46 protein-coding genes and 2 pseudogenes (1 of these 48 only partly in view) are annotated in these 57,671 nt (G+C 33.9%); 36 read left to right on the top strand and 12 right to left on the bottom strand.

Annotation, left to right across the window (positions count from 1 at the left end; translation table 11 throughout):
• From BOW55_RS03850 to BOW55_RS03825, 6 genes are all read right to left on the bottom strand, one after another.
• Positions 1–315 carry the beginning of a UDP-3-O-(3-hydroxymyristoyl)glucosamine N-acyltransferase gene (locus BOW55_RS03850; RefSeq protein ID WP_089055485.1) on the bottom strand. It extends 615 nt beyond the left edge of the window, so the window shows 315 of its 930 coding nt (coding positions 1–315); the start codon lies at positions 313–315; the stop codon falls past the left edge of the window.
• A 136-nt stretch (positions 316–451) separates the two neighbouring features.
• A complete protein-coding gene (gene efp, locus BOW55_RS03845) occupies positions 452–1,018 on the bottom strand; it encodes an elongation factor P (RefSeq protein WP_089055486.1) in 567 nt (188 codons plus the stop codon).
• Positions 1,019–1,110: 92 nt separating this feature from the next.
• Positions 1,111–1,896, bottom strand: a complete 786-nt coding sequence (gene lpxA / locus BOW55_RS03840) for an acyl-ACP--UDP-N-acetylglucosamine O-acyltransferase (RefSeq protein ID WP_089055487.1) — start codon at positions 1,894–1,896, stop codon at positions 1,111–1,113.
• Between the two features lie 72 nt (positions 1,897–1,968).
• Positions 1,969–3,357, bottom strand: coding sequence for a bifunctional UDP-3-O-[3-hydroxymyristoyl] N-acetylglucosamine deacetylase/3-hydroxyacyl-ACP dehydratase (locus tag BOW55_RS03835; protein ID WP_089055598.1), 1,389 nt, complete (start codon positions 3,355–3,357; stop codon positions 1,969–1,971).
• On the bottom strand, positions 3,350–4,393 hold the full coding sequence (gene lpxD / locus BOW55_RS03830) for a UDP-3-O-(3-hydroxymyristoyl)glucosamine N-acyltransferase (RefSeq protein WP_129023045.1): 1,044 nt from the start codon (positions 4,391–4,393) through the stop codon (positions 3,350–3,352). The genes BOW55_RS03835 and lpxD overlap by 8 nt, the downstream gene beginning before the upstream one ends.
• A 39-nt stretch (positions 4,394–4,432) precedes the next feature.
• Positions 4,433–5,662: an HD domain-containing protein gene (locus tag BOW55_RS03825; RefSeq protein ID WP_129023044.1), complete on the bottom strand. Its 1,230-nt coding sequence runs from the start codon at positions 5,660–5,662 to the stop codon at positions 4,433–4,435.
• 220 nt (positions 5,663–5,882) lie between these two features.
• Here BOW55_RS03825 and BOW55_RS03820 point away from each other — a divergent pair, with 220 nt between their 5' ends.
• The 5 genes and pseudogenes from BOW55_RS03820 to BOW55_RS03800 all read left to right on the top strand — a co-directional run bounded on the left by BOW55_RS03820 (position 5,883) and on the right by BOW55_RS03800 (position 10,208).
• The gene (locus BOW55_RS03820) at positions 5,883–7,436 is read left to right on the top strand and encodes a bifunctional response regulator/alkaline phosphatase family protein (protein WP_129023043.1); all 1,554 of its coding nucleotides are present in this window, start codon (positions 5,883–5,885) and stop codon (positions 7,434–7,436) included.
• Between the two features lie 100 nt (positions 7,437–7,536).
• On the top strand, positions 7,537–7,944 hold the full coding sequence (tsaE, locus tag BOW55_RS03815) for a tRNA (adenosine(37)-N6)-threonylcarbamoyltransferase complex ATPase subunit type 1 TsaE (protein ID WP_129023042.1): 408 nt from the start codon (positions 7,537–7,539) through the stop codon (positions 7,942–7,944).
• 90 nt (positions 7,945–8,034) lie between these two features.
• Positions 8,035–8,502, top strand: a complete 468-nt coding sequence (locus BOW55_RS03810) for a GNAT family N-acetyltransferase (RefSeq protein ID WP_129023041.1) — start codon at positions 8,035–8,037, stop codon at positions 8,500–8,502.
• A gap of 84 nt (positions 8,503–8,586) precedes the next feature.
• Positions 8,587–9,785: pseudogene (locus BOW55_RS03805) on the top strand (alanine dehydrogenase).
• A 36-nt stretch (positions 9,786–9,821) separates the two neighbouring features.
• Positions 9,822–10,208 carry a DUF4258 domain-containing protein gene (locus BOW55_RS03800; RefSeq protein ID WP_129023040.1) on the top strand — a complete coding sequence of 129 codons (387 nt, stop codon included), beginning with the start codon at positions 9,822–9,824 and terminating at the stop codon, positions 10,206–10,208.
• Between the two features lie 64 nt (positions 10,209–10,272).
• Here the strand turns inward: BOW55_RS03800 and BOW55_RS03795 are convergent, their stop codons facing one another.
• Positions 10,273–10,944 carry a uracil-DNA glycosylase gene (locus BOW55_RS03795; protein ID WP_129023039.1) on the bottom strand — a complete coding sequence of 224 codons (672 nt, stop codon included), beginning with the start codon at positions 10,942–10,944 and terminating at the stop codon, positions 10,273–10,275.
• 9 nt (positions 10,945–10,953) lie between these two features.
• Positions 10,954–11,307, bottom strand: coding sequence for a hypothetical protein (locus BOW55_RS03790; protein ID WP_129023038.1), 354 nt, complete (start codon positions 11,305–11,307; stop codon positions 10,954–10,956).
• 112 nt (positions 11,308–11,419) lie between these two features.
• Here BOW55_RS03790 and BOW55_RS03785 point away from each other — a divergent pair, with 112 nt between their 5' ends.
• Together BOW55_RS03785 and BOW55_RS03780 are read left to right on the top strand one after the other, a co-directional pair.
• Positions 11,420–13,585 (top strand): DNA mismatch repair protein MutS, encoded by a 2,166-nt coding sequence (locus BOW55_RS03785; RefSeq protein WP_129023037.1) that lies wholly within the window; start codon positions 11,420–11,422, stop codon positions 13,583–13,585.
• A gap of 137 nt (positions 13,586–13,722) precedes the next feature.
• Positions 13,723–14,166 (top strand): thiol-disulfide oxidoreductase DCC family protein, encoded by a 444-nt coding sequence (locus BOW55_RS03780; protein WP_129023036.1) that lies wholly within the window; start codon positions 13,723–13,725, stop codon positions 14,164–14,166.
• Between the two features lie 30 nt (positions 14,167–14,196).
• Here BOW55_RS03780 and BOW55_RS03775 read toward each other — a convergent pair whose 3' ends face one another.
• Together BOW55_RS03775 and BOW55_RS03770 are read right to left on the bottom strand one after the other, a co-directional pair.
• Positions 14,197–14,622 carry a hypothetical protein gene (locus BOW55_RS03775; protein ID WP_129023035.1) on the bottom strand — a complete coding sequence of 142 codons (426 nt, stop codon included), beginning with the start codon at positions 14,620–14,622 and terminating at the stop codon, positions 14,197–14,199.
• Positions 14,623–14,711: 89 nt separating this feature from the next.
• Positions 14,712–15,095: an acyl-CoA thioesterase gene (locus BOW55_RS03770; RefSeq protein ID WP_129023034.1), complete on the bottom strand. Its 384-nt coding sequence runs from the start codon at positions 15,093–15,095 to the stop codon at positions 14,712–14,714.
• 69 nt (positions 15,096–15,164) lie between these two features.
• Here BOW55_RS03770 and BOW55_RS03765 point away from each other — a divergent pair, with 69 nt between their 5' ends.
• On the top strand, positions 15,165–15,572 hold the full coding sequence (locus BOW55_RS03765) for a glyoxalase (RefSeq protein ID WP_129023033.1): 408 nt from the start codon (positions 15,165–15,167) through the stop codon (positions 15,570–15,572).
• Between the two features lie 96 nt (positions 15,573–15,668).
• On the opposite strand, the gene BOW55_RS03760 is transcribed toward BOW55_RS03765, so the two are convergent.
• Together BOW55_RS03760 and BOW55_RS03755 are read right to left on the bottom strand one after the other, a co-directional pair.
• Positions 15,669–17,411: a DUF885 domain-containing protein gene (locus tag BOW55_RS03760; protein ID WP_129023032.1), complete on the bottom strand. Its 1,743-nt coding sequence runs from the start codon at positions 17,409–17,411 to the stop codon at positions 15,669–15,671.
• 67 nt (positions 17,412–17,478) lie between these two features.
• Entirely contained in the window at positions 17,479–19,455 is a 1,977-nt protein-coding gene (locus BOW55_RS03755; protein ID WP_129023031.1) for a thiamine pyrophosphate-dependent enzyme, read from the bottom strand.
• A 168-nt stretch (positions 19,456–19,623) separates the two neighbouring features.
• Between BOW55_RS03755 and BOW55_RS03750 the strand changes: the two genes are divergently transcribed.
• The 28 genes and pseudogenes from BOW55_RS03750 (at position 19,624) to BOW55_RS03620 (ending at position 57,491) form a co-directional block, all read left to right on the top strand.
• Positions 19,624–20,574, top strand: a complete 951-nt coding sequence (locus BOW55_RS03750; RefSeq protein ID WP_129023030.1) for an isopenicillin N synthase family oxygenase — start codon at positions 19,624–19,626, stop codon at positions 20,572–20,574.
• Positions 20,575–20,679: 105 nt separating this feature from the next.
• Positions 20,680–21,012 (top strand): translation initiation factor, encoded by a 333-nt coding sequence (locus BOW55_RS03745; RefSeq protein ID WP_089056753.1) that lies wholly within the window; start codon positions 20,680–20,682, stop codon positions 21,010–21,012.
• Positions 21,013–21,113: 101 nt separating this feature from the next.
• Positions 21,114–21,983: a nucleoside phosphorylase gene (locus BOW55_RS03740; RefSeq protein WP_129023029.1), complete on the top strand. Its 870-nt coding sequence runs from the start codon at positions 21,114–21,116 to the stop codon at positions 21,981–21,983.
• A 313-nt stretch (positions 21,984–22,296) separates the two neighbouring features.
• Positions 22,297–22,689 carry a VOC family protein gene (locus BOW55_RS03735; RefSeq protein ID WP_089056750.1) on the top strand — a complete coding sequence of 131 codons (393 nt, stop codon included), beginning with the start codon at positions 22,297–22,299 and terminating at the stop codon, positions 22,687–22,689.
• A gap of 84 nt (positions 22,690–22,773) precedes the next feature.
• The gene (locus tag BOW55_RS03730; protein ID WP_129023028.1) at positions 22,774–23,247 is read left to right on the top strand and encodes a DUF4265 domain-containing protein; all 474 of its coding nucleotides are present in this window, start codon (positions 22,774–22,776) and stop codon (positions 23,245–23,247) included.
• Positions 23,248–23,292: 45 nt separating this feature from the next.
• The gene (locus BOW55_RS03725) at positions 23,293–24,144 is read left to right on the top strand and encodes a substrate-binding domain-containing protein (RefSeq protein WP_129023027.1); all 852 of its coding nucleotides are present in this window, start codon (positions 23,293–23,295) and stop codon (positions 24,142–24,144) included.
• An 18-nt stretch (positions 24,145–24,162) separates the two neighbouring features.
• Positions 24,163–25,095: a transglutaminase family protein gene (locus tag BOW55_RS03720; protein ID WP_089055510.1), complete on the top strand. Its 933-nt coding sequence runs from the start codon at positions 24,163–24,165 to the stop codon at positions 25,093–25,095.
• Positions 25,096–25,283: 188 nt separating this feature from the next.
• On the top strand, positions 25,284–25,652 hold the full coding sequence (locus BOW55_RS03715) for a hypothetical protein (protein WP_089055511.1): 369 nt from the start codon (positions 25,284–25,286) through the stop codon (positions 25,650–25,652).
• A 166-nt stretch (positions 25,653–25,818) separates the two neighbouring features.
• Complete coding sequence (locus tag BOW55_RS03710; protein WP_099718160.1) at positions 25,819–26,145, top strand: helix-turn-helix transcriptional regulator; 327 nt, start codon at positions 25,819–25,821, stop codon at positions 26,143–26,145.
• A gap of 4 nt (positions 26,146–26,149) precedes the next feature.
• Complete coding sequence (locus BOW55_RS03705; protein ID WP_129023026.1) at positions 26,150–26,620, top strand: SRPBCC domain-containing protein; 471 nt, start codon at positions 26,150–26,152, stop codon at positions 26,618–26,620.
• Between the two features lie 6 nt (positions 26,621–26,626).
• Complete coding sequence (locus tag BOW55_RS03700) at positions 26,627–27,004, top strand: DoxX family protein (protein ID WP_129023025.1); 378 nt, start codon at positions 26,627–26,629, stop codon at positions 27,002–27,004.
• Positions 27,005–27,162: 158 nt separating this feature from the next.
• A complete protein-coding gene (locus BOW55_RS03695) occupies positions 27,163–27,762 on the top strand; it encodes a hypothetical protein (protein WP_089055515.1) in 600 nt (199 codons plus the stop codon).
• 229 nt (positions 27,763–27,991) lie between these two features.
• Positions 27,992–29,206: a glycoside hydrolase family 88 protein gene (locus BOW55_RS03690; RefSeq protein ID WP_129023024.1), complete on the top strand. Its 1,215-nt coding sequence runs from the start codon at positions 27,992–27,994 to the stop codon at positions 29,204–29,206.
• A gap of 15 nt (positions 29,207–29,221) precedes the next feature.
• Positions 29,222–31,204 carry a heparin-sulfate lyase HepC gene (gene hepC / locus BOW55_RS03685; RefSeq protein WP_129023023.1) on the top strand — a complete coding sequence of 661 codons (1,983 nt, stop codon included), beginning with the start codon at positions 29,222–29,224 and terminating at the stop codon, positions 31,202–31,204.
• A 154-nt stretch (positions 31,205–31,358) separates the two neighbouring features.
• A complete protein-coding gene (gene hepC / locus BOW55_RS03680) occupies positions 31,359–33,335 on the top strand; it encodes a heparin-sulfate lyase HepC (RefSeq protein WP_129023022.1) in 1,977 nt (658 codons plus the stop codon).
• Positions 33,336–34,085: 750 nt separating this feature from the next.
• On the top strand, positions 34,086–37,235 hold the full coding sequence (locus BOW55_RS03675) for a TonB-dependent receptor (protein WP_164974997.1): 3,150 nt from the start codon (positions 34,086–34,088) through the stop codon (positions 37,233–37,235).
• Positions 37,236–37,252: 17 nt separating this feature from the next.
• A complete protein-coding gene (locus BOW55_RS03670) occupies positions 37,253–39,139 on the top strand; it encodes a RagB/SusD family nutrient uptake outer membrane protein (protein ID WP_129023021.1) in 1,887 nt (628 codons plus the stop codon).
• A gap of 206 nt (positions 39,140–39,345) precedes the next feature.
• A complete protein-coding gene (locus BOW55_RS03665) occupies positions 39,346–40,311 on the top strand; it encodes an ROK family protein (RefSeq protein WP_129023020.1) in 966 nt (321 codons plus the stop codon).
• Positions 40,298–41,545: an MFS transporter gene (locus BOW55_RS03660; RefSeq protein WP_129023019.1), complete on the top strand. Its 1,248-nt coding sequence runs from the start codon at positions 40,298–40,300 to the stop codon at positions 41,543–41,545. The genes BOW55_RS03665 and BOW55_RS03660 overlap by 14 nt, the downstream gene beginning before the upstream one ends.
• Positions 41,546–41,717: 172 nt before the next feature.
• Positions 41,718–43,097 carry a sulfatase gene (locus BOW55_RS03655; RefSeq protein WP_129023018.1) on the top strand — a complete coding sequence of 460 codons (1,380 nt, stop codon included), beginning with the start codon at positions 41,718–41,720 and terminating at the stop codon, positions 43,095–43,097.
• Positions 43,098–43,133: 36 nt separating this feature from the next.
• Positions 43,134–45,803 carry a DUF4962 domain-containing protein gene (locus tag BOW55_RS03650; RefSeq protein WP_129023017.1) on the top strand — a complete coding sequence of 890 codons (2,670 nt, stop codon included), beginning with the start codon at positions 43,134–43,136 and terminating at the stop codon, positions 45,801–45,803.
• A pseudogene (locus BOW55_RS21230) lies at positions 45,803–47,259 on the top strand (DUF4962 domain-containing protein); the annotation flags it as partial. The gene BOW55_RS03650 and the pseudogene BOW55_RS21230, both read left to right, overlap by 1 nt.
• Before the next feature lie 141 nt (positions 47,260–47,400).
• The gene (locus BOW55_RS21225; protein WP_241686467.1) at positions 47,401–48,489 is read left to right on the top strand and encodes a heparinase II/III family protein; all 1,089 of its coding nucleotides are present in this window, start codon (positions 47,401–47,403) and stop codon (positions 48,487–48,489) included.
• Positions 48,490–48,581: 92 nt separating this feature from the next.
• Positions 48,582–52,622 (top strand): two-component regulator propeller domain-containing protein, encoded by a 4,041-nt coding sequence (locus BOW55_RS03640; protein ID WP_129023016.1) that lies wholly within the window; start codon positions 48,582–48,584, stop codon positions 52,620–52,622.
• A gap of 237 nt (positions 52,623–52,859) precedes the next feature.
• Positions 52,860–53,996 (top strand): DUF4861 family protein, encoded by a 1,137-nt coding sequence (locus tag BOW55_RS03635; protein ID WP_241686466.1) that lies wholly within the window; start codon positions 52,860–52,862, stop codon positions 53,994–53,996.
• A 33-nt stretch (positions 53,997–54,029) separates the two neighbouring features.
• Entirely contained in the window at positions 54,030–54,824 is a 795-nt protein-coding gene (locus tag BOW55_RS03630; RefSeq protein ID WP_129023015.1) for a gluconate 5-dehydrogenase, read from the top strand.
• 421 nt (positions 54,825–55,245) lie between these two features.
• Positions 55,246–56,469, top strand: coding sequence for a hypothetical protein (locus tag BOW55_RS03625; RefSeq protein WP_129023014.1), 1,224 nt, complete (start codon positions 55,246–55,248; stop codon positions 56,467–56,469).
• Positions 56,460–57,491, top strand: coding sequence for a hypothetical protein (locus BOW55_RS03620; RefSeq protein WP_129023013.1), 1,032 nt, complete (start codon positions 56,460–56,462; stop codon positions 57,489–57,491). Before BOW55_RS03625 ends, BOW55_RS03620 begins: the two co-directional genes overlap by 10 nt.
• Positions 57,492–57,671: the final 180 nt, after the last annotated feature.

The following is a 57,671-nucleotide window of genomic DNA, read 5'->3' as shown; positions in this document are numbered from 1 at the left end:
AAGTGCTATCGATACAGTTGTCGCTTGAAAAGGTCTAAAATGTTTGGTTAAGGTATTAAAATCTCTGAAAGGGTCATCAGAAATTAAAAGAGCTTTACCTTCTGGACATTCAACTTCTTTATTAATTAAAACAATAGTCGCAGCAGATTGTAAAGCTTTGTCATAATACTTTGGGTGGTCAACAAAAACAATATCTCCAGGTTCTACAACATGAATTTCGTTCATGCCTAAAACGGGAAAGTTTTTATCACCAATAAATTCGCAGTTAAGCAAATTTGCAATTTCTTCTAAAGAGTGAACTTTTGGAAATTTCATATTTTATAATTAGAAAATTTGTCAATTAGAAAATGTGTCAATTAGAAAATGAGTCAAATAGAAAATGAATATTCAAAATTATGTTTATTCATAAATTATCTAATTGACTCATTGACAAATTATCTTAATTAATAATTTACTCTTTTACACGCTCCATGTAAGAACCTGAAGCTGTATCAATTTTAATTTTATCTCCTTCGTTGATAAACAACGGAACATTTACTGACGCACCAGTTTCTACGGTAGCAGATTTAGTTGCATTTGTAGCTGTATTTCCTTTTACTCCTGGCTCTGCGTAAGTAACTTCAAGAATTACAGATCCAGGCATATCTACTGATAAAGGCAAATCTGTTTCAGTATTAATTTGAACCATCACATTTGTTCCTTCTTTCAATAATCCCGGCGCATCTAAGATGTTCTTGTTTAAAGAAATCTGCTCAAATGTTTCAGCATTCATGAAGTGAAATTCATCTCCTTCAGCATATAAAAACTGAAAAGTATGTGTTTCAACACGAACATCCTCGATTTTATGTCCAGCAGAAAATGTATTATCTAATACTTTTCCTGTTGTTAAACTTTTTAATTTAGTTCTTACGAAAGCTGGACCTTTTCCAGGTTTTACGTGAAGAAATTCAATGATTTTATAGATATCGTGATTAAATTTAATACACAATCCGTTTCTAATATCTGATGTAGATGCCATTTGTTTTTGTTTTATTTAATTTTTTTTCAATCGCTTAATCGTTTATTTGTTTCGACTAAACGATTATACAAATAAACAATTAAATTTTATTTTTAATAGTTTCCTGAATAACCTTTCATAATTCCTCGTGATGAATTTCTAATAAAATCTAGAATTTCATCTCTCTCAGGAGTAGCTTCCATTTCGGCTTCAATAATACTTAAAGCTTGTGTTGTATTGTAATTTTTTTGATATAGAATTCTGTAAATTTCCTGAATTTCTCTGATCTTATCTGTACTGAAACCTCTTCTTCTTAAACCAACAGAGTTAATTCCAACATAAGACAATGGCTCTTTTGCCGCTTTTGTATAAGGCGGAACATCTTTTCTAACCAATGAACCACCTGAAATCATGGCATGATCTCCAATATGAATAAATTGATGAATAGCTGCTAAACCTCCAATTACAGCATGATTACCCACTACTACGTGACCCGCTAAAGCAACTCCATTTACAATAATGGCATTGTTACCAATTTCGCAATCGTGCGCAATGTGCGCATAAGCCATAACTAAACAATTGTTACCCAGAATAGTTTGTCCAGAAGCAACTGTACCTCTATTAATAGTAACACATTCTCTAATGGTACAATTATCTCCAATAATAGCAAGAGAATCTTCGCCGCCAAACTTCAAATCCTGCGGCACAGCTGAAATTACAGCACCAGGAAAAATATTGCAATTTTTACCAATACGGGCACCTTCCATGATGGTTACATTTGAACCAATCCAAGTACCATCACCAATAACAACATTATTGTGAATTGTTGTAAAAGGCTCAATTACAACGTTTTTAGCGATTTTAGCGCCAGGATGAACATATGCTAATGGTTGATTCATCTATGTTTTATATTTTAAATTAAAATAATCTAATTTGGGGCAGTAAACCTAAACAATAAAATTGATTATTTATTATTGTTTTCTTGCGATTTGTGCCATTAATTCTGCCTCGGTAACTAATTTTCCGTTTGCGTAAGCATTTGCCTGCATATGGCAGATTCCTCTTCTGATAGGAGAAATAAGTTCACATTTGAAAATTAGTGTATCGCCTGGCAATACTTTGTGCTTGAACTTAACATTGTCAATTTTCATGAAATATGTTAAATAATTTTCAGGATCTGGAACTGTACTTAATACTAAAATTCCACCTGTTTGTGCCATTGCTTCAACAATTAAAACACCCGGCATTACTGGAGCTTCAGGAAAGTGACCTACGAAGAAATTTTCATTCATAGTAACATTCTTCAAACCAACCACATGACGATCAGACATTTCGATAATTCTGTCAATCAACAAAAATGGAGGTCTGTGAGGAAGCATTGCCATAATTTTATGGATATCCATTAATGGCTCTTGGTTTAAATCGTAAACTGGAACATGATTTCTTTGTTCAATTTTAATGATTTTTGCCAATTTTTTAGCAAACTGAGTATTCACATAGTGACCTGGTTTATTTGCAATGATTTTTCCTTGAATACGAACTCCAATAAGAGATAAATCACCAATAACATCAAGTAATTTGTGTCTAGCAGCTTCGTTTGGATAATGCAAAGTCAAGTTGTCTAAAACACCATTTGGCTTAACAGAAATTTCGTCTTTACCAAAAGCTTTCTTTAAATTAGCCATTGTAGTTTCAGAAATCTCTTTATCTACATAAACAATTGCGTTATTTAAATCACCGCCTTTAATTAATCCGTGCTCTAATAATGACTCTAATTCATGTAAAAAACTGAAAGTTCTTGAATTAGCAATTTCATTTTTAAAGTCAGCTATACTTTTAAGTGTAGCATTTTGTGTACCTAATACTTTTGTACCAAAATCCACCATAGTTGTTACTTGATAGTCATCACTTGGCATTACCAAAATTTCGCTTCCAGTTGCTTCGTCAGTAAATGAGATAACTTCTTTTACAACATAAACATTACGGCTGGCATCTTGTTCTTCGATTCCAGCTTTTTCAATTGCTTCAACAAAATATATTGATGAACCATCCATGATAGGAAGTTCAGAGGCATTTAATTCAATAATAATATTGTCCAAATCGCAGCCAACTAATGCAGCTAAAACGTGTTCTGGAGTCTGTATCTTAACACCTAATTTTTCTAAGTTAGTACCTCTTTGTGTATTAACAACATAATTAGCATCAGCCTCAATGACTGGCTGACCTTGCAAATCAACTCTGACAAAAGTGAAACCGTTATTAATTGGAGCTGGTTTAAAAGTCATTGTAACTTCTTTTCCAGTGTGTAATCCAACTCCTGTTAGTGAAATTTCATTTTTGATGGTCTTCTGTTTAACCATTATTTCCATTTTTTGGGTTTATTATTTGTTTTTTTAATTCTTCCAGTTCGGCAACAATCTTAGGAAAGTTTTTAAAATGAACATACGATTTATTAAAATCGGTATATCCAAGTGATGGTGTTCCTTGCAGAATTTCATCGTCTTTAATGTTTCTCGCAACCCCAGACTGTGCCTGAAGTCTAACATTGTTCCCTATTATTAAGTGGCCTGCTATACCAACCTGCCCGCCAATCATACAGTTTTCGCCAATTTTAGTAGAACCCGCAACACCGCTTTGAGCAGCAATCACAGTATTTTTACCAATTTCTACATTATGAGCGATCTGAATTTGATTGTCTAATTTAACTCCTTGTCTAATAATTGTAGAACCAAGAGTTGCTCTGTCGATCGTAGTATTAGCACCAATGTCAACATTATCTTCAATAATAACATTACCAATTTGTGGTACCTTACTATAAACTCCTTCTTCATTTGGCACAAAACCAAAACCATCTGCACCTATTATAGTACCGGAATGAATTGTACAATTGTTTCCAATTACGGTCTCTGAATATACTTTTGCGCCTGCAAAAATACATACATTGTCACCAATAACTACATTGTCACCAATAAAACTGTTTGGGTAAATTTTTACATTATTACCTAAAACAACATTTTGTCCTATATAACTAAAGCTGCCCAAATATAGATTTTCACCATATTTAGTTCCTTCTGTCATAAAAGAGTTCGCTTCAATTCCGCTCTTATTCAATTTTACTTGGTTATAAAAATGTAAAAGTTTAGAGAAAGAAGCATAAGCATCTTCTACTTTTATTAAAGTTGTAGTAATTTCCTGCTCAGGTATAAAGCTGTCGTTAACAATTGTAACGCTTGCTTTTGTAGTATATATGTAATTGATATATTTGGGATTAGCCAAAAAAGTAAGCGATCCTTCCTCGCCCTCCTCTATCTTAGAAAGCCTAGAAACTTCTGCATTGGGATTCCCAACAACTTCTCCTTCTAAAATTCCCGCTATTTGTTCTGCTGTAAATTTCATCGCGACAAAAATATAAAAAATAGATTTTAAATGTTAATTTTAGATAAGTTGTTTTGGAAAACAGATGTAATATTTTGTCACCAATTTAGATAACGATTTCAAATTCAACTGATCAGAGGCTTCTACAACATCTTCAATTGTTTTGTCTTTTTTCAAAATTCGAATCGGTTCCGCTTCTTTACTGTAAGCTTGATTCTTAATTTTTCCTCTAAATATAAAGTAACCCGCTTCTAACTGTGAAATATGATGTTCCTCAGCAAATTCTTCTTTTAAAGATTGTGATTCTTCCATCGGAATTTTCTCTGCACTCAGCTTAATTTTCAATAAATCTCTATTGATTAACATTTTACTTAAAGTAGAAAGAATAAAATCATCCTGTTTCTGCCATGCCTTAAGGGCACTTATAATATCAAAATCATCTAATTGAGAAAACAAATCCAATTTTTCAGCATCAAAATCTTCTATTGTAATTTTGTTTTGCATGAAATACAAAAGCGGCTCACTGCAAGGCAGTTTGACTCCTTTTAATGTAAGCTCTTTTGCTCTTTTTAAAACTTTCATCAAAATCAGCTCCGCCACCAAACTTGTTTTATGCAAGTAAGCCTGCCAGTACATCAACCTTCTTGAAAGTAAAAATTTCTCTACCGAATAAATCCCTTTTTCTTCAATTACCAAAACACCGTCAACCACATTCATCATCTGAATTAAACGTTCAGAATTAACATTTCCTTCGGCAACACCAGTATAAAAACTGTCACGTTTTAGATAATCCATTCGATCCATATCCAACTGACTTGAAATCAATTGAAGCATAAATTTTCGATGATAATCTCCTTTAAAAACCTGAATGGCTAAACTTAATTTCCCCTCAAACTCATCATTTAACTGATTCATGAATAACAATGAAATAGCTTCATGATTTACATCTTCAACAATACTTTTTTCCATAGCATGCGAAAACGGTCCATGCCCAATATCATGCAGTAAAATTGCAATATACAATGCGCTTTCTTCTTCTCCAGAAATCGCAACTCCTTTAAATCTAAGCGTATCTACAGCCTTTTGCATTAAATGCATACAGCCAAGCGCATGATGAAAACGGGTATGATTTGCTCCGGGATAAACCAAATACGACATTCCCATTTGCGAAATACGACGCAAACGCTGAAAATACGGATGCTGAATTAAATCATAAATAAGTTCGTTCGGGATAGAAATAAACCCGTAAATAGGGTCGTTGAATATTTTAAGCTTGTTATAATGAGTCACTAGTTGGCTATTTTTTGGTCAACAAATATAAGTAATTAACTATAAACAGGTTTTAGTTTTTAACTTAAAATATCGAGATTTAACATCAGTATTTTCCTGAAATTTACAAATAAACAAAATCAAAGCCGAATTATTTTATAATTAACATTCCTAATTTTATACTATTTTTAATACTTTTTAAGTTCTATACTTCTAAATTGCATTAAAATTAAACTCGTTTATGGACAAAATAAAAATACTTTGGGTCGATGATGAAATCGATCTTTTAAAGCCACATATATTATTCCTCGAAAAAAAGAATTACGCTGTAACAACCTGTAATAATGGTCTTGACGCCATTGCTTTATTTGAGGAAGACAATTTTGATATTGTTTTTTTGGATGAAAATATGCCTGGAATGAGCGGCTTGGAAACACTTTCTGAAATGAAAGAGAAAAAATCAGCTATTCCTATGATTATGATCACTAAAAGTGAAGAAGAATACATAATGGAAGAAGCAATTGGATCTAAAATTGCCGATTATTTGATTAAACCAGTAAATCCAAATCAGATTTTATTGAGTTTAAAGAAAAATCTAGACGATTCAAGATTGATTTCAGAGAAAACCACTTTAGATTATCAAAAAGAATTCAGAAAAATTTCAATGGAATTAGCGATGGTTAATTCTTATGAAGACTGGATTGAGCTTTATAAAAAACTCCTTTTTTGGGAATTAAAACTAGAGAATATCAACGATCAAGCGATGATTGAAATTCTGGAATCTCAAAAAGTAGAAGCCAATTCGCAATTCGGAAAATTCATTGAACGTAATTATGAAGACTGGTTTGCTCCAAAAGCCGACAAACCTATTCAGTCTCACAATTTATTCAAAGAATTAGTCGTTCCAGAACTTAAAAAGAAAGACAAACCAATTCTGTTTGTTGTAATCGACAACCTTCGATACGACCAATGGAAATCTTTTGAAACTGTGATTTCCAATTATTACAAATTAGAAAAAGAAGTTCCGTATTTTTCAATTCTGCCAACAGCTACACAATATGCCAGAAATGCTATTTTCTCAGGTTTAATGCCTTTGGATATGGAAAAACAATTTCCGCAATATTGGAAAAATGATGTAGAAGATGGCGGAAAAAACTTGTACGAAGCAGAATTTTTGTCGGCACAATTAAAACGTTTGGGTTTAAACATTAAAGAAGATTATTTTAAAATCACCAATTATGCCGGCGGTAAAAAATTAGCAGAAAACTTCAAAGCTTTAAAAACAAATGATTTAGTTACAGTGGTTTACAACTTTGTAGATATGCTGTCGCACGCAAAAACAGAAATGGAAGTGGTAAAAGAATTAGCTTCTGATGATAAAGCATATCGTTCTTTAACATTAAGCTGGTTCAAAAATTCTCCGTTATTAGAAATTATTCAGCAGGCACAACTTTTAGGTTTTAAGTTAATTCTAACAACAGATCACGGAACTATTAATGTCAAAAATCCGTCGAAAGTTGTAGGAGATAAAAACACCAGTCTAAACTTGCGTTATAAAACGGGTCGCAGCTTAACCTATGAACAAAAAGATGTTTACGTAGTAAAGGAGCCAAAAACAATTGGTTTACCCGCAATAAACATGAGCAGTTCGTTTATTTTTGCCAAAAATGATTTTTTTCTGGCTTATGTAAACAACTACAATCATTATGTAAGTTATTACAAAAATACCTATCAACACGGGGGAATCTCACTAGAAGAAATGATTATTCCGTTTTTGGTCTTTAACCCGAAATAAAAAAATATTGCCTCGAATTTCATGAATTTTTATTTTATGTAAAAAAAGTAAATTTTAATTCGTGAAAATTTGTGAAATTCGTGGCAAAAATAACATAACAATGAATATCGTTTTTTCTCTAGATCAAATTCAAGAAGCAGCAAAACAAATTTTAGATTCAAATCCTAAAAAAATCATTCTTTTTAATGGTGAAATGGGCGTTGGAAAAACTACCTTAATCAAGGAGTTATGCAAAAATTTAGGTGTTAAAGACGCTACCAGCAGTCCTACTTTTTCATTGGTCAACGAATACTATACTTCTAATAATCAGATCGTTTATCATTTTGATTTTTATCGTTTAAATAAAGAAACTGAAGCTCTGGATATGGGTGTTGATGATTATTTATACTCTGGAAACTGGTGTTTTATAGAATGGTCTGAAAAAATTGCAAGTCTTCTTCCTGAAGACACATCAACTATTACAATTGAGTTATTGGCAGACGGAAAAAGAGAATTAAAATTGGTCTAAAAAACTTAAAATACCTTTGAAGAATCTTTGCCGTAAATTTTTCTCTTAAAAATATGTAATGATTCGAACTTAAGAAGCACAAAAAACAGAATGAAGAATACTGTAGAAATCATCCCTTTTTCACAAGATCTGAAAGAGCACATTAAAACTTTAAATATAGCTTGGCTGACCAAATATTTTAAAGTAGAGGAAAAAGACGAATTAACGCTTTCAAATCCGCAAGAAGAAATTATTGACAAAGGCGGAATGATTTTCTACGCAAAATACAACGACGAAATTATTGGAACGGTTTCTTTACTAAAAGTTGACGATTCAACATTCGAATTAAGCAAAATGGCTGTTTCTGATACTGCGCAAGGATTAGGAATTGGCAATAAACTACTTGAACATTGTATCGATATTGCGAAAGAAAATGACATAAAAAAACTCTTTTTATACTCTAATACAACTTTACTTCCTGCAATTCATTTGTACAAAAAATTTGGTTTCGCAGAAATCCCTTTAGAAGCAGGGGTTTACAAAAGAGCCGATATTAAAATGGAGAAAATAATATCTTAACATTTGACCTTAGTATTAGCAGAATTTTTACACTAATTCTAAAACTTTTTACGTAATTTGTACTCTTAATTTTTTGCATAACTCATGTCAATTACCTTAACTCCGTTTACAAAGCAACAATTAATTCCACAAGAAGAAAAACTTGAGGTTGGTCGTTTTAAAAGAGAACTTTTTATAGGAATTCCAAAAGAAACCAGCTATCAGGAAAGACGTATCTGTCTGACTCCCGATGCCGTGAATTCTTTAACTTATGAAGGTCATCGCGTAATGATAGAATCTGGAGCTGGAGAAAGTTCGAGTTATACGGACAAAGAATATTCTGATGCTGGTGCAGAAATCACTAAAGACACCAAAAGAGTTTTCGGTTGTCCGCTTTTATTAAAAGTAGAACCGCCTACTTTAGCCGAAATCGAAATGATAAATCCAGAAACTATTATCATTTCGGCAATTCAATTAAAAACAAAAAAAGATCTTATTTTGAAGCTTTGGCGCAAAAAAAGATTACAGCATTAGCTTTTGAATATATAAAAGACGAAGACGGCACTTATCCCGCTGTAAAATCTTTAAGTGAGATTGCTGGAACAGCTTCAATACTTATTGCTGCCGAATTAATGATTACAACTGAATTTGGAAAAGGACTTTTATTTGGTAATATTACCGGCGTTCCTCCTACCGAAGTCGTAATTTTAGGAGCGGGAACCGTTGGCGAATTTGCTGCAAAAACTGCAATAGGACTTGGCGCAAATGTAAAAGTATTCGATAATTCTATCACTAAATTACGCCGACTGCAGAATAATTTAAGCCAGCGTATTTTTACTTCTACAATTCAACAAAAAGCATTATTAAAAGCTTTAAGACGTTGTGATGTTGCCATTGGAGCCATGCGAGGCAAAGAACGCTGCCCAATTATTGTTACCGAAACTATGGTAGAGCACATGAAAAAAGGTGCCGTTATCGTTGACGTTAGTATCGACACTGGCGGGTGCTTTGAAAGTTCTGAAGTAACAACACACGAAAAGCCTACTTTTATTAAAAACAATGTTTTGCATTATTGTGTGCCAAACATTCCTTCCCGTTACTCAAAAACTGCCTCATTATCAATAAGTAATATACTTTCTCCTTATCTTCATCAAATTGCTGAAAACGGAGGATTAGAGAGTGCTATAAGATGCAACAAAGGGCTTAAAAACGGAATTTACTTATACCACGGAATTCTAACAAATAAAGCAATTGGCGACTGGTTTGATCTGCCAGACAACGATATTAATTTACTTGTATTTTAAAGGAACTTTAATGTACCTTTGCAAAAATTTTATTTCATGAAGTTCGTACACCGTTTTGCATATTATTTGATTGGTTTAGTAATGGGTTGTTTTGTTGTAGCCCTTATTTTTAGTGGTAAAGATACTCGTTGCAACTATTTCCCAAATGCCAGAGTTTTAAATGATTTAAGAACAAAACCTTTTCAATATTCTGATAAGGCCGTTCAGACCTTAAATGAAAAATGGGTTGATACTGCCGATGTAAAAAATACATTAACCTATGGCGATGTAGATTTTGACCAAAGTAATGTTCCGTTCAAAAACGGAAAAATATACATTATTGAAGGAAAAACAGCTAAAAATCAAGAGATTATTCTAAAAGTAGTAAACTACGAAAAGAAAGCTGTACTAGAAGAAATAACAAAGAAACCAGCAGATCACTAGTCTGTAAAATTTAAATTTACCGAGCTTCTGTCATTTCGACAAAGGAGAAATGACAAGATCAATCTCACAACCATTCTATTTCTTTAATCCCTTTTGATTTTAGAAAAGCATTTGTTTGACTGAAATGTCTATTTCCAAACCATTTCCCTTGATTTGCACTCATAGGAGACGGATGGCCTGATTCTAAAATATAATGTTTAGAGCGATCTATTTTTAATCCTTTTTTCTGAGCAAAACTTCCCCATAACAGAAAAACGACATTTTCTTTTTGGTCTGAAACAGCTTGAATTACAGCATCTGTAAAAAGATTCCATTTTAAATGTTTATGACTATTTGGACTGTCTTTACGAACTGTCAGCGAAGCATTTAGAAGTAAAATTCCCTGCTTTGCCCATTTTTCAAGATTTCCTGATAACGGCATAAAAATCGAATCCAGATCAGTATTTATTTCTCTGAAAATATTGCGAAGTGACGGCGGAATTTTTACCGTATCATTTACCGAAAAACTTAAACCATTGGCTTCTCCTTCTCCATGATAAGGGTCTTGACCAATAATTACAATTTTCAAATCGGCAAAACTGCAGTTATTAAAAGCCGAAAAAATCAACTCAGCTGGAGGATAACAAGTATGTGTTTTATACTCAGTATCCAAAGCCTCCATTAATGTAGAAAAATAAGGCTTTTGAATTTCGTCTTTTAAAACGCCTTGCCAATCTTGAGATAAATTAATTTTCATTCCAATAAATTATAAGTTAAATTCAAAAATAGTATAAAATAAAAAGTGCGATATATTAATTTCTAGCCAGCTCTCCTCTTTGCACCATGCAGAAGATATAGAAGTAGAAAAACTAAAACCGTCTCCTTCAATAAAGGAACTTTTTGACATTTTAACAATTGCTTCTTTAATTAACTCTTCGTCGAAACCAGCAACATCTACTTTTATTACATATGGATCTGTATTAATTTCATCCTTAAAATCTATATCTGAACCACTTACAAAAACTTTCGCTTTTTTATATTCTAATTTTCCATTCAAAATATTATTTCTAATAATTCCAAAAACTAAATTATCTTCATAATCAACTAATTCCTTTTTCATCAATTAAAATTTTATCACAAATTACGCAAAGTTTTTTTCAAACTACTAACCAATAGTACTATTTAGTTTTTAAAACTTTGTAACTTTGAAACCTTACAACTTACGATATATAATGATATCTATTACCGAAAAAACATTACAAGATTTACAATTTCCAACGGTGCTCGAAACTATTTCGGCTGGCTGTAACACAGATATTGGAAAAGAAAAAGCTTTACAAATAACACCTTTTAGAGATAAAGAAACATTGATGCAGGCTTTAATGCAAACTTCAGAGTATGTTTCTTCTTTTCAAAATAATAACGCATTGCCAAATCACGGATTTGATGCAATAACGCACGAAATTAAATTTCTGGCAATCGAAGACAGTTTTCTAGAAGTAGGAAGTTTTAGAAAAATTGCTACACTTTCGTCAACAACAAATACCTTGCTTACTTTTCTAAAAAAGTTTGATGATTATTATCCCAATATAAATGCAAGGGCTTCAAGAGTTGAGTATACAAAAGACATTGTTTCTTTAATTGATGCAATTGTAGATAAATACGGTGAAATAAAAGACAATGCCTCTCCTGCTCTTTTGAGCATCCGTCAGAGCATGAATTTAGTACGCGGAAAAGTGAACCAAAGTTTTGGTGTTGCATTGACACAATACAACAGCTTAGGATATTTGGACGACATTAAAGAAAGTTTTGTTCAAAATCGCCGCGTTTTGGCTGTTCTTGCTATGTATCGTCGTAAAGTAAAAGGTTCTATTTTAGGAAGTTCTAAAACAGGAAGTATTGCTTACATCGAACCAGAAGCAACTTTAAAATACTCGCGTGAATTAAGCAATTTAGAATACGAGGAAAAAGAAGAAATCACTCGAATTTTAAAACAGTTATCAAATTCAATTCGTCCGTTTTTACCGCTTTTAATTGAATACCAAGAATTTCTGAGTGATATTGATGTTGTTGCTGGAAAAGCAAAATATGCTAACCGAATTAATGCCATTTTACCAACGATTACAGAAGAAAGAAGATTGTTTTTTAGAGAAGCTTATCACCCAATTTTATATCTAAATAACAAACAAAAAAACGAAGTTACGCATCCGCAGACTATTGAATTAAAACAAGAAAATAGAATTATTGTAATTTCTGGTCCAAATGCCGGAGGTAAAACTATTTCCTTAAAAACAGTTGGTTTACTGCAATTGATGCTGCAATCTGGAATGCTGATTCCTGTGCATGAGCGAAGCGAGACTTTCTTGTTCGATCGAATTTTAACAGATATCGGAGATAATCAATCTATCGAAAATCATTTAAGCACATACAGCTACAGATTAAAAAACATGAATTATTTCTTGAAGAAATGCAACAAGAAAACCATGTTTTTAATTGATGAATTTGGTACAGGTTCTGATCCTGAATTAGGAGGTGCTTTAGCCGAAATTTTCCTAGAAGAATTTTACCATCGTGAGGCATTTGGAATTATCACAACGCATTATTCTAATTTGAAAATTTTGGCAAACGAATTACCTTTTGCTACAAATGCAAATATGATGTTTGATGAAAAATCGCTTGAACCAATGTATAAATTGGCTTTAGGACAAGCAGGAAGTTCGTTTACATTTGAGGTTGCTCAAAAAAACGGAATCCCATTTGGATTGATTAACCGTGCAAAGAAGAAAATCGAAGTTGGAAAAGTTCGCTTTGACAAGACCATCGCAACACTTCAAAAAGAAAGATCGAAACTGGAAAAAACTTCTTTAAATTTAAAAGAAGAAGAAACTCGAGCACGCGAGGAAAGCAAAAAGATGGAAAACATCAATGTAAAAATCAAACAAAAACTAGAAAGCTATCAGGAATTATACGACAGCAATCAGAAAACAATTTACATTGGTCAAAAAATCGAAGATATTGCAGAAAAATACTTTAACAATAAAAACAAAAAAGAACTTATTGGCGAGTTTTTAAAAATTGTTGAAATCGAAAACTCTAAACGTAAAAAAGCAACTCCAAAAGAAAGTAAAGCAATTATTGAAAAGAAAAAAGAAGTAATTGCAGAGGTTTCTGTGAAAGTGGAAGAGATTAGAAAAGAGAAAAAGGAAAAGAAACTCAAACCAGTTATCGAAAAACCAAAACCTATTTTAAAAGTTGGCGATAGAGTTAGAATGCTCGACGGAAGATCTGTGGGAAGTATTGATTCTATCGAAAAAAATAAAGCAACGGTAAACTACGGTATCTTTACCTCAAAAGTAAGTTTAGACGAATTGGAGCTTGTTGAAGCTGCTAAGAAATAGTTGATGGTTGATGGTTTTTGATTTTTGGTTGATAGTTGTTTATTAATACTTGATTCTTAATACTTAATCATCAATGGATTTTTAGATCCAAATTGGAGCTTTATTCGGAAAACAATGAAATGAAGCAGATATATAAAATGGAAAAACAGAGTGAAATTGTTTCGCTGCTTCAAAAAACTGCAGAGAACAAAAAAATAATACTATTTGACGGCGTTTGCAATTTATGCAGCAACGCCGTTCAATTTGTTATAAAACACGATAAAAAAGATACTTTCCGTTTTGTGGCTTTGCAATCTGACTTAGGAAAAGAAATCTGTACTTATATTGGCGTTGATCAAACTAAAATTGACAGTATCATTATGTACAATCCTGGTGTTGCTTACTATTATAAATCTGACGCTGTAATCGAAATTGCCGAAGATTTGGGCGGATTGTATAGTTTAATGGCAATTTTTAAAATTCTTCCAGAAAAGCTTCGAAATTACATTTACGATTATATTGCTGCTAATCGCTACAAATGGTACGGCAAGAAAGAAAGCTGCATGATTCCTACGCCAGAACTAAAAGCAAAGTTTTTGTAAAAAACATCTTGAAATCAAAAACTAAATTCACTATTTAACCTCTTCAAAAGTAAATTTTGGGTCTTTATAATTTAAAGTTCCCGGCAAAAAACAAGGAAGGTTCATATAAGTCCCCACTACACCATTCCCTAAAACTAGTTTATTTTCTTTTCGCAAAAAAGCCAAAGGAACTCTTTTCCAGCTTCCTCCATTAGATATAAAATGAAAATCGCCTCTAAAAGTATCTCCTTTTATATCGCCTCTTACATCTCCTGAATCTTTACCAATCCTATTATACAATATTTCATAACGTCCAAAAAAACGTTTATCACTGATATTTAAAACCAAAATTGCAGTATCATTATTATTTACGGCACGGTAAAAAACTTGTTTGTAACCTGTTTTTTCTTCTTTAGAATTACAAGAAATGATAAGTGCAAAAATCGAAAAAAGAAACAAAAGTGATTTTAAATTCATAGTATATATTTATTTTGACATAAGTTAATATTACTCACAACTTATTTGCTGTATGATTTACTTATATCATTTATAATGATTTAAGTAATTTACAAGCGATCTTTTACAAACTCAATTTGAGTTTTTCCGTGGGCACTAGGCTTACCATTTTCATCGAGGTTTACCATTGTAGTTTCGTCGATTGTAATAATGGTTTCACGCGTCATCATATTTCTAACTGCACATTTTAAAACTACCGAAGTATTTCCAAATTTAACCACATCAATCCCAATCTCGACAATATCTCCTTGTCTTGCTGAACTTCTAAAATTAATTTCAGACATATGTTTGGTTACAACTCTCGGATTTTCTAACTGAATTATAGTATAAAGCGCCAGCTCTTCATCTATCCACGCTAATAATTTTCCTCCAAATAAAGTTCCGTTAGGATTTAAATCTTCGGGCTTAACCCACTTTCTAGTATGAAATCGCATAATTTTAATTTATAAAAGTAAAAATAGAGTTTTTTGTATTTGAAATTTTTATAAATTTAAAGAAAAAACATGGCAGATAGAGACACTTTTTTAAAAGAATTCAGAGGCGAAACTTTAGGAACTGTAAGTGCTCAATCTTCGGCAGATGAGTTATTTCAAAATCAAACGATTAGACCTATTTTAAAGCTTCAAAATGATTTATTCATAGCCGTTTTTATTAATTATGTAAATAAAAACAAAGCCGATTTTTATTCGTACACCATCGAAAAGAAACTCCAGACTATAGAAAATTCGATTCAAAAAGATATTAAGTTTCGAAATTCTCTAAAAGGAATTGTTATGGCGCTTTTTACGATTGAAGAATACGATACTTATATCCAAAATTCTTCTGATTTAAACAAACGCATGATGAATTTATTGATTGACAGATTAAAAAGTCAAGTGCAGTTGTTTGAATTTGACAAAACAGAAAATTAAACTATTGTTTTCAGAAATTATTTAGCATAAAAAAACAGGTTTGACGAGATTATTAATCTTACCAAACCTGTTTTTAAAACTATACTTTTCAGAAATCTATTCCTCAGAAAGCATTAACTCTTTAATGTATTTAACTGGAGCACTTCCAAAGCTTAAAAACTTCTCATGGAACTTTTTCAAATTAAATTTATCTCCTTCTTTCTTTTTAAGTTCTTCTCTTAAATTATAAATTTCAGTATAACCTGTAAAATAAGAGCATAACTGCACTTGAGATAAAGTTACGCGTTTCCATTTTCCATCAGCTTCAGCTTGCTGCTGAAAAGCTTCTTTGGTCAATAAATCTAACGCTGCTTCTTTAGACATGTTTTTTGTATGAACACTAATATCTAAAATAGTATTACAAGTTGCTCTTAAATTCCATTTGTAATACATCAACCACATTTCGTCAGAGTTTTTGTAACCACTTTCCAACATCATCTTTTCAGCATAAACAGCCCAGCCTTCAACCATTGCACCATTTCCTAAAATAGATTTAATGATACTTGGAGATTGATTACTGTAAACTAATTGTGTGTAATGTCCCGGAACTGCTTCGTGAATATTTAAAATCTGAAGAATGTAATCGTTGTATTCTCTCAAATAACTTTCAGCATTTTCAGCCGTCCAGCCAGACATACTTCCTACATTATAATATGTATTTCCATTTTTATCATAAGGCCCAGGTGCGGAAATAGATGCACCTGCAACTCCCGCCATATACGCAGGCTCTTTACGAACCACAAGTGGTTTTGATGGATCGATGTATAATAAATCTTTAGCTTTTACATAAGCTGTTAATTCAGGAATTTGTTTCTCAATTTCAGACTGAAATTTTTCTGGAGTGGTGTGCTGTAAAGATATTTTATCAATAACCTGCTTGATTAAATCTAATTTATCAGCTGGTTTTGGATCTTTTCCTTTGTATTTTGTCCAAAGTTTATCAGCCAGAACAAACATTTTATCGTGCAGATCTTTTTTATGATCTACAGCAATTTTATAAATTTCGTCAGGAGTATAACTAGATTGGATATCAAAATTGAACTTTTTAGCATATAGTGCTGAACCAAGTCTAAAAGATCGCGGAGTTTTATTCGGTAAAGCTTTTAACCAAGCAGCATAATCTGAGATTGCTTTTATCGAAATAGCAGCTTTATCAAGCATTTCTTTTTTCTCAGCAGCACTTAATTTACTTTTTTCTAAAGCCGTTTTTAAATCGGCATCAAAAACAGAAGATCCACCTAAGTTTTGCGCTATTGCAAGTTCTGTATGTTCAACAGTTGGATTTTTAATGTTCTTTTTGGCAGTTTCATAATAAGCAGGAACTGCGTTCATCTTTTTGTTAAAGGCACGCAAACGCACTTCAAGAGAATCATAATTTCCGTTTAAAATTTCGGCAAAAGCTCCGCATACATTGTATTCAGAAGGATTCCATTCAGACGACTTCATCTCTTTGATACTAAAAATAGTACTTTCGAGCTGATTTTTAATCATTTGAAAATCGGTCTTATTATTATCAGACAAATCCTCAACGTTAAATTGTTTTAATGAATCTAATTGCGCATTAACAAAATCAAGTTGTCTTTTCTCTTCATTCGCATCATAAATAGATAATATGCTATCGTATTTATGGTAACCAACGCCAGAAGCCCAGCCAGGATTAATTTCCCACAAAGCCGTTACAAAGCCGTCTTTGTATTTATCAAATTTTCCATCTAAAGCTTTATCTTCGTTAGACTTAGTACTTTTGTTACAGGAAAAAAGCAGCGTAATCGCAAAAATTGAAACAAACAGTTTTTTCATAATTTATTTTTTTATGGTTTAAAGATAAAAAAAATGTTCATTATGCAAAACTATATAACTTTTACAATCAATATTTCAACAATTCTAACAAAACTTCTTCGAAACGATTTTTAGGCAAAAATTGATCTTCTAAGGCTTTTGTAAACGGAATTGGCGAATCGAGACTTGCCACTCTTTTTACTGGAGCGTCCAAATACTCGAAACATTCCTCCATAATTAAAGCCGAAATATCACTTGCAATACCTCCGAATAGAGTATCTTCTTGATAAACAATCACTTTTCCTGTCTTTTTTACTGAGGCAAAAATAGTTTCAGTATCAAGTGGCTGCAATGTTCTTAAATCGATTAAATCCGCTTTTATTTCAGGATATTTCGCTAACGTTTCCAACGCCCAATGTACTGGAGCACCAAAAGCAATAATCGTAACCGAAGTTCCTTCTTTTAACAAAGCTGCTTTACCAAACGGAATTGTATAATAATCAGTAGGAACATCTTGATGTATACTTCTGTACAGTTGTTTATGCTCAAAAAACAAAACTGGATTCGGATCGTTAATCGCAGTATTCAATAAACCTTTCGCATCATAAGGAAAAGCAGGATAAACTACTTTTAAACCTGGAGTTTTGGTAAACCAAGCTTCATTTGTCTGAGAATGAAACGGTCCCGCCTGAGTGCCGCCGCCGCAAGGCATACGAACCACAACATCGGCCTTTTCGCCCCAGCGATAATGTGATTTTGCCAACAAATTGACTATTGGATTAAATCCCGTTGAAACAAAATCAGCAAACTGCATTTCGACAATTGCTTTATAATTATTTATAGACAATCCCATTGCAGTCGAAACAACTGCACTTTCGCAAATGGGAGTATTTCTAACACGATCTTTACCAAAAAACTCTACAAATCCGTCGGTAATTTTAAAAGCACCACCGTATTCAGCAATATCTTGTCCCATCATAACAAGGTTTTTATGACGCTGCATCGACTGCTCCAAACTATTACGAATAGCATCTATAAAACGAATATTCTTGCTTTCGGATGTTGAAATAATTTCTTCATATTGATATGGCTTATAAACATCTTCTAATTCGCCGCTGTAAATAGGTATTATTTCAGGTTCAGCATTGGCGATGGCAAGATTCTCGTCAATTTCCTGTTTTATTTCATTGTGAAACTCTTCATCAAGTTCAGTTGTAAGAACTCCAATTTCGGTTAAATAGTTTCTATAATTTACAACAGGATCTTTAGTTTCCCATTCTTCCATTAATTCTTTCGGAACATATTTGGTACCGCTTGCTTCCTCGTGACCGCGCATTCTAAAAGTTTTAAACTCGAGCAAAACAGGATGCGGATCGTTTTGCATATCTGCTTTTAATTTTGACAGTTTATTATAAATCTCCAAAATATTATTGCCGTCTATAATATAACTTTCAATACCATAACCAATTCCTTTATCGGCTAAATTCTCGCAAGAATATTGTTCTTTCGTTGGCGTAGACAATCCGTAGCCATTATTTTCAATAACAAACATTACAGGAAGTTTCCAAACAGCTGCAATATTCAATGCTTCATGAAAATCGCCTTCACTTGTACCGCCTTCGCCAGTAAAAACAGCCGTAACTTTTTTATTATCTTGAAGTTTATTCGCCAACGCAATTCCGTCAGCAATTCCTAACTGCGGCCCCAAGTGCGAGATCATTCCAATAATATTATATTCCTGAGTTCCAAAATGAAAACTTCTGTCACGCCCTTTTGTAAAACCATTTGCTTTTCCCTGCCATTGCGAAAATAATCGGTGCAAAGGAATATTTCGTGTAGTAAAAACTCCAAGATTTCTGTGCATTGGCAAAACATATTCCGACTCGTCTAAAACAGAAGTTACACCAACAGAAATTGCTTCCTGCCCTATTCCCGAAAACCATTTAGATACTTTACCCTGCCGAATCAAAATGAGCATTTTTTCTTCGATTAAACGCGGCTTAAGCAGTTTTTTGTATAGGTCTAACAACTGCTCATCTGTAAGTTTTTCTCTATAAAAGATCATAGTTCTTGGTTTTTATATATCAAATATAAAAAAATATAACAATTTTACTTATTTATGTTATAAAATTTTAATTTTATTATAACTTTTAAAATTCAATTCTAAAATATTCTCTACCTTTGTTATATAAAGGCTTTTAAAGCCTTTTTTTCTTAAATAAAAATGTAAAGTATGCAAAACATTCCTAGTGTAGACTTACGTGATTTCCTTTCGGACGACCCGAAACGTAAACAAAAATTTGTAAATGAAATCGGCAGTGCATTTGAAAACATTGGCTTCGTAGCCCTAAAAGGTCATTTTCTTGACGACCAATTGGTAGACGAACTTTATGGTGAAATTAGAAAATTTTTCGCCTTGCCAGTAGAAACTAAGCATAATTATGAAATTCCTGGAATTGGCGGACAAAGAGGTTATGTTTCTTTTGGTAAAGAGCATGCTAAAGGACGCAAAGAGGGAGATTTGAAAGAATTTTGGCATTTTGGCCAATACGTTGACGAAAACTCAAAATACGCATCAGAATATCCTGAAAATGTAGAAGTTACTGAGTTGCCTCGTTTTAATGCTGTAGGAAAAGAAGCTTACCAGATGCTTGAAAAAACTGGTGTTTATGTATTAAGAGCATTAGCTTTGCACCTTGGTTTAGATGAATTTTATTTTGATCAATATGCAAAAGACGGAAACTCTATTTTAAGACCAATTCACTATCCGCCAATTACTTCTGAGCCAGAAAACGCAATTCGTGCAGCGGCTCACGGCGACATTAATTTGATTACATTATTAATGGGCGCTCAAGGTAAAGGACTTCAAGTTCAAAACCACAATGGTGACTGGATTGACGCTATTGCAGCCGATGACGAATTGGTTATTAATGTTGGAGATATGTTGTCTAGACATACTAATAATAAACTTAAATCAACTATTCACCAAGTAGTGAATCCACCTAGAGAATTATGGGGAACTTCACGTTTTTCTGTGCCGTTTTTTATGCATCCTGTAAGTGATATGCGTTTAGATTGTTTAGAAAATTGTATTGATGAAGAAAACCCAAAGAAGTTCGAAGATATTACCGCTGGTGATTATTTATACGAACGTTTGGTAGATCTAGGTTTAATCAAAAAATAAAACTTATTTAAGTTTCAATTTTAAAAATTCCAAATTCCAAACTTTCATTGGAATTTGGAATTTAATTTTTAAATTGGAGCTTATTTTTTTAGAAGAAGAAAACATATGGATTTTAAAGATCAATTAAAAAATTTATTCCCCGATCATATCGAATCAAACGAACCAGAAGAGGTTCAAGAGCAGGATCATGTTCTTTACATTCAGAAAGAACCCATGATCTGCAAGTTTGAAAAACGAAAAGGAAAAGCAACTACCATAATAGAAGGTTATGAAGGAAGCGATGAAGATTTTAAACTATTGGCCAAAGAAATAAAAACCAAATTAAGCGTTGGCGGTACTTTTAAAGATGATTCTATAATTATTCAAGGTGATTACCGCGATAAAATTATGGCTATTTTAAAAGAAAAAGGATTTAAAACAAAACGCGTTGGAGGATAAATAGAAAATCTCAATTTTAAAATTGGAATTTCAACAAGACACACAGCCGTGCATCTCAACAAAAAACCTCAGAATATCAGAACCTTAGAACTTAAAAAAAAATGATACAATCATCAGAATTAATCCTTAATCCAGACGGAAGTGTTTACCACTTAAACCTTCGTCCTGAACATATTGCCAATGATATAATTTTTGTTGGTGACCAAAATAGAGTTGAAAAAATCACTCAATTTTTTGATTCAATTGAATACTCGACGCAAAAAAGAGAATTTAAAACTCAAACTGGAATTTACAAAGGCAAAAGAATTTCTGTAATATCAACGGGAATTGGCCCTGACAATATTGATATTGTTGTAAATGAATTAGATGCTTTGGTAAACATCGATTTTAAAACCCGTGAACCAAAAGAAAACCTAACTTCATTAAATATTATAAGAATTGGAACTTCTGGTTCTTTACAAGAAGATATTCCTGTAGACAGTTTTGTAATGTCGAAATTTGGACTTGGTTTAGATAATATGCTTCGCTCCTATTTAATCGACGAAGTTTCAAATGCAGCGCTTGAAGATGCTTTTATCAAACATACTAATTGGGACAGCCGTAAAGGAAGACCTTATATAATTCCGTGTTCAGAAAAACTGGAACAACTTATAGAATCTGATAAAATTTTTAAAGGAATTACTGCAACTGCTGGAGGTTTTTATGGTCCGCAAGGAAGAGTTTTACGTTTGAATATTCAGGATGAGGAATTAAATAGTAAAATGGATAATTTTAAATTTGAGGATGAAAGAATCACAAATTTAGAAATGGAAACAGCTGCAATTTATGGACTTTCGGCGCTTTTAGGTCATAATGCTTTATCATTAAATGCCATTATTGCCAACCGTGCGTCAGGAACATTCAGTGAGGATCCTTATAGAGCAGTTGATGAGCTTATTACTTATACATTGAATAAATTAGCGGGGAAATAATGTTTGGTTTTGTAATTGATCACTTGATTTTCAAACCAATAAGAAAATTCACCCTAGGTATAGGAGGTTTATTTAGATGGATGTTTTTCCAAATCCTAAACGCATCTATTGAAGAAAATATCCTAAAAGTTTAGATTACTATTGGGATCATGATAATGAAAGCACCGATAATAATGGATTTAGCACATCTCAAAAGAATTTGTTTGCTGGATTTTTGCTTTTTATTTGCTTCATAATTTTAATTGAAAAATTAGAAGGTTGATGTCAAATAATCTGCTAATTTAAAAATAAGATAATTTAAAAATCTAAAATTATGTTTTTAAGAGTTGCAAGACACACGGATAACTTAGAAATAATTGAAAATTTTTATATCAATATTCTTGGTTTTGAGCGATTAGGTGATTTTCAGAATCATAAAGATTATGACGGCGTTTTTATTGGAAAAACAGGTTTAGACTGGCATTTTGAGTTTACACAATCTAAAGTAAAAGCCAATCATTCTTTTGATGAAGATGATGTTATTATCCTTTATCCAAAAACAATTTTAGATTATAACGAATTAATAGATAAGCTTGAGCATCATAACATTTCTACTATAACTGCCGTAAATCCTTTTTGGAATGAAAACGGAAAAATGTTTCAGGATCCTGATGGTTATAGAATTGTTATATCTCCATTGAAAGCAATAATAAGTGAAATTAATTAAGCAATTCATAGAATTAGATAATTGGTCAATTTGAGAATTAGATAATGAAAAGAGATTGCGAAAAAAAATATTACAAAATAAATAATGGCAGAAACACATAAAAAAATCCTATTCAAATACTATAGTGATTATTTAGAAGATACGGTTTCAGAAACCATGTGGGCTGAAATTGTAGATTTAGAAAAGGGACTTTTTAAATTAGATAATATTCCTTTTTTTGGAGCATTAATTGCAACAGACGATTTGTTTTATGCCGAACTAGATGAAAAAGAAGAACGTTTGGTCTATCAAAAAACGATTGAAAGCTCAGGAAATTCGATAGTTCAGATTTTAATTTTAGAAAAAGATTTTGACAAGGAAATTATAATCGAAAAACTGAAAGCAATTAATTGTTTGTCTGAAAGTTTAAATGATACTTTTCTAGCTGTCGAAATTGCAAGAGAAACAGATTATTCGATTGTGCGAAGTGTTTTAAATGAATATGAAACGCTTTCTGTTTTTGAATTTGCAGAGCCGTGTCTTTCTGAAAAACATCGAGCTGATTTATTAAAAAACTAAACAAACTTAAATACGCATACCAAACTTAACTTAAACTTAACTACAATGAAAACGGTAAAAATTGCAGGTGTTCCGGAACACTTCAATCTGCCATGGCATTTATGCATTGAAAATGGTGAATTTGAAGCAGAAAATATTGATTTGCAATGGAAAGATATTCCAGAAGGAACTGGTAAAATGTGCCAAATGCTGCGCGACGGAGAAACGGATATGGCAGTTATTTTGACCGAAGGAATTGTAAAAGATATTGTTGCAGGGAATCCTAGTAAAATTGTTCAAATTTATGTGCAATCGCCATTAATCTGGGGAATTCACGTGGCTGCAAAATCTGATTTTAAGAATATTACAGATTTAAAAAATAAAAAAGCTGCGATTTCTAGAATTGGATCAGGCTCGCAATTGATGGCCTATGTTAATGCAAACGAGCAAGGCTGGAATAGTGATGATTTGCAATTTGAGATTATAAATACAATTGATGGCGCTGTTGAAGCTTTGACAAACGGAACTGCAGATTATTTTATGTGGGAACGTTTTATGACAAAACCACTTGTAGATAAAGGTGTTTTTAGACGCATTGGCGACTGTCCTACTCCATGGCCGTCTTTTGTAATAACAGTTCGCGACGAATTTTTGAAGAAAAATCCAAAAGTAGTTGAAAAAGTCTTAGAAATTATAAACAAAACTACGGTTGATTTTGCTCAAATTCCGAGTATTGACAAAACATTAGCGGAATTATTCAATCAAAAAGTAGAAGACATTCAAGAATGGCTGAAATTAACACAATGGTCTCAAAAACATTTAAATGAGAAAGCTTTTATCAAAATCCAAAATCAATTATTTGATCTGGGAATTATTGATAAAAAAAGTACTTTTGTTGAAACGGTAAAAGCGCTGTAAAAACTGCTTTCGATTCTTATGATAAATTTTCCTAAAATTGACTTTCCGCAATTAAAATCCAAATTACAGGTGAAATCACCTTGGGATAGGGTGATTATTATGCTGTTGAGTCTTTTGATAACGATACCCATTTTTATCATACTGCATCAAAATTTACGCGATTTAAATTGGGCATTCAATTTAGATCGTGTGTTTATTTTTATATTCGTTTTTGCTGCAATTTTCTTTCTCTTAATGTTGCTGCGAACCATAATAATTTTATGTGTTGCTGTTTATTTATTGATTCTAATTTATGGAACGGTCATTGGAAATTATGGTTTCAGCGAAATCTCTGAGGATTATAATTCGATGATTTACACCATGTCAGACAATCCTTTTCCTCAGGATATTATTGTTGCAAAACTGCTTCCGTTTCCAAACAAATCAAAAATTATAAACGCAATCGAATATCAAAATCCAAAAGTTAGGAATTTTGCTATCATGGCGACTACTAAACATTTTAAAGGAATAAAAGGATATTCTGACTATAGAACTATAATTCAATGTTTTGCTGTATTTAAAGAGATAAACAGCCGTTGGAATTATGTAAATGATCCAAAAGAAGGCGATTATATTGCAACCGCCAGCGAATCATTAGAATATTTTTCTGGAGACTGCGACGATCATTCTATTTTAATGGCGGCCGCAATTCGTTCTATTGGCGGTACTCCGCGATTAATTCACACAAAAGGACATATATATCCTGAAATACTAATTGGTTCTTTAATCGATTTGGAAAAAGTCAATTATCTAATCAAAAATGTGCTTTTTCCAAAGGAAAGTTATAAAAAGAAAATTCACTATCACATTGATGAACGTGGTCAGGTATGGATGAATCTCGATTATACTGCTAAGTATCCGGGAGGACCATTTATGTACGAAGAAATTTTAGGTGCTTTGACTCTAAACTAGTTTTTTTTAGCAGACAGAAAACGGGATCGTACCAAGCCTTTCTAGAAATAAACAAAATCAGAGCAAGGCATCAGCAATTTCAATAAAATATTATAAATCAGATACATTAATTCATTTTGTGTTAATAAAATGTTAGGAGTAATACTTTTTTTTGTAACTTTTCCTGTCTAATTTTTAATCACAAAATCATGAAAAAATCTAAATTATTTATCTTCGGAATTGCATTGGCTGCGGTATTAATTATTTCATGCGCTAAGGGTAGAAATAAACTAGTAAATTCTTGGAAAATTACTGCTGTAGAAGCTAAAATGCCACTTTCAGATTCTTTAAAAGCAGTTATTCTAAGCGACGGAACCCTAACTTTTACAGAAGATGGGCACGTAACTGGCTTTTTAACTAGAGAGATTACAAATGGTACTTATGCATTGACAAAAGGTGGAAAAAGTTTAGTGATAAAAGATGAAGTTGGTACTCCATACCCTTGTGAAAGCACGATTACATCAGATGAACTGGTTTTAGATACCAAGGAAATGAAACTTACACTTAAGAAAATCTAACTTAAGTTTAATGTAACATTTTTAAAATCAGAATCATAATTCAAAAAAAATAAAGACATTCAAAACTCCTAAACTACTCGTTTAGGAGTTTTTTTATGAAAAAAGTTTGAAAAAAACATTGCGCAGTCAAATAACTGCATTATATTTGCAGTCAAATAACTGCACAATGGAAATTAGAAGAGATGTTTTTCAAGCAATCGCCGATCCTACCCGCCGAGCTATTTTGAGCTTAGTGGCCATACAAGCAATGACTCCGGGAGCTATTGCTGAAAATTTTAAATCGTCTAGACAGACTATTTCAAAACACATACAAATATTGAGTGAATGTGAGTTACTTCACCAAACACAAACGGGAAGAGAAATTCACTATCATTTAAATCCAGAAAAAATTAAGGAAATCGACAATTTTATTGAACCTTTTCGCAAAATGTGGGATGACAGGTTTAATAAATTAGAAAGTATAATGAAGAACTATAAACCCAAAAACGATTAATATTATGGAACCAAAAACTAAAGTCAGCGCTGTAAATGGACAGCAGCAATTAGTGATTACTAGAGATTTTGATCTTCCGTTGGAATTACTTTTCAAAGGATATACCGAAGCCGAATTTGTAGAGCAATGGATGGGAACCAAAGTACTGAAACTTGAAAATAAAAAACACGGCGGCTGGCAGTTTGAAACTTCAGATCCTAATGGAAATATAGTTTTTAAAGCAAATGGTGTCATACATGAATATATTCCTAATCAAAAAATAACCCGAACTTTTGAAATGGAAAACACGAACTTCTCTCCTCAATTGGAATTTTTAGAATTTGAAAAAATCACTGACGAAACCAGCAGACTTACTATTCAAATTATTTACAGATCTATTGAACTTAGAGATCAAACATTAAAAATGCCTTTTGCACAAGGTATTAATATGGCACATAATCGATTACAAGAAATTTTGAGTAAAACATTAAACTAAAATATTATGAGTAAAAGAAACAAAATTATCTATTGGATTGCTACGCTTTGGCTGGCATTAGGAATGACTGCAACAGGAATTGTGCAATTATTAAAAATAAAAGATGAAACTGAAATGATAACGCGCTTAGGTTATCCTTTATACTTTTTAACTCTTTTGGGTGTATGGAAACTTCTTGGAGTTATTGCAATTTTAATCCCTAAATTTTCTTTATTAAAAGAATGGGCATATGCCGGATTCTTTTTTGCCATGACGGGAGCTGTTTTTTCACATTTTGCAGTAGGAGATTCTGCTAAGGATTATTTTGGTCCAATATTGTTAATCGTTTTAACTATTGTGTCTTGGTATTTTAGACCCGCCGAAAGAAAAACCAGTACAATCTAAAAAGAGAGAAAAATATAAAAACTTTGAACTCAAACTGCATCTATTAATTTTCGCATTGAGTGCATTAATTTATCTGTAAAGACAATAAATATTTCAATTAATTGTTTTTATAAATACACCTCAATAGTGTTTAATCCATAAATAAATAGTTCAGAGATATGAAAAAAATAGTTTTTTTAGTTATTATGTTTAGTGTTTGCTTACAAGGATATTCGCAGGATGAACTCAATGCCAAATTTAAACCGATTCCTAAAAAGAATGCAGAAATTAAAGAAGTAATTCCTCCTCCTAAAGAAAATACTCCAAAAGCAGAACCACCCGTTGCTGCCGAAAAACCAGATCCTTTAAAAGTTAATCCAGAGGAGCTTTTTAAAGATACCAGTATATATAAAAAAGAGTCAAATGTTGATGGTATTTTTTATAGACGAAATCAATTTTTAGGAAGTTTTAAAACCACCTCTTTTACTTCTACAATTCGTTATCGTGATGCTGCTTTTGTAGACGGCGATAAAATAAAAGTATATTTAAACGATAAAGTGGTTGAACCAGAAGTAAGCTTAGATGGAGAGTTTAAAGGTTTTAAAATTAATTTGGTAAACGGAATTAATAAAATTGACTTTGAAGCTTTGAATGAAGGATCTGCTTCACCAAATACAGCAGAGTTTCAAGTTTATGATGATAAAGGTGTTGTTATTGAAGCTAGTCAATGGAATGTTGGTACAGGTTACAAAGCAACAATCGTAATAGTGAAAGAATAAAAGCGGGAATTTCTTAATTCTATTTTAAAACAAAAACGGTCTTTTCAGACCGTTTTTGTTTTTGTACTATTTTCAATAGAATTACTAAAAAATCCCAATAAAACAGGAGTGTTTAGACAAATTCAAAACAATTATAACAAAAACTGAAAGACGAATTTGCATCTCAAGTTTAACTTCGCTTTTGTAAAAATCCAATCAAAATGGATATAGATCTAAAAACGATTAAACTATGAAAAAAACCTTTAACCTCTTTTTTACTGCCTTTCTAATTACCTTCAGTTCGTTTTCGCAAACCAATCAAAATGATCCCTCGCTGGATTGGTTAAAAAAAACATCTGAAGTAATCCATTACCAGCTGAGCAAAGCTGCAGAAACGTATAAACCTGGAAAAAACCCTCGTTCTACAAATCCCGACGGAACAGTTAGACTTGCTGGTCTAACGGATTGGACAACTGGATTCTTTCCTGGAAGTCTTTGGTACGGATATGAATTAACCGGCGACAAAAAACTAGCTCAAGATGCACAAAAATTCACTCTAGCACTTGATTCTATCCGACATATAAAAAACACACATGATTTGGGCTTTATGCTTTATTGTTCTTATGGGAATGCCTACAGAATAACTGGCGACAAAACTTATCTTCCTGCACTTGCAGATGGTGCCCAAAATTTATACGCACGTTTTAGTCCAACAGTTGGAGCCATTCGTTCTTGGGATTTTGCTTGGTGGCACTACCCTGTTATTATCGACAATATGATGAATCTTGAATACTTGTATTGGGGCGCTAATCAATTTAATAAGCCCGATTATGCAAATGCTGCTAATTCTCATGCTTTAACAACAATTAAAAACCATTTTAGAAAAGATTATAGTTCTTATCATTTGGTAGATTACGATCCAAAAACGGGCAAAGTACTGCGCAAAGCAACACACCAAGGAGTAACAGACGATTCGGCTTGGGCACGCGGGCAAGCTTGGGGACTTTATGGTTATGCGATGTGTTATGCAAATACTAAAAATCAGAAGTTTTTGCAACAGGCAGAAAATATTGCTTCGTTTATAATGAACCACCCTCGTATGCCAAAAGACAAAGTTCCGGTTTGGGATTTTGATGTTCATAATGCGATGGATACTGACGAACTAGCTCCTAGAGATGCATCGGCTGCCGCAGTAATAGCTTCAGGTTTACTTGATTTAAGTACTCAGGTTAAAGACGGAAAAAAATACTTCGATTATGCTGAAGAAATACTAAAATCCTTATCATCAGAAGCTTATTTAGCTAAACCAGGCGAGAACAATTACTTCCTATTAAAACATAGTGTTGGAGCTTTCTTATACAATTCTGAAATTGATACACCACTGGATTATGCAGATTATTATTATTTAGAGGCATTAAAAAGATATGCTGAAATTAAAAAAATAGATTTTCCAGAGAAATCGTAACTCCATAAATTAAAGATGAAGACTAACAAATACCTATTCATTTTTGCATTTATTCTGTTCTCTGTACAAAACATTTTAGGACAGGAAACCAAAATAAATAAAACGAGTTTCGACCTTATTAATCTAGATTATAAGGGACTTGAAAAAGTAAAAGCATTGGTTACTGCAAAAAAGTACGAAGATGCCAGTGAACAGCTTTTAAAATATTATCGCGGTCGTACTGATGTTAAAAATTTAGATTTTAACCCTACTGACAGACAAAAATATGCTGGTAAAAAAGTAAGCGACAATACCTTAGCACTGGCGAATGATATTTTATTGCACAAATTTAAACCGCACAAAGGCTATCCTGCTTACGATTACGGAAAAGACATCAACTGGCAGTATCGTCCTGTTCAAGATCAATTGCTGACTACTTTTTTGCATCGTACTGCTTTTTGGGAGCCATTAGGAATTGTTTACAATAGTACTGGTAATGAAACATATGCAAAAGAATGGGTGTTTGAAGTACGCGATTGGATCCAAAAAAACAAACAAGGCGCTTATCCTGATGATAAACAGTATGCTTGGAAAGCCTTTGTAGTTTCTTTTAGACTTAATCACTGGTCGTCGTATTTTAATATGTTTATTAATTCGCCGCATTTTACTCCTGCATTTTTAATGGAATTTTTAAATTCTTATAAGGAGCAAGCTGATTATGTAATGAATAATTATACCGATATTGGAAATCATCGCTTATACGAAGCACTTCATATGATGTATGCCAGAAGCTCTTTTCCAGAAATGAATCATGCCGAAACATGGCGTAAGAGCGGTATTACAGTTTTAAACGACGAAATCAAAAAACAAGTTTTACCTGATGGAGTTCAGTTTGAGTTGTCTCCATCCTATCATATTGGTACAATTAAGATCTTTCTAGATGCCTTGCAAATTGCACAATTGAATGGTGTAGAAAAAGAGTTTCCAGAAAGCTATCATAATCTAGTCGAAAAAATGATATTGGCAGTTGGTAAATATTCATTTCCTGACTATACATTTCCATTATATGGCAACTCTTTCTTAACAACTAAAAGTGCCATGCTTAAAAATTATCAAGTATGGGCAAAGGTTTTTCCTCAAAATAAAACAATTGAATATTATGCTACAGACGGAAAATCAGGTTTGAAACCTGAGTATCTTTCCAGCAGTCTGCCCAATGCGGGTTTTTATGCCTTTAGAAACGGCTGGGACACAACATCAACTGTAATGCAAATTAAAGCTGGACCTCCCGCCGGGTTTCATTCTCAACCTGATAACGGAAATTTTGTTCTTTGGATAAAAGGTCGTGACTTTACTCCTGACGCTGGTAGTTTTGTTTATGCAAATGTTGGCAATCAAGAAAACAGTAAAAGAGATTGGTATCGTTCTACGAAAGCACATCAAACCTTAACTCTTGATAATCAAAACATCCAAAATGATGCAAAACTAATTAAGTGGCAGCCAGATGGAAATCTTCAATTACTTTCGTACCTAAATCCAAGTTACAAGGATTTAAATCATGAAAGAAACTTTTTGTTCGTAGATAAAACTTTTTTCATCATTATCGACAGAGCAATTGGAACCGCAAGAGGCAATTTAGCAATTCATTACAATTTAAAAGAAGATAGCAACGCGAGCATAAATAAGGTAAACAACAGCATCGTTACAAATTACGGAGATGGAAACAATCTCGTTATTCAACTTCTTAATAAAGATAAAGTTACTTTAAAAGAAGAATCCAGTTTTGTTTCCTACCAATATCAAAAAGAGACAAATCGCCCCGCTTTTGTATTTGAAAAACCTAAAAACAATGAAAATACACAAGGCTTTATCTCTATACTTTATCCATACACTGGTAACAAACCACCAGAAATAAAAATCATCGAGAATAAAGGACATGATCTGTCAAATGGTAAAATTGATATAACATTAACCATAAATGGAAAAATAAGCCAAATTCAACAAAACCTTAATCCCTAAAAGATTAAAAAACTCAGTACAATTTTTATTGCCTTAGTGATACAACAAAAACTTTACGAAGCTATCTTTGGAATTCAGAAAAACTGAAATCAAACAGCTTTTAATTTTATTAAAATAACCACAATCTATGCAACTAATTAAATTAAAAATCTGAATGAAAAACCTAAAAAACAGTATAAGCGTATTGTTTCTTTCGTTGACAATATCCTTTGTCAATGCTCAAGAAACTCCAATTAAAAAAGAAAACTTTGACGTTGTAAATTTAAACTATCCAGGTTTAGAAAAAACAAAAAAACTCTTTGACGCAGCACAATACAATGATGCAGCAAAAGAATTATTAAGTTACTACCGCAATCGCAAAAACATAAAACATCCTGAATTTAATGTAGGAGATGAAAATAGATTAAAAGGGAAAGATGTTGGAAAAGCGAATCAGGAAAAAGCCGACAATGCTTTGCAGCATAAATTTCAACCGATAAAAGGTTACAGCTATTTTGATTACGGTGCAGATATAGACTGGAATTATTGGCCTATAAAAGATAACGAAATGCGCTGGCAGCTTCACAGAGTAAATTGGTGGCAGCCTATGGGAATTGTGTATAGAAGTTCTGGAGATGAAAAATATGCAAAAGAATGGATTTCTCAATTTAGAGATTGGGAGAAAAAGAATCCTTTAGGACTTTCTAAAGACAATGATCGATATGCATGGCGTCCGTTGGAAGTTTCTGATCGTGTACAAAGTCTGCCTGGTACTTTCAATTTGTTTGTGCCTTCTCCAAATTTTACACCAGCTTTTTTAATTGAGTTTTTAAACTGTTATGCTAAACAAGCTGCCTATATTCCTGCTCATTACACTAAAGATGGAAATCACTTATTGTTTGAAGCACAACGAATTTTAGGTGCTGGCGCTTTTTTTCCAGAACTAAAAGATGCGGCTGCATGGCGTAAAAGCGGAATTGACGTTTTAAACCGTGAAATAAAATCACAGGTATTGCCAGATGGAGTTCAGTGGGAACTTTCGCCAACTTATCATGTTGCTACAATTGATATTTTCTTAAAGGCATATAATTCAGCTAAAATGGCAGGAGTTGAAAAAGAATTTCCAGATTCTTTTTCAAAAACAATTGAAAAGATGATTATTGCACTGGCAAATATCACTTTTCCTAACTACAACATTCCAATGTTTGGCGATGCATGGCTGGTTGAAAAAAATGCAAGACTAAAACAATTTGCAGTATGGTCAAAAGCTTTCCCTGAAAACGAAGAAATCAAATATTTTGCAACAGATGGCGCATCAGGAAAATTACCGTCGAACTTATCAAATGCATTGCCAGACGGCGGTTTTTATACCTTTAGAAATGGATGGAACGAACAGTCAACGGTAATGATTTTAAAAGCCGGCCCTCCGGGAGAATTTCATGCGCAACCTGATAATGGAACTTTTGAACTTTGGAATAACGGACGTAATTTTATGCCTGATACAGGCTGTTACATTTACAGCGGCGATGCGGAAGTTACCAAAATGAGAAATTGGTATCGCCAAACCAAAGTACACAGCACCTTGACATTAGACAACCAAAATATGGTTATCACCAAAGCAAAACAAGACAAATGGCAGACTGGACAAAATTTAGATATTTTAACCTACACAAATCCAAGTTATAAAGATTTAAACCATCAAAGAAGTGTGCTTTTTATTAATAAAAAATATTTCTTGATCATTGATAAAGCTATTGGAAATGCGGTTGGGAAATTAGGAGTTCATTTTCAGTTAAAAGAAGACAGCAAACCATTTTTTGACAAAACTAATAATAAGGTATATACCACTTATGAAGACGGCAACAACTTGTTGATACAATCTTTAAATTCAGATAAAATAGCTCTTAGTGAAGAAGATGGAAAAGTATCTTATGCATACGGTAAAGAAACTCCAAGACCTGCTTTTGTATTCGAAAAAAATAAGATCGATAATAAAACACAAGATTTCATAAGTATCGTATATCCTTACAATGGTTCTAAAGCTCCTGAAATCAGTATTAAACCAAATGCTGATCATAATCTGGAAAAAGGAATCGTAAGCCTTACAATTAGTATTGACGGCAAGAAAAGCGACATTAAAACATCCTTATAAAAGCAGCAAAAGATAATATTTCAAATATTCTATTTCAAAGACGTCTCAACAGGACGTCTTTTTTTTGTCTTGTTTTTTAATTTTGTCTCTTACAAAAAAACTAAACCAATCTTTTAGCAAATAACCAATGCGTATGGTTTTTAAAATCTCGACAGCAAATAGTAAGCAGTAAGAGATTAAAATTACTTTCTACTTAAATATCAACGGCTTATATCACCATTAATTTTCACTTATTTAAACACATTTTAAACCTGATTTATCTTTTGCATGAAATAGAAAAAGATAATACTAAATAAAAAGTAAGAAAAAATATTAAAAACACATTTTTACCCTTAATTTTTTGGGGTTTAAAGCTTGTTTTAATCAAAATCAATAGTATTTTGGACGTTTTCAAAACTGTCATTTTAGGTCGATTTCTATATTTGTTTCTATCAAATAATAACCAACATGACTAATCAAAAGCTAATGAATCAATTTTTACAAAAACATCTTTTGTTTACACGACAGAAAATACCTAAGGTATTTTTACAAGTTCATAAATTGTTATACTTTTCTCGACAAACCACAATAAATCAATTGTGATTTATAAAGAAAACAATTTAAGCGACATTGAACCAAACCTTACTAAAGTCAATTTTTACAGCTTTCGAATTAAAGCAGTTATAACTTTTACTTAACAAGGTTAAAAAACTAACTTAAATAATAGCTATCTGGAATAATGAAAAAATATTCCGATAAAAAACCAAAACTATGAAAAGGACTCTATTTTTATTCTTACTGCTGACAACTTGCGTGATGTACGGGCAAGATGTTATTACAGTTAAAGGTGTTGTAACCGACTCCCAAAATATGCCTATGCCTGGGGCAACCGTTTCTGAAAAAGGAACTAAAAACAGCACAGTCACCTCTATGGATGGTGAATATCAAATTAAAGTAAAATCTAATGCTGTATTAGTATTTACTTTTATAGGAACCAAAACTACTGAAGAGCAAGTAAAAAACAGAACACTCATCAATACAAAACTTATTGATAATGCTAATAATCTTGATGAGGTTGTTGTAGTAGGATATGGAACAAAAACACGAAAAAACCTTACTGGTGCAATATCTTCTGTAAAAGGAACTGAAATAGCTAAAATTCCTGTGCAGGACGTAGCACAAGCAATGCAAGGTCGTATTGCCGGATTACAGGTAACTATGCCTGACGGAACTCCTGGTGCACAGCCTTCATTACGAATTAGAGGGGGAACTTCGATTACGCAGAGTAATGAACCGCTTTATGTAGTTGATGGTGTCGCACAAACTGGCGGTCTTGCTTTTTTAGATCCAATGGATATCGAATCTATTGATGTATTAAAAGATGCATCCTCTACCTCTATTTATGGTGCACAAGGTGCAAATGGAGTAATTTTGGTAACGACAAAAAAATCTGCCGGCGGAAAACTTAGATTAAGTTACGATACTTATGGTGGTATAAAAACAATTGCCAAAACATTACCGGTAATGAATCCGTACCAATACACACAATTGGTTTACGAAAGTGCGACAGACGACACCAGAATGCAAAAATACCTGAACACTTTTGGAACCTATGATGAAATGGAAGGTCTTTACAAAAACAGAGCAGGAATCAATTGGCAAGATGAAGTTTTTGGAAATGCTGTTGTAAATCAGTATCATAAAATAGGTATCAGCGGCGGCGAAAGTGATACAAAATACAATGCTTTTTATTCTGTTAATAATGATCAAGGAATTATGATTGGCAGTGAATCTTTAAAAAACATTGCAAAATTGCAGGTAACACAAGCGATAAGCAAAAAATTTACAGTTAATGCTATTGTCAATTATTCTAATCAAAAAATTACAGGATTATCTACAAATGATGGTGGAAATGCGAGATTAAGTATGCTGCAAACATTATTACAATATCGCCCTACTATTGGAAAAAGTGGTTCTGACGATGATCTTAAATATTTACTGATTGATCCATTAGACAATCAAGCTTCACCAGCATTTCAAAGTCCGCTTATCACTATAGACAGCCAAAAAAGAGAAACAGTCAATCGTTCTATCAACATGAACTTTCAACTTTCGTATTACCTTACACCAAAATTAGTTTACAGCGGTTTGGTAAGTTACACGGATAACAGCGTTAAAAGTAAGTACTTTAATGGTGCTGAAGGAATACAAGCTATTAGATCTGGCGGAGCAAACGGAGGTATTACACATAATCTTTCGACTCGTTTAAATTACAACAACGTATTAACCTACAATAATACATTTGCTAAAAAACATAAACTTAGCGTAACAGCCGGTCAAGAGTATATTTACAATTATTCTGAAGGAATTTCAGCAGCAGCGTCAGCATTCCCTAATGTAAATTTAGGATGGGATAAATTACAGCTTGGTACAATTGCCGCAATCCCTACTTCATTTGCTGAAGATGATAAATTATTATCATTTTTTGGAAAAGCTGATTATTCATTCAAAAGCAGATATTTACTATCAGCAAGTTTACGTGCAGATGGTTCTTCTAAATTTGGAACTGAAAATCAATGGGGAGTTTTTCCATCAGTTTCTGCTGCTTGGAGAGTTATCGAAGAAGATTTCATGAAAAACATTCCTGCATTTTCTGATTTAAAATTCCGTTTAAGTTATGGAGAAGCTGGAAATAACAGAATTGCAAATTATGCTGCTTTAGGTATTTTCAATTCAGGATCATATCCTTTAAACAATCAAGTAAATATTACTGCTTTTCAAAGTAATCTTCCAAACCCGTATTTAAAATGGGAATCTACTAAATCGACCAACATAGGTTTAGATTTAGGATTCTTTAAACAACGTATTTCTCTTACTACAGAGTTGTATGAAAATCGTTCTAAAGATTTACTTTACAATACTCGTGTTCCAGCAAGTTCTGGATTTAAAAAACAATTTCAGAATATTGGAGCAACTTCAAACCGTGGTATAGAATTTACCTTGAATACAACTAATGTTAAAAATGAAAATTTTAACTGGAACACCACTTTTAATATTGCTTTTAACAAAACAAAAGTACTGGCTTTAAGTGAAGGCGAAACATCACTTATCACTAATAGTTATACAGACAAAAATGACTACATCCTAAAAGTGGGACAACCAGTTGGAGTAATGTATGGCTATGTAAACGATGGTTTATATCAAGTAAGTGATTTTGATTATAACGCAACTGCTGGTACTTATACTTTAAAAAGCGGTGTAGTAAGTGATAATCTTGCCGTACAGCCAGGTTACATTAAATTTAAAGACATCAGTGGTCCAAATGGTACTCCAGACGGTGTTATCAATGATCTTGACAGAACCGCAATAGGAGATGCAAACCCAAAATATACAGGAGGTTTAAACAATACTTTCAGTTATAAAGGGATTGATTTAAGTGTTTTCCTTGATTTTACTGTTGGTAACGATATTTACAATGCAAACGTGCTAAACAATTCAAGACTTAATTTAGACAATCTAAATACATTTGCCATGTTTGCTGATAGATGGACAACTATAAATGCTGCTGGACAACGTGTAACTGATCCTACGGAATTAGCGGCTTTAAATGTTGGTAAAACGAACCCTGCTTTTAATGGTAACACTACAGGACGTTTGTACAGCGATATTATTGAAGACGGTTCTTTTTTAAGAATCAACAATATCAGTTTAGGTTACACATTACCTAAAGCGTGGCTGAAAAAATCGTATATCTCAAATTTGAGAGTTTATTTTACAGCTTATAATTTATATGTATTTACGAAATATTCAGGATTTGATCCAGAAGTCAGCGTACTTAATAATGCGATTACCAGAGGAGTAGATTTTAGTGCTTATCCAAGAAGTAAATCCTTTATCACTGGTTTAAATATTTCACTATAATTTAAAGATTAGAAAAAATGAAAAACAAAATATTTTCCTCTGGAGCAATTATAGCAGCGAGTGTATCTTTTCTTTTACTGCCGCTTAATTCATGTGAAAAAGAATTAGAAGTTACACCCTATTCTTATTTTACAACAGCCAATTTCTTTAAAACTTCAGACGAAGCCAATATGGCCGTATTAGGAGTTTATGAAGCAATGTCCTCTTTTGACAGTTATGGATGGAATATCTCTATACTTTTTGATACTGATACAGACATTCAACAAATCAACGGTTTAAGTGCCGATGACTGGCGTATGATTCCTCATTATCAAGGTATTTCGCAGACTAACGTTTTTTATGCCGTTTGGAGCAAATTATACGAAGGAATTGACAGAGCCAATGTTGCGATCGAAAGAATTCCACAAATGGCCTTGTACACAGAAGGAACACAGGCTCAAAAAGACCAATTAAACAAATTTATTGGCGAAGCTAAATTTTTACGCGGCTTTTACTATTCTGAGTTAGTGCGTTTATGGGGCGACGTTCCCTTTAAAACAAAAAGTTCACAGGCAGGAGATGATTTAAAAGGCGGTCTTGTAGACAAAAAAGAAATCTACACCCAGATTATCAAAGATATGCAAGAAGCTGCCCTCCTATTGCCGGAACAAATTCCTACAGATGAACGTGTAAACAAATGGGCTGCTAAAGCTATGCTGGCAAGAGTTGCCCTATTTGCCGGCGGATATTCATTGGGTGCTGACGGTGTAATGAGTCGTCCTGCCAACTATAAAGACTTTTATAAACTGGCACAACAGCAAATCAACGAAGTAATGGCACAAAACCCATATAAGTTGAATCCATCGTATTCAAAGGTTTTTAAAAACCAATGTCTGCACGTTTTAGAGCCTACTGAAAACATTTTTCAAGTTGCCTTTTACAATCCAGCAGGATATAGAGAAAACTCCTCTAACATTGGTAATTTTAATGGTGTAACAACTGCAAATGGTTTTTATTCTTCGACCAATTCAAGATGTGTTGTTCCAAAACCTTTTTATAACGGATTTAATGCTGCAGATCAAAGAAGAGATTTCTCAATTGCCATGTATACGCTAAATGCAGCTGGAAATAAAGTTCCGCTTTTAACTACAAGACAAGACGAGAGCTGGACAGTTGGAAAATGGAGCCGTGAATTTCAAACCAATTCAATCCAAGAAAAAGCATACAGCCACATTAACTGGGTTATTATGCGCTATTCTGATTTGCTTTTAATGCGTGCCGAAGTAGAAAACGAATTAAATGAAGGTCCAAATGCCATTGCTTACGATGCCATTAATCAAGTTCGCAGAAGAGGTTTTGGTGCCGACGTACAAGGAAGCCGTATTGCTGTTGACTTAAAAACAAAAGGTACTGGATATAGTTCTGCAGCAAATGTAGTAATCCAAATTACAGGCGGCGGTGGTTCTGATGCATCAGCAGCTGTTGTAACTTTGGCAAGCGGTGCTGTCAACACAATTGCAATGCTTCGTACTGGAGACGGTTATACTTCTGTACCAACTGTTACAATTACAAGTGTCGACGGAAAAGGCTCAGGCGCAACGGCAACTGCTAGAATTTTACCAAAACCAACCACAGCAGAGATGAATTTGCCAACAGGTCTTGACAAAACTAGTTTCCTAAAAGCCGTTCAGCAAGAAAGAGCTTGGGAACTTTCTTTTGAAGGAATGAGAAGAGCCGATTTGATTAGATGGGGAATTTTAGGAGATAAAATAACTGAAACTGCTAATGCTGTGAAACTTATTCGTTCCAACTATTTCTATCCTTCAGTAGGAAACTTTGTAGCAGGAAAACATGAACTTTATCCTTATCCTCAAAATGAAACCGACGTAAATAGGAATATTACACGACAAAATCCTAAATATTAAACGGTGGGTTCTTGAATATTTACAATTCATTTTCCCCTCGTAAAAAATATCTTTTTTTAACATTAATGCAGGACCTCGTTCTGCATTAATTGTTTCATCTGAGTTGAAAACGACTTTTTTTCATCTAATGTTACTTAAACATTCCTCTCAAATTTATCCTTCGAAGTTAAAATAAACACTTCAAGAGGATAATTAAAATTACAATTATGATAAACTTACATAATTCTGAACTGTCATCATCTTACGCAGTTGGAATCGATATTGGCGGTACTTCACTTAAATGCGGTCTAGTCAATGAAGAAGGCAAAATTTTACTGTCCTTTTTAGTTCCCTTACAGAATGCCGGCACCCAAGAAGAAATTATACAATTAATCGCAGATGCAATCACACAATGCACATTACAATTAAAAGAACCAATTGTTGGTGTGGGTATTGGTTTTCCGGGTCTTGTAGAAAATAACGTAATCATTGGCGGTGCAGATAATTTACCCGGTTTCGAAGAATTACCATTAGGTGTTATTTTAAAAGAACTAACCGGTCATACTATCGTTATTGATAACGATGCCAATTTAATGGGACTTGGCGAATTAACCTATGGTGCGGCAAAAGATTGTTCTGATGCTGTTTTTCTAACAGTTGGCACAGGTATTGGCGGAGCCATTATGATTGACAAAAAACTTTACGGCGGTTTCAACAATCGCGGCGGTGAACTAGGTCATATCATAATACAGCAAAATGGCTTGCCCTGCACTTGCGGCGGACGCGGCTGTCTGGAAGCTTATGCATCTGTAACCGCTTTAATTGAAGATTATAAATCACAAAACCAATTTCCTTCTGAAGAAGTTGACGGCAGATATATTGTCGAAAAATACCTAATTGGCGAAGAATATGCCGTTCGCGCCATGGAACATCATTTTGATTCTTTAGCCGCAGGCATAGCTGGTTTTATAAATATCTGCAGTCCGCAAAAAGTAATTATTGGCGGCGGAATCAGTGAAGCGGGGACATTTTATATCGACGAATTAAGATACCGAGCAAAAACCTTGTCTATTCCAGCGGCCTCCATTCATACCCAGATTGTTGCTGCCAAATTAGGAAATCAGGCAGGTATATTGGGCTGTACTGCAAATGTTTTTCAGAAACTTAAAATGGAGCATTATGAAACGAAATAATTTTCTGGTTGTAATGATTCTCGTTATTTGGTTCGTAATCTCTTTTGTAACCAATATTTTAGGTCCATTAATGCCTATCATCATTCAAACATACAAACTCAGCCTTACAATGGCGGCTTTTTTACCATTCTCGTTCTTTTTAGCTTATGGAATTATGTCTATTCCCGCAGGAATACTAATCGAAAAAATGGGAGAAAAAAAAGCAATGCTGCTCGCTTTTTCTTTAAATTTAATAGGTTCAGCAGCCTTTGCTCTAAATCCTCTTTACAGCACTGCGCTAGGCTCTTTATTTGTTATTGGATTAGGAATGGCAATGCTTCAAGTTATTATTAACCCGTTAATGCGCACAGCAGGAGGCGAAGAAAACTTTGCTTTTTACTCTGTTATGGCACAGCTTACATTTGGATTAGCCTCATTTATCAGTCCGTTTGTTTTTACCTATCTCTTACATCAAAACAATGCTTTTCTAGACTTTATTTTTAACAATCTAGTTCAAAACGATTTAAACTGGACAATCTTATACTGGTTGTTTACTTTGATTTTTATCGTAATTATTCTAGTAGTAGCATTCCTGAAAATACCAATTGTAAAACTCAACGATGATGAAAAAACTGGAACTTCCCAAGTATATTTAGAATTACTGAAAAAACGCGAAATCTGGCTTTTCTTTTTAGGAATTATCGCCTATGTAGGAACAGAACAATCATTAGCCAACTGGATGTCTGAATTTTTAAGAAGCTATCATGGTCTTGATCCCGCTACTAAAGGTGCAAGTGCCGTTGCTTGGTTTTGGGGAGCCATGACTTTCGGTTGTTTACTTGGACTTGTCGTTTTAAAACTTTGGGATTCTAAACTAGTTTTAAAAACAGCCAGTATTTCCTCTATGATCGTCTTAATTGCCGCATTGTTTGGTGATTCAGAAATGGCAGTTGTGGCATTTATCACCTTAGGTTTTACTATTTCGGTTATGTTTTCAATTGTATTTTCGCTGGCACTCAATTCTACCCATAAACATCATGGTTCATTTTCAGGAATTCTGTGTTCTGGTATTTTTGGCGGCGCACTAGTGCCTTTAATTATTGGTACTCTTGGTGATTGCATCGGGCTTCGTTATGCTATGTTTTTTCTGTTTGTAACACTTGGCTATATTTTATTTTTAGCGTACAGCGCAAAACCTATCATTAACAATAAAACCACCAAACTGAAGAATATTTTCAAAAGCGAACAAAACTAAAGGGCAAAATCAGTATGAAATACCGCACAGGCATTCGTTTTTAATTAAAATTAATATCATTTTGTACAAAATCAAAACTATCTTAAATCAATGATCCCTAAATTCGTTTTGTACTTTCAAAGACTCTATGTTCTATAAAAAGACAGCTAGCTATTAAATAAACCTGACCATTATGTTATTAAAAAAAACAATAGTACTACTATCTCTAGCAGGCTTGATCGCCGCCCCGTTTACGAGTAAGGCTCAAACCAGCGATCGTCCTAATATTCTAATTATAATGACCGATCAGCAGACTGCTGATGCTATGAGTATTGCAGGAAATAAAGATTTACATACACCTGCAATGGATAAATTGGCACAAAACGGTGTGCGTTTTACTAGAGCCTATTGTGCGCAGCCTTTGTGTTCGCCATCTCGCAGTTCAATCATGAGCGGAAAAATGCCTTTTGAAAATGGTTTCATTGGAAATGCTCCTGAGAAAGACGGACAATGGCCGGAAGATTTACTCATGATGGGAAAAATTTTCCAAAACGGAGGATATAAAACAGGTTATGTTGGAAAATGGCATTTACCCGTACCAACTGCAAAGAAAAGCCAGCATGGTTTTGAATACATCGAAAACACAACTTTTCAAGATTATAATGATGCTGCAACTCCATCTTTCTGTGCACGCTTTATCAAAGAAAACAAAGACAAACCATTTTTGCTTGTCGCTTCATTTTTAAATCCACATGACATTTGTGAGTGGGCGCGCCATGAAGATCTAAAAATGGATGTTTTAGAACAAGCTCCACCCGCAGCACAATGTCCACCCCTGCCTCTTAACTGGAAAATTCCAGATCACGAGCCTAAAATTGTACGTGAACAGCAAAAAGTAAATCCAGGAACTTATCCAAGCGTTAACTGGACAGAGGATCAATGGCGTCAATACCGCTGGGCGTATAACCGTTTGGTAGAAAAAGTAGATGTTTATATCGAAATGGTTCTTGCCTCTTTAAAAAAATACAATATCGAAAAAAATACCATCATCGTTTTTACAGCAGATCATGGTGACGGTTACGCAGGTCACAGCTGGAACCAAAAACAAATATTATACGAAGAGTCAGCAAAAGTACCTTTCATTATTTCGAAAATTGGTCAATGGTCACCACGAACTGACGAAATGCTGGTTTGTAACGGAATTGATATTATCCCAACCATCTGCGGATTTACCGGAGTACAAAAACCTAATTATTTAAAAGGAATCGATCTTAGCAAAAAAATAGCCAATCCAGCGCAAAACCTACGCGATACATTGGTTATTGAAACCGATTTTGCCGATAACGAAGATCTTTTAGGCATCAGCGGACGCGCTGTAATTTCTAAAGATTTTAAGTATATCGTTTACAACAAAGGCGATTTAAAAGAACAACTATTCAATCTAACCAATGATCCAGGAGAAATTACAAATCTAGCCGTTAATTCAGCTTATAAAAAACAGCTGAATGAAATGCGCCGTTATTTAAAACAATGGTGCAAAGAAAACGGAGATACTTTTCAATCTGGGTTGTAAACCAAAAACAAGATTATGTTGCAAAAAAAAACACTTATGTTATTGCTATTTGTAATAACATTTCAAATATATGGTCAACAGCCGGCAACGATTCAGCTGAAAGCCGAAAAACTGCATAGCAGACTTAGAGAATGGCCTTATCCTGCAAACGGAGTAACCATCAATACCAATGCTCCAGCTTTGCTTTGGCCGGGAACAAATGGCGAAAAGAATATTGTATTATCAGGAGATATTGGAGACGATTTCACCATCGATCCAAAAATTCACCACGTGGTTTATAAAGTAATGCTCGCTTCTGATCCTGATTTTAAGCAAAACTTGATCACAAGCGAAGAGCAAGAATGGGCCATGTATCCGCTTCATCAGCCTTTGAAATCTGGAAAATGGTATTGGAAATATGCCTATCGCCAGAAAAGCTCACAAAACTGGGTTTGGTCACCTGCATACGATTTTATCGTTAATCCAGCTGCTGTAAACAATCTAGTTTCACCATCAGCCGCTACTGTTTTACAGCGTGTTAGCGGACAGCATCCGAGGCTTTGGAATATGAACAAAATAGGCAGCGATTTTTACTTAAAAAACCTATCAAATCCTGAAGCTAAAAAATTTATCGCTTACGCTGAAAAACTGATGTTGGAGCCGCTTCCCGAAGAAAAACCAAGACGTTACATCGACACAACCGGTAAATCTGAACTTCAGAAAAAAATCAATATCGAAGCCATGTACCACGGTTTTGGAGATATGGTAGGCAATCCTGTACGTAATCTTTGTATTGCATATCAGCTTACAAAAGACAAAAGATTTATTTTGGATGCCAAACGCAGAGCGTTGAATATTGCTCACATGAATCCAGACGGTTTAGCTACTCGTGATGATTTTACAGGAGGTGCAGTGTTAGAAGCCGTTGGATGGTTTTACGATGCTGGATTTGATTTTCTGACTCCCGAAGAAAAAGTATTTTTAAAATCTGTTATCAAATTAAGAGGTGACCGAATTTATCGCCATCTTCCAAACCGCTTCGAAATCAACATAAATGACAATCACGTTTGGCAGATTACGTTACGAAATCTCGCAATTGGTGCTGTCGCAGCCGTTGATGAGCTTCCTGAAGCCAACAAATGGCTGACTTATATTTATGAGGTCTGGTCTGCCCGATACCCTATTTTAAGTAATAATGACGGCGGATGGCATGAAGGAAGCGGTTATTTTAAAGTAAACTTCAGGTCTTTTCTTTATTTATCGCAATTATTAGGTGATTTGAGCGGTGTAGATTATTTTCAATTGCCTTGGATGCAAAACGTTCCTTATTTCTTACTTTACACACATCCATCGGCGGCATCTTGCATGGCTATGGGCGATATGTGGGAAAAAGAACCAAACATTGCTAATGTAGATGCTTTATTTACCGATGCTCTTTCATACAGAATAAACAATCCTTATTTGAATACTTACGTAGCCAATATTAAAAGGGATTACCCAAAGCATTTTAAAGGAACAGATGACTTCTTGCTTTATCGCTTATTAAATTACAAAGCAGAACGAAACCTGCCTGAATCTCCCTTTAGCGAATTACCAAAATCACGTTGGTTCAAAGATGTCGGGATGACGGCTATGCATGAAAATTTATCTGATACTTCTAAAAATTTAAGCAGTTATTTCTTTAGCTGCCCAATAGGTTCTTCTGGTCACGGTCATGCTTCACAAAATGCATTTACTATTAACTATAAGGGCAAAACAATTTTTGGAGGAACTGGCTATTACAGCAATTTTAGTGATCGTCATAACCTTTTAGATTATCGTACTTCTAGAGCTTATTCTACTATTTTAGCAGATAGTTTGGGACAGAAAATTGGCGAAGACGGATATGGCTGGACACCACGTTTTATTACCGGAAAACACATTCAATATGTGTTGGGCGACGCTACAAAAGCTTACGGTCCTATTACAAATGAATTTTGGCTGGATCGTTTTCAAAAAATTAATGTCGTACCAAATGAAGCCAATGGATATGGAGAGCGAAATATTACACTTTATCGCAGGCATTATCTGCAGTTAGAAGATGGTTATGTGGTGATTTATGACGAACTCGAAGCTGAAAAACCTGTAAAATGGACAACACAATTTCAAGTGCCTTATTATACCATAGAATCAAAAGAAACAGCCAACAGTAAACAGCAGAATTTTACCGTAAAAACAGATGTAGGTTTAGTCAATACAAGTGTTTTTGCTAATACTGATCTTAAAATGCAAGTACATGATAAATTTGCCGAAGCAGCCGTAAACTGGAACAAAGTAACTGGCCCAGACGGAAAAGTTTTCGAATACAAAAATCAGTGGCATGCAGGAATAACTTCAACGCCAAGTAAAAAAATGCGCTTTCTAACCGTCATTAAAATCGATGGTAAAGCTGCAGAAATCATAAAACCTGCTGCATTGAAAAATGGAAACATTCAGCTAAATTTTGGCAACTGGGAGCTATCTGCACAATTAAATAGTGATCAAGCTCCAATGTTAAACATTAAAAATGAAAAATTAAATGCAGCCTTTAATTACGGTGCTTCTGCTATTAAACTAGGAAAAAAAACGTATCAACACCAAACCAGCGGAAGCTCAATGCTTGTTGAAACTATCAATAACAAACCAATGCTGCAAGAAGTAATCGACGAATTACCAGATGTCGCAAAATATGATTCTAAAACTAAGTAATGATTACCATGATAAAAAAAATAAGTTTTGCGATCTTACTAATTCTAAGTGGTAAACTAGCTGCACAGCAACCTGCGGAAATTAAACTCACTGCCGAAAAATTACATTCTAGAGTACGCGAATGGCCATATCCTGTAAACGGAATAACGGTGCCTACAAATGCTCCTGCCCTGCTTTGGCCGGGAACAAACGGCAAAGAAATGGTAAAACCAATGGAAAGCGGCAGCGCAATTCCCGAAGATCCAAATATTGGCAACGTGCGATACAAAGTAATGCTGGCAAGCGATAAAAACTTTACTAAAGATTTAATTGCCAGTAACGAACAACGTTGGGCGGTTTATCCTTTGCATCAGGCTTTAAAATCTGGAAAATGGTATTGGAAATATGGGTACGCCCTAAAAAACAGCAATCAATGGACGTGGTCTCCAACTTATGATTTCGTTATTGATTCAAAATATGCAAACCAAAAAGTTTCTCCGCCTGTAAACGAAGTTTTAAAAAGAAATGAAGGAGCACATCCGCTTTTGTGGGATATGCGCACAATTGGCGAAGATTTTTACAAAAACAATCTTGATAATCCTGAGGCTAAAAAGTTTATCGCTTACGCGGAAAAATTAATGCTTGCTCCTCTCCCAACTGAGAAACCGCAACGCGTAATTGATACAACCGGCAAAAATCCGTTAGAAAAAAAATAATTATCGAGCGAATGTATCATGGTTTTGGAGATGCTGTTGGTACTCCTGTTCGTAATTTATGTATTGCTTATCAGCTTACTAAAGACAAACGTTTCATTTTAGATGCCAAACGCAGAGCCATAAATATTGCCAATATGAATCCTGACGGACTTGCAACTGGCGATGATTTTACAAGCGGTGCAGTACTTGAAGCTTTAGGCTGGTTTTATGATGCAGGATATGATTTTTTATCACTAGATGAAAAAGAACTTTTTAAAAACATTATTAAATTTAGATCTAAAAGAGTTTACGATCATCTTCCAAATCGTTTTGAGTTGCACGTAAGCGACAATCACGTTTGGCAAATTACGATGCGAAACCTTGCTATTGCAACAGTTTCTGTAATAAACGATGTGCCCGAAGCAAAAGAATGGCTTACTTATTTGTATGAAGTATGGTCGGCACGTTTTCCAGTTCTTGGCACAACAGACGGCGGCTGGCACGAAGGAAACGGTTATTTTAGAGTCAACTTTAAATCGATAATTTATCTTTCTCAAATGTTTGGCGATTTTAGCGGAGTCGATTATTTCAAATTGCCGTGGATGCAGAATCTGCCTTATTATATGCTTTATACACATCCTAATAAATCGGCAAGCACTGCAATTGGCGACATGTGGGAGAATATTCCTTACATTGTAAAAGGCGAAGCTTGGTTTGCAGATGCACTGACTTATAAAATTGATAATCCTTATTTAAACTGGTATGTTGACGGAATAAAAAAAGAATATCCGTCTTATTATCATGGAACAGATGATTTCCTGCTTTTCCGTCTTTTAAATTTTAAACCAAACCGAAAATTACCTGTTTCATCTCCTTCAGATTTGCCTAAAACACGCAAATTTGGAGATATCGGAGTTGTTGCTATGCATGAAGATTTAGCCAACGCCGACAAATCTTTGAGCAGTTATTTATTCAGCAGTCCCTTTGGTTCTTCGGGACATGGACACGCTTCGCAAAATGCTTTTACCATTAACTATAAAGGAAAAGTAATCTTTGGAGGAACGGGTTACTACAGCAATTTCAGCGACAAACACAATCTTTTGCATTATAGATCTACAAAAGCATACAACACTATTTTGGCCGACAGTTTAAATCAAAAAATCGGTGAAGAAGGTTACGGATGGATTCCGAGAGCGATTTCTGGAAAACGTATTCAGTATGCTTTAGGAGATGCAAGCAATGCTTATGGCGAAATTAAAAGCGAATTCTGGCTCAACAGATTCGAACAAATTAAAGTTGTACCTAGCAAAGAAAACGGTTACGGAGAATCTGGTGTAACCTTATACAGAAGACATATGCTGCAATTAGAAGGCGGATATATTGTTTTGTACGACGAACTAGAAGCCAAAAATCCAGTTAAATGGACGACACAATTTCATTGCCCATATTATACTATTGAAGGTCAGAATGCAGAAAAATCGAATCAGCAGCAATTTGTTGTAAAAACAGACTTAGGAAATGTTACTGCTAATGTTTATGCCGAAAGTCCGTTAAAAATGGCTGTACACAATCAGTTTTTTGAAGCGGCAGTAAACTGGAATAAAGTTACCGATGATGAAGGTAAAATTAAAGATTTTAAAAACCAATGGCATGCTGGAATTACCTCAGAACCTAAACAAAAATTTAGATTCTTAACGATCATTCAAATCAAAGAAGGTAAAACAGAAGTCATTAAAACATTATCAAACGTTAATGAATTAAAGCATTTACAAGTTGGAGATTGGGAAATTTTAGCACAGTTAGACGGCAAGAAAACAGCGGCTTTACAAGTAATTGGCAAATCAGCAAAATCAGCATTTAGTTTTGGCAATCAATCTCTAGAGTTTGAAGGAAAAAAATATGCACCAAAAATTGCTGGAAGTTCAGTATTACTAGAAATTTACAATTCTAAAGTAAACAAACAAGAAGTTGTTGACGAATTGCCAGACGCAGCTAAATACGATAAAAATTAAAAGAATAAAGTGTTTTCTTTTTGTTTAAATTAGAGCTTACGTTCTTTTAAACAAGAAGCCAAACCAAACAATAAATTATAATTCAAACCTTTATGAAGAAAACGATTCTCCTTTTTACGTTTTTCTACATAACTCTTTTCTCCGTGAAAAGTTATGCGCAGGTACAAGATCGCTATTTCCGAACTATTTCGGTAGATAAGGGCTTGTCGCAAAGTTCTGTTTTTGCCATCCAGCAAGATACTTTAGGTTTTATCTGGATAGGAACGCAAGACGGATTAAATCGTTATGACAGTAAAGGTTTTAAAGTGTATCGCCCTTTAAAAAACGCTAAAAATAGTTTACAGTCTTATTTCATTCGAAGTTTGTTTACAGATCATAAAGGGCGATTATGGATAGGCGGAAATCAAGGTTTAAGTGTTTATAATTATGATACTGATAACTTTACCAATTACCAGTTTCCAAAAAGTTTAGGCGAATGGTATATTTCGTCAATAACAGAAGACAGTGAACATCGTATTTGGGCAGCATCAATTACAGGAGAGATTTTTGTTCTTTCGCCAAAAGACGGAAAATTTACCAATATTAAATTTAAAGCTTCTTCTCACGAAATAAAAGAGATTGCTTACGTCGGTTTTTGGCAGCAGCAGCTTCTTATAGGCACCGATGTTGGTCTTTTTCAATTAAATCCAAAAACACATCAATTAAAAAAACTGAATTTAGGAACTAACAAACCTTACATCAATAGTGTTTTTGTAGATAACAAGAACTTATGGATTGCAACCGAAGGTTATGGAGTGATTTTGTATAATGGTCAAAACCGCCAGACTTCAAGTCTTACACACAGTTCATCATCAAATAGTATTGCTGATAATAATATTCGTTGTGTGGGTAAAGATACCGAAGGCAATATCTGGTTTGGTACTTTTAGAGGACTTTCTATTTATAATCCATCGGCTAATTCTTTTACAAATTATTATCATCAAATTTCACAACCTTACACCATTGCTCAAAATTCGGTACGCTGTTTTTTGAAGGATAAACAAAACGGAATCTGGCTGGGAACCTACTATGGTGGTATTAACTATTATCATAAAAATGATATAAAGTTTAATATTTTAAGCCAAAACTCGGCTAAACCATCTTTAAACGATGAAGTTATTGGCGTAATTAAACAAGATGCTAAAGGAAATTTCTGGATAGGAACTAATGACAAAGGAATAAACTATTGGAACAAAAACGCTGGCACAATCAGTTATTATTCAAATAGCGAAAACAATCCTAACAGTATAAGTTCTAATAATATTAAAGCCATTGCTTTTGATGATAATGGTAATGTACTTGTTGGTACTCATAATGGCGGAATGAATCTTCTTAATCCAAAATCTGGAACAGCAGAGCGATTTCGTCATGACGAAAAAAATCCTAACAGTATTGCAGGAGATTTAGTCTATGCTTTGCTGAAAGATTCTAAAGGTCGTATTTGGGTGGGTACCAGAACTGGTTTAGACCAATTTCACCCCGAGACCAAAACTTTTACTCACATTCATCTCGACAAAGCTGGAAAACGTTTAACATCAGACGCTGTTACTTTTTTGTTTGAAGACAGTAAAAACCGTATTTGGATAGGAACTACAAACGGAGTTACACTCTTTTATCCTGATACGCTTTTGTTTGGAAATGTGGGGCACGGAAAACTAAGCGAAGATATTATCAATTGTGTAACCGAAGATCAAAAAAACCGAATTTGGATTGGCACTAGAGAAGGCTTGCGTTTGTATGACGAAAACCAAGAATCTTTTATAAGCTTCAAAGCTCGAAAAGACTTTTTTGAAGAAACCATTTACGGCATTGTTCCTGATGATGATGGTAATTTATGGATTTCTACCAATCACGGCCTGATCAAATTTAATCCAGACAGTCGTACGGTTCAAAATTTTGACGAAAGTGACGGTTTGCAAAACAAACAGTTTAACGAATATTCGTTTTGTAAAGCACAAGATGGTATGTTACTTTTTGGCGGTATCAAAGGTATTTCGTACTTCTATCCTGCTATGATTAAACAAAAACCGCTGCCTTTAAAACTAAGTTTTACAACACTCGAGGTTTTAAACAAAACGGTTGCGGTAAACGATGAAACCAATATTTTAGAACAACATATCGATCAGGTAAAAGAACTCGAAATTGGCTCAGAATACAAGCAATTCAGTATCTTTTTCAACACCTTCAACTATATTTCTTCTAATAGAACGTATTACTATTATAAACTCGACGGCATTGATAAAGACTGGCAGCGCACAGATCAGTTAAAAGTGAGCTACAGCAATTTACCAGCAGGAAAATACAACTTTCAAATCAAAGCCGTAGGTCCAAATGGCGAAATGAGCGCGGTAAGAAGTCTAACAATTGATATTCTTGCGCCTTGGTATAAAACGCTTTGGTTTTCGCTGTTGTTATTAACCATTATTGGTATTGCGGTTTATATTGGTTTTAAAATTATTAAAGAAAGAATTCAAGCTGAACAACAGTTAAAATTAGAACGAATTGACAAAGAAAGAGTAAGTTATATCAACCAAGTAAAAATGGATTTCTTTACTAATGTTTCGCATGAATTAAGAACGCCATTAACATTGATTCTGGCTCCTTTAGAGGAATTATTAAAGACCCCGTTTGCGGACAAAATATCTAAGAAGAAACACGAACTAATGTTTATAAATGCAAAAAGATTGTACAACTTAGTCGATCAGCTTTTTGAGTTTAGAAAAACCGAAATGGGAACGCGACAGCTTAAAGTGGGCAAAGGTGATATTGTTCGTTTTACACGTGAAATTTACGAGTCGTTTAAACCGCTTTCAGAAAAAAACGATATTCATTTTACCTTTCATACAAACGAAGAACAGCTTTTATTTTATTTTGATAAAGATGCTATGGAAAAGATTTTGTTTAATCTTTTATCCAATGCGTTCAAATACACCAAAACGGGTCAAAGCATTACGCTGGAATTAGTAAAGAAAAATGAAACTGTAGAAATAAAAGTCGCTGACACGGGGGTTGGAATTAGTGAAGACGATTTATCAAAAGTATTCGATCGCTTTTATCAGGTAAACAATCGTGAAATGAATTTGGGCTCTGGTGTTGGTTTGGCTTTTACAAAACGCTTAGTCGAACTGCATCACGGAGAAATTTCTGCCGAAAGTACTAAAGAAGTTGGAAGTGTTTTTAAAGTAACAATTCCTCTTTCTGATCAAGCTTATAAAAACGATCAGCATATCGAGGATTCTTTATATGAATTAGATATCGTTACTGATAATGAACTTGATAACGAAAACACTCTTGAAGAAGAAAACGAATTAGCAGAAAGAGATCAGCCAATAAAACTGCTTTTAGTTGATGACAATAAAGAGATTATAGATTATCTGCAGGATTACTTTGGTAAAATTTATGATGTAACAGCCGCTTACAATGGTCAAATGGCTTTAGAACTTCTAGAAATTCACCAATTTGATATTATCATCAGCGATGTAATGATGCCAGAACTTGACGGATTGCATTTTTGCAAACGTGTTAAACAAAACATCAATACTTCGCATATTCCATTAGTGCTTTTAACCGCCAGAACCGAAACCAGCCAGCAGTTAAAAGGAATAGAAATGGGCGCTGATGATTATATTACAAAACCTTTTTCGACTCCAATATTGGCCGCAAAAATTACAAATTTGCTGCGCTCGCGTAAACGTTTAAAGGAATATTATGCTGTAGGGAAAGAAATGGTTCCCGAAAACATTGCTTTTAACACGCTTGACGAAGATTTTCTTAAGCAAGCCATACAAATTGTAGAAGATCATTTGGCCGATTCTGAGTTTTCAGTAGATCATTTCAGCCGACAAATTGGTATGAGCCGTTCTAATCTTTATCTAAAACTCAAAGCTATTACAGGCGAATCGGCGATGGATTTTATAAAAAGAATCCGATTTAAAAAAGCAGTAGAATTAATGCAGAGTAAGCGATACACAATTGCACAAATTACCTATATGTGCGGTTTTAACTCTCCGTCTTATTTTTCAACCGCTTTCAAGCAGCATTATGGCTGTATGCCGAGCGAATATTTAGCCAAACTAGAGCAGCCAAAAGAATAACGAAACAACAATACAAACTAACTAATGCAAACAAAAAGCCTCTTTTATAATCCTCTGCCTGTTTAATTAAACAGCTGCAAAAACAAAGTCTTTACACAAAGGCAAACTCAATAATTTCGAAAATTACAGACTCGGCAAAATGATTTCATTTCTGATCGACAAGCTCATTTCATGCCTTTTTCAAACAAAATAACAACTTTAAATAAAACAACATAACAAACTATTAATTAAAATTTTATGAAAATTATAAAATACATTTTTCTACTTACTTTTATTTTACCCTTTACTTCTATTGGGCAGACAAAAGCAAGTATTACTATTAAAAACAATTTGACTGTAGATCAAACAGAAACTGTGGTTTCTGTAAAATGGAAAGACATACTTTCCTCCTATCCGCAAATCGACACGACAAACTTTATTGTAATTAATACGAGCACAAAAAAGCAGGTTCCTTTTCAATTGGAACATAAAGGTTCTGCTGCTGTTCAAAATTTATTATTGCAGGTAAATGTTAAAGCAAAATCAACACTAAACCTTTCTATTCAAAAAGGAAAACCTGAAGCTTTTGCAGCAAAAACATATGCGCGCTACGTTCCTGAACGCAAAGATGATTTTGCTTGGGAAAATGATAAAATTGCGTTTCGTGCTTACGGGAAAGCTTTAGAAAAAACAGAAGGTGATGCTTACGGTTTTGATGTTTGGGTAAAACGCACAGATAAATTAGTATTAAACGACCGCTACAAACGCGATGATTACCATATCGATCATGGTGACGGTTTAGATTATTATCACGTAGGTTTTACCTTGGGCGCCGGAAATATGGCTCCATTTATCAAAGACACTATTCGTTACTCAGGCAATTATCACCTATGGAAAGTTTTAGATAATGGGCCTTTACGCTCCACTTTTCAACTAAAATATGACGAATGGAACGCTGGCGGCATAAAAATGAGTGCCATAAAAACTATTTCGCTTGATGCTGGCTCACAGCTTAACCGCATCGAAAACGTTTATACATTCAATGACAACAAACCGATTCCTGTTGTCGTGGGAATCATAAAAAGAGAAAAGACAGGTGTTATTTCTTTAAATGAACAACAAGGTATTATGGGATACTGGGAACCTACTTTCGAAAAAGACGGCACAACCGCTGTAGGTTCTATTGTAACTACTCCAGTAACTTCTATGTGGAGTAACAAAGAACAAATACTAACACAAACAACGGTCAAAAACAACGAACCAATTGTGTATTACACCGGTGCGGCGTGGGATAAAGCAGGTAAAATCACTACTGCAAAACAATGGTTTGATTACTTGAATGCTTTTTATCAAAAAGTAAACAACCCGTTGATTGTAACGGTAAAAAAGAACTAAAACAGAATTACTATTAACTATAAACAAAAAAGAATGTCAATTAATTTATTTGATTTAACAGGGAAAACAGCATTAATTACAGGTGGTGTTCACGGATTAGGAATGGCAATGGCTAAAGGACTTGGACATGCTGGTGCAAAAATTGTAGTAAACGACCATTCGTCGCAAGAAGCAGTAAACAATGCAATTGCCGAATACAAAGCAGAAGGGATCGAGGCTTACGGATACTTATTTGATGTAACTGACGAAAATGCAGTAATCGAAGCAATTAACAAAATAGAGTCTGAAGTTGGTCCTATCGACATTTTAATAAACAATGCCGGGATTATCAAAAGAACGCCAATTATCGAAATGGAAGTTGCAGATTTTGAAGCTGTGGTAAAGGTTGATTTAACAGGCCCTTTTATTGTTTCTAAAAATGTAGCGAAAGGAATGATTACGCGCGGAGGCGGAAAAATAATTAATATGTGCTCAATGATGAGTGAACTTGGCCGAGATTCTGTAAGCGCTTACGCATCTGCAAAAGGCGGATTAAAAATGCTGACCAAAAACATGGCTACGGAATGGGCTAAATTCAATATTCAAACAAACGGAATTGGCCCTGGTTATTTTGCAACAAGTCAAACGGCTCCAATTCGAGTAAACGGACATCCTTTTAATGAGTTTATCATGGGAAGAACTCCTGCAGGACGTTGGGGAAATCCAGACGATTTACAAGGTGCAGCAATCTTTTTAAGCTCAAAAGCAAGTGACTTTGTAAACGGTCATATTGTTTATGTAGACGGCGGTATTTTAGCAACAATTGGAAAACCATCTAACGAGAATTAGGTCGTAATTAATTTCAAAACATAGTCAAAATAACTATCTACATAGTTTTACGGCTTTAGAGAAAGATGTTTCACTTGACCAAAAATACATAAACTACTATGCGAGAGAAATGTGTTTCTTTTTAGTTTTCCTTTCTAGAAATAAAACCTATGTTTCTATGTGTTTAAAAATAATTTTAAACCTCGAGCGAAACGGACAGATGAAGTAATTACATCGAACAGCTTTACTAATTCAATTAATATTCGGCAAAGCCTTTTGTTTACAGCATTAGGCTTTGCTTTTTTTACTGTTTCTGAGTATTTTACAGATAAATCTTAAAAAATTAAAAATTTCTTATTTAAAATACCGTTTTTTAAACGAAATTTGCGCTTTAATATTAAAAAATTAAAAACAAACCCCAAGTTTAATCAAAACCCTACTAATGAAAAAAACGTATTATTTTTTTCCAGTACTTGCTGTTCTGGCAAGTATCACTTTTGCATGCAGTGACAAGGAAGACGGCGAAAATTACAAGCCAAATTATCTGCCTAGCATTGACGCTGCAACATTACCAGCAGGAAATCGTGCCTTTACAATGTTTGAAGACGCCGAAAACTCTTCAAAAATGTACGATAATAAAGACCGTTGGTTTAGAGTAAATAAACCTTTGCAAGTAATTCAAAAAAGCAAAGATTCTGTTCAGGTATCACTGTATTCACCAGTTGGATTAACTGATGTGAAAATATATGCTAAATTACCTAACTACGAAAAACGCTTTGTTCTTTACAAATTTTCAAAAGTGCCTGCTTTTCACAGATCTTTTCATCAAATTCCGTTAACTGCGGGAAAACATGATTACGAACTTGAAAACGGCAAAACAGTTACAATCGACAAAATCGAAGGATTTTCTTCGGGAGCAATCGAGTTTTCTGTAGAATCAACTGATCCTTTATTTCTGAAATTTAAAAAAATCAAGTCTACACACTTAGTGCAATTTAGCGCTTCGTATCATACTAACGAGCTTGGAAAGTTTTTACCGATGAATCCCGTTTTGGCAAAAGAAGCCATAACGATGATCATTAATTATTCTTATGCTTTAAGTCATCCTTTGTATTACAGCACTTTTACAAATTTCAACAAATACAAACAGGAACAGGCTGCTACAGCAGGAACCGCAATAAATGGCGCGCTTAATTGGCATGGTAATGCTGAAGATAAGGATGGAACTTACGACTATTTAACTAAAGAGGAAATAGAAAAAACGTACTGGAATTACCTTGACGGCAGAACGGTAAATATGGCAATGGTTGGCGGTGCAGCAGCTTTAGGCGGCGGCGCACTGGCTTCTCAATGGGAATCTGGTTATGTTACAGGACATTGGTTAGGCGAAATGTCGGTTTGGTCACACGAATACTCTCATCATATTGGCTGGGGACACAGCAGTAACTTAGCAAACAGCGGTGAAGGCGGCGGTCAACAGGAAATGCTTACTGATTTTTATAAATACTTGATTTACTTAAACGATCTGCCTTTTACAGATCCTGAAGTACTAAAAGGATACAGCAAAACAAGTTACCTAACGGGTAAATACAAAAAACCAGAGTTTAAGATAAATCCTAAAAACCCATTTTTACTAAAATATAAAGGAGAAGGAAAATGGAACTAACCCGCAAAATCAACATGAACAAACTACCTTTTTTAATACTGCTGCTTTGTTTTATTACGAGCTGCAGCAAAGATTCTGATGGTCCTGAACCAACAAATTACGACTATTACTACCCTACAAACGAAGCTTCGATTACAGCTAAACAAATTGGCGACGGATCCGGAACGCTTGATCCTAAAGGAATCACGATTTCGAAAGAGAAATTATACGTTTGCAACGGTAATGTTTTAGAGGTTTTTAATGCTGTGACTTTAGCGCATATTAAAACAATTGCAAACTACACAAAAGGCAGTACAACAATTCCGTTTGTAAATCTGACATCTGTTTCTATTGATAATGGAAGAATTTATGTGGGAAGTGTCGAATCGAGACTTTTTGTTCTTGACGAAAGTACTACTCTAGGAATTAACACGGTTGGAAACGGACAATGGTGGCAGACTTTTGTACACGTTTTTGGCGTTGTTGTAAAGGACGGATTGGTGTTTGTAAAGGAAAAAGAAAAATCTATTAAAGTTTTTGAAGCTTCACAAATTACTGAAACCAGCGACTGGAATTTAAAACCTTTTGCTAAACTAAACACTTTAAGCGGTTTCGATCAGGTATATTCTATGGATGTAACGGACGGAAATTTGGTAGTAGCAGGAAGAGATGCTAAAAGTTATTTGTATTATAATTTAGCTGGCATTCGTGCTAATGCTGCAGCTTCAATAACTACTCCATTAGAACCCGTAAAAGCTCCTTTTGAAGAAGCAAAACCAATTTCGGTAGTATTTAGCAAAGATTGGGCGATAACATCAGAAAACGCAGGAAACACATCTTATTTACGTCTTTACCCAAAAGACGAATTTAACAATAGAGAATACAAACCAAGAGTAAATGCTTCTGACATTATGGGACAAAATCCTTTTGGTACTATTGTAAGTGCGGTACAACTTAATGATCGCATCTTTCTATCTGATAACACAAATAAAACAATTCGAGTTGTTAAGCTTAATAAATCAACAATTGCTGAGCAAAAGTAAAATTTCCCTCTGCTCTTGTTGAATGCGTATTAAACACATAGATTTCTGTTGGTTTTCAAATTAAATCTATGTGTTTAATATTTTTTCGCGCTCCCGATAGCTCAATATTATTAAGTTCAAGGACTTGATGATGTAATTAATACTGATTTTTAATTGCTTCTCCGTTCGCCTTTCAGGCTT

The organism is Flavobacterium sp. YO12 (genome assembly GCF_004119495.1).
Classification (GTDB): Bacteria; Bacteroidota; Bacteroidia; order Flavobacteriales; family Flavobacteriaceae; genus Flavobacterium.
Note: the sequence above shows the minus strand (reverse complement) of the source record. Positions and strands in the feature narration are given on the sequence as shown.

Bases quoted from the DNA above. Each gene is read 5' to 3' on its own strand.
- BOW55_RS03755 (WP_129023031.1), bottom strand. From the start codon at position 19,455: ATGATCTTTTATAGAGAAAAACTTACAGATGAGCAGTTGTTAGACCTA.
- BOW55_RS21225 (WP_241686467.1), top strand. From the start codon at position 47,401: ATGCATGAAGATTTAGCCAACGCCGACAAATCTTTGAGCAGTTATTTA.
- BOW55_RS03690 (WP_129023024.1), top strand. From the start codon at position 27,992: ATGAAAAAAACCTTTAACCTCTTTTTTACTGCCTTTCTAATTACCTTC.
- lpxD (WP_129023045.1), bottom strand. From the start codon at position 4,393: ATGAAATTTACAGCAGAACAAATAGCGGGAATTTTAGAAGGAGAAGTT.
- BOW55_RS03750 (WP_129023030.1), top strand. From the start codon at position 19,624: ATGCAAAACATTCCTAGTGTAGACTTACGTGATTTCCTTTCGGACGAC.
- BOW55_RS03730 (WP_129023028.1), top strand. From the start codon at position 22,774: ATGGCAGAAACACATAAAAAAATCCTATTCAAATACTATAGTGATTAT.
- BOW55_RS03725 (WP_129023027.1), top strand. From the start codon at position 23,293: ATGAAAACGGTAAAAATTGCAGGTGTTCCGGAACACTTCAATCTGCCA.
- BOW55_RS03655 (WP_129023018.1), top strand. From the start codon at position 41,718: ATGTTATTAAAAAAAACAATAGTACTACTATCTCTAGCAGGCTTGATC.
- BOW55_RS03810 (WP_129023041.1), top strand. From the start codon at position 8,035: ATGAAGAATACTGTAGAAATCATCCCTTTTTCACAAGATCTGAAAGAG.
- BOW55_RS03820 (WP_129023043.1), top strand. From the start codon at position 5,883: ATGGACAAAATAAAAATACTTTGGGTCGATGATGAAATCGATCTTTTA.
- hepC (WP_129023023.1), top strand. From the start codon at position 29,222: ATGAAGACTAACAAATACCTATTCATTTTTGCATTTATTCTGTTCTCT.
- BOW55_RS03620 (WP_129023013.1), top strand. From the start codon at position 56,460: ATGGAACTAACCCGCAAAATCAACATGAACAAACTACCTTTTTTAATA.
- BOW55_RS03640 (WP_129023016.1), top strand. From the start codon at position 48,582: ATGAAGAAAACGATTCTCCTTTTTACGTTTTTCTACATAACTCTTTTC.
- BOW55_RS03630 (WP_129023015.1), top strand. From the start codon at position 54,030: ATGTCAATTAATTTATTTGATTTAACAGGGAAAACAGCATTAATTACA.
- tsaE (WP_129023042.1), top strand. From the start codon at position 7,537: ATGAATATCGTTTTTTCTCTAGATCAAATTCAAGAAGCAGCAAAACAA.
- BOW55_RS03800 (WP_129023040.1), top strand. From the start codon at position 9,822: ATGAAGTTCGTACACCGTTTTGCATATTATTTGATTGGTTTAGTAATG.
- BOW55_RS03660 (WP_129023019.1), top strand. From the start codon at position 40,298: ATGAAACGAAATAATTTTCTGGTTGTAATGATTCTCGTTATTTGGTTC.
- BOW55_RS03715 (WP_089055511.1), top strand. From the start codon at position 25,284: ATGAAAAAATCTAAATTATTTATCTTCGGAATTGCATTGGCTGCGGTA.
- BOW55_RS03795 (WP_129023039.1), bottom strand. From the start codon at position 10,944: ATGAAAATTAATTTATCTCAAGATTGGCAAGGCGTTTTAAAAGACGAA.
- BOW55_RS03835 (WP_089055598.1), bottom strand. From the start codon at position 3,357: ATGGTTAAACAGAAGACCATCAAAAATGAAATTTCACTAACAGGAGTT.
- hepC (WP_129023022.1), top strand. From the start codon at position 31,359: ATGAAAAACCTAAAAAACAGTATAAGCGTATTGTTTCTTTCGTTGACA.
- BOW55_RS03670 (WP_129023021.1), top strand. From the start codon at position 37,253: ATGAAAAACAAAATATTTTCCTCTGGAGCAATTATAGCAGCGAGTGTA.
- BOW55_RS03720 (WP_089055510.1), top strand. From the start codon at position 24,163: ATGATAAATTTTCCTAAAATTGACTTTCCGCAATTAAAATCCAAATTA.
- lpxA (WP_089055487.1), bottom strand. From the start codon at position 1,896: ATGAATCAACCATTAGCATATGTTCATCCTGGCGCTAAAATCGCTAAA.
- BOW55_RS03765 (WP_129023033.1), top strand. From the start codon at position 15,165: ATGGCAGATAGAGACACTTTTTTAAAAGAATTCAGAGGCGAAACTTTA.
- BOW55_RS03625 (WP_129023014.1), top strand. From the start codon at position 55,246: ATGAAAAAAACGTATTATTTTTTTCCAGTACTTGCTGTTCTGGCAAGT.
- BOW55_RS03770 (WP_129023034.1), bottom strand. From the start codon at position 15,095: ATGCGATTTCATACTAGAAAGTGGGTTAAGCCCGAAGATTTAAATCCT.
- BOW55_RS03705 (WP_129023026.1), top strand. From the start codon at position 26,150: ATGGAACCAAAAACTAAAGTCAGCGCTGTAAATGGACAGCAGCAATTA.
- BOW55_RS03675 (WP_164974997.1), top strand. From the start codon at position 34,086: ATGAAAAGGACTCTATTTTTATTCTTACTGCTGACAACTTGCGTGATG.
- BOW55_RS03695 (WP_089055515.1), top strand. From the start codon at position 27,163: ATGAAAAAAATAGTTTTTTTAGTTATTATGTTTAGTGTTTGCTTACAA.
- BOW55_RS03635 (WP_241686466.1), top strand. From the start codon at position 52,860: ATGAAAATTATAAAATACATTTTTCTACTTACTTTTATTTTACCCTTT.
- BOW55_RS03735 (WP_089056750.1), top strand. From the start codon at position 22,297: ATGTTTTTAAGAGTTGCAAGACACACGGATAACTTAGAAATAATTGAA.
- BOW55_RS03780 (WP_129023036.1), top strand. From the start codon at position 13,723: ATGGAAAAACAGAGTGAAATTGTTTCGCTGCTTCAAAAAACTGCAGAG.
- BOW55_RS03740 (WP_129023029.1), top strand. From the start codon at position 21,114: ATGATACAATCATCAGAATTAATCCTTAATCCAGACGGAAGTGTTTAC.
- BOW55_RS03700 (WP_129023025.1), top strand. From the start codon at position 26,627: ATGAGTAAAAGAAACAAAATTATCTATTGGATTGCTACGCTTTGGCTG.
- BOW55_RS03650 (WP_129023017.1), top strand. From the start codon at position 43,134: ATGTTATTGCTATTTGTAATAACATTTCAAATATATGGTCAACAGCCG.
- BOW55_RS03745 (WP_089056753.1), top strand. From the start codon at position 20,680: ATGGATTTTAAAGATCAATTAAAAAATTTATTCCCCGATCATATCGAA.
- efp (WP_089055486.1), bottom strand. From the start codon at position 1,018: ATGGCATCTACATCAGATATTAGAAACGGATTGTGTATTAAATTTAAT.
- BOW55_RS03760 (WP_129023032.1), bottom strand. From the start codon at position 17,411: ATGAAAAAACTGTTTGTTTCAATTTTTGCGATTACGCTGCTTTTTTCC.
- BOW55_RS03710 (WP_099718160.1), top strand. From the start codon at position 25,819: ATGGAAATTAGAAGAGATGTTTTTCAAGCAATCGCCGATCCTACCCGC.
- BOW55_RS03790 (WP_129023038.1), bottom strand. From the start codon at position 11,307: ATGAAAAAGGAATTAGTTGATTATGAAGATAATTTAGTTTTTGGAATT.
- BOW55_RS03785 (WP_129023037.1), top strand. From the start codon at position 11,420: ATGATATCTATTACCGAAAAAACATTACAAGATTTACAATTTCCAACG.
- BOW55_RS03665 (WP_129023020.1), top strand. From the start codon at position 39,346: ATGATAAACTTACATAATTCTGAACTGTCATCATCTTACGCAGTTGGA.
- BOW55_RS03775 (WP_129023035.1), bottom strand. From the start codon at position 14,622: ATGAATTTAAAATCACTTTTGTTTCTTTTTTCGATTTTTGCACTTATC.